At 67.0% G+C, this 56949-nt stretch carries 54 protein-coding genes and 1 riboswitch; of the genes, 41 read left to right on the forward strand and 13 right to left on the reverse strand.

Translation table 11 applies throughout. The features are described 5' to 3' along the window. Positions 1-94 precede the first annotated feature (94 nt). From KQH53_06285 to KQH53_06330, 10 genes are all read right to left on the reverse strand, one after another. Positions 95-796, reverse strand: a complete 702-nt coding sequence (locus KQH53_06285) for an XRE family transcriptional regulator (protein ID MCB2226270.1) — start codon at positions 794-796, stop codon at positions 95-97. Positions 797-819: 23 nt separating this feature from the next. Next, on the reverse strand, positions 820-1374 hold the full coding sequence (locus KQH53_06290; protein ID MCB2226271.1) for a 2-oxoacid:acceptor oxidoreductase family protein: 555 nt from the start codon (positions 1372-1374) through the stop codon (positions 820-822). Between the two features lie 17 nt (positions 1375-1391). Next, positions 1392-2153: a 2-oxoglutarate oxidoreductase gene (locus tag KQH53_06295; protein ID MCB2226272.1), complete on the reverse strand. Its 762-nt coding sequence runs from the start codon at positions 2151-2153 to the stop codon at positions 1392-1394. Continuing rightward, a complete protein-coding gene (locus tag KQH53_06300) occupies positions 2150-3211 on the reverse strand; it encodes a 3-methyl-2-oxobutanoate dehydrogenase subunit VorB (GenBank protein ID MCB2226273.1) in 1062 nt (353 codons plus the stop codon). Before KQH53_06300 ends, KQH53_06295 begins: the two co-directional genes overlap by 4 nt. Before the next feature lies 1 nt (position 3212). Continuing rightward, on the reverse strand, positions 3213-3428 hold the full coding sequence (locus KQH53_06305) for a 4Fe-4S dicluster domain-containing protein (GenBank protein MCB2226274.1): 216 nt from the start codon (positions 3426-3428) through the stop codon (positions 3213-3215). A 21-nt stretch (positions 3429-3449) separates the two neighbouring features. Then, on the reverse strand, positions 3450-4373 hold the full coding sequence (gene fabD / locus KQH53_06310) for an ACP S-malonyltransferase (GenBank protein MCB2226275.1): 924 nt from the start codon (positions 4371-4373) through the stop codon (positions 3450-3452). Between the two features lie 114 nt (positions 4374-4487). Next, complete coding sequence (locus tag KQH53_06315; protein ID MCB2226276.1) at positions 4488-6845, reverse strand: GAF domain-containing protein; 2358 nt, start codon at positions 6843-6845, stop codon at positions 4488-4490. Positions 6846-6848: 3 nt separating this feature from the next. After that, positions 6849-8126 (reverse strand): glucose-1-phosphate adenylyltransferase, encoded by a 1278-nt coding sequence (gene glgC, locus KQH53_06320; GenBank protein MCB2226277.1) that lies wholly within the window; start codon positions 8124-8126, stop codon positions 6849-6851. Further along, positions 8126-9268: an AI-2E family transporter gene (locus tag KQH53_06325; GenBank protein ID MCB2226278.1), complete on the reverse strand. Its 1143-nt coding sequence runs from the start codon at positions 9266-9268 to the stop codon at positions 8126-8128. The genes glgC and KQH53_06325 overlap by 1 nt, the downstream gene beginning before the upstream one ends. 3 nt (positions 9269-9271) lie before the next feature. Beyond that, positions 9272-10072, reverse strand: coding sequence for a carbon-nitrogen hydrolase family protein (locus KQH53_06330; protein ID MCB2226279.1), 801 nt, complete (start codon positions 10070-10072; stop codon positions 9272-9274). 175 nt (positions 10073-10247) lie between these two features. On the opposite strand from KQH53_06330, the gene KQH53_06335 reads away from it, so the two are divergent. The 4 genes from KQH53_06335 to KQH53_06350 all read left to right on the forward strand — a co-directional run bounded on the left by KQH53_06335 (position 10248) and on the right by KQH53_06350 (position 14570). Beyond that, complete coding sequence (locus KQH53_06335; protein MCB2226280.1) at positions 10248-11084, forward strand: DUF484 family protein; 837 nt, start codon at positions 10248-10250, stop codon at positions 11082-11084. A gap of 2 nt (positions 11085-11086) precedes the next feature. Then, positions 11087-11509, forward strand: coding sequence for an HIT family protein (locus KQH53_06340; GenBank protein ID MCB2226281.1), 423 nt, complete (start codon positions 11087-11089; stop codon positions 11507-11509). A gap of 421 nt (positions 11510-11930) precedes the next feature. Next, the gene (locus tag KQH53_06345) at positions 11931-12317 is read left to right on the forward strand and encodes a nuclear transport factor 2 family protein (GenBank protein ID MCB2226282.1); all 387 of its coding nucleotides are present in this window, start codon (positions 11931-11933) and stop codon (positions 12315-12317) included. A 123-nt stretch (positions 12318-12440) separates the two neighbouring features. Beyond that, on the forward strand, positions 12441-14570 hold the full coding sequence (locus tag KQH53_06350; GenBank protein MCB2226283.1) for a cation:dicarboxylase symporter family transporter: 2130 nt from the start codon (positions 12441-12443) through the stop codon (positions 14568-14570). Between the two features lie 643 nt (positions 14571-15213). Here KQH53_06350 and KQH53_06355 read toward each other — a convergent pair. Then, a complete protein-coding gene (locus tag KQH53_06355) occupies positions 15214-15996 on the reverse strand; it encodes a sulfide-dependent adenosine diphosphate thiazole synthase (protein MCB2226284.1) in 783 nt (260 codons plus the stop codon). A gap of 69 nt (positions 15997-16065) precedes the next feature. Beyond that, a riboswitch (TPP riboswitch) is annotated at positions 16066-16173 on the reverse strand. A 163-nt stretch (positions 16174-16336) separates the two neighbouring features. Between KQH53_06355 and KQH53_06360 the strand changes: the two genes are divergently transcribed. Then, positions 16337-17530, forward strand: a complete 1194-nt coding sequence (locus tag KQH53_06360; GenBank protein ID MCB2226285.1) for a pyridoxal phosphate-dependent aminotransferase — start codon at positions 16337-16339, stop codon at positions 17528-17530. Between the two features lie 48 nt (positions 17531-17578). On the opposite strand, the gene KQH53_06365 is transcribed toward KQH53_06360, so the two are convergent. After that, positions 17579-18535 carry a DUF3365 domain-containing protein gene (locus KQH53_06365; GenBank protein ID MCB2226286.1) on the reverse strand — a complete coding sequence of 319 codons (957 nt, stop codon included), beginning with the start codon at positions 18533-18535 and terminating at the stop codon, positions 17579-17581. Positions 18536-18709: 174 nt separating this feature from the next. Beyond that, a complete protein-coding gene (locus tag KQH53_06370) occupies positions 18710-18991 on the reverse strand; it encodes a PxxKW family cysteine-rich protein (GenBank protein MCB2226287.1) in 282 nt (93 codons plus the stop codon). 357 nt (positions 18992-19348) lie between these two features. On the opposite strand from KQH53_06370, the gene lysS reads away from it, so the two are divergent. The 36 genes from lysS (at position 19349) to rlmB (ending at position 56929) form a co-directional block, all read left to right on the forward strand. Then, the gene (gene lysS, locus KQH53_06375; protein ID MCB2226288.1) at positions 19349-20815 is read left to right on the forward strand and encodes a lysine--tRNA ligase; all 1467 of its coding nucleotides are present in this window, start codon (positions 19349-19351) and stop codon (positions 20813-20815) included. Further along, positions 20815-22041, forward strand: coding sequence for an ABC transporter permease (locus KQH53_06380; GenBank protein ID MCB2226289.1), 1227 nt, complete (start codon positions 20815-20817; stop codon positions 22039-22041). Before lysS ends, KQH53_06380 begins: the two co-directional genes overlap by 1 nt. After that, positions 22034-22786: an ABC transporter ATP-binding protein gene (locus KQH53_06385; GenBank protein ID MCB2226290.1), complete on the forward strand. Its 753-nt coding sequence runs from the start codon at positions 22034-22036 to the stop codon at positions 22784-22786. The genes KQH53_06380 and KQH53_06385 overlap by 8 nt, the downstream gene beginning before the upstream one ends. A gap of 8 nt (positions 22787-22794) precedes the next feature. Next, positions 22795-25431, forward strand: coding sequence for an outer membrane protein assembly factor BamA (gene bamA / locus KQH53_06390; GenBank protein MCB2226291.1), 2637 nt, complete (start codon positions 22795-22797; stop codon positions 25429-25431). Between the two features lie 39 nt (positions 25432-25470). Beyond that, positions 25471-26001 carry an OmpH family outer membrane protein gene (locus KQH53_06395; protein ID MCB2226292.1) on the forward strand — a complete coding sequence of 177 codons (531 nt, stop codon included), beginning with the start codon at positions 25471-25473 and terminating at the stop codon, positions 25999-26001. Positions 26002-26011: 10 nt separating this feature from the next. Then, positions 26012-27052 (forward strand): UDP-3-O-(3-hydroxymyristoyl)glucosamine N-acyltransferase, encoded by a 1041-nt coding sequence (gene lpxD / locus KQH53_06400; protein MCB2226293.1) that lies wholly within the window; start codon positions 26012-26014, stop codon positions 27050-27052. Further along, positions 27045-27485: a 3-hydroxyacyl-ACP dehydratase FabZ gene (gene fabZ / locus KQH53_06405; GenBank protein MCB2226294.1), complete on the forward strand. Its 441-nt coding sequence runs from the start codon at positions 27045-27047 to the stop codon at positions 27483-27485. Before lpxD ends, fabZ begins: the two co-directional genes overlap by 8 nt. Before the next feature lie 43 nt (positions 27486-27528). Next, on the forward strand, positions 27529-28302 hold the full coding sequence (gene lpxA / locus KQH53_06410) for an acyl-ACP--UDP-N-acetylglucosamine O-acyltransferase (GenBank protein ID MCB2226295.1): 774 nt from the start codon (positions 27529-27531) through the stop codon (positions 28300-28302). A 10-nt stretch (positions 28303-28312) separates the two neighbouring features. After that, positions 28313-29140, forward strand: coding sequence for a UDP-2,3-diacylglucosamine diphosphatase LpxI (gene lpxI, locus KQH53_06415; protein MCB2226296.1), 828 nt, complete (start codon positions 28313-28315; stop codon positions 29138-29140). Beyond that, on the forward strand, positions 29137-30144 hold the full coding sequence (locus KQH53_06420; GenBank protein MCB2226297.1) for a Gfo/Idh/MocA family oxidoreductase: 1008 nt from the start codon (positions 29137-29139) through the stop codon (positions 30142-30144). The genes lpxI and KQH53_06420 overlap by 4 nt, the downstream gene beginning before the upstream one ends. Continuing rightward, complete coding sequence (gene lpxB, locus KQH53_06425; protein MCB2226298.1) at positions 30144-31283, forward strand: lipid-A-disaccharide synthase; 1140 nt, start codon at positions 30144-30146, stop codon at positions 31281-31283. The genes KQH53_06420 and lpxB overlap by 1 nt, the downstream gene beginning before the upstream one ends. 59 nt (positions 31284-31342) lie before the next feature. After that, positions 31343-33094: a lipid A export permease/ATP-binding protein MsbA gene (msbA, locus tag KQH53_06430; protein ID MCB2226299.1), complete on the forward strand. Its 1752-nt coding sequence runs from the start codon at positions 31343-31345 to the stop codon at positions 33092-33094. 4 nt (positions 33095-33098) lie between these two features. Then, positions 33099-33743 carry a phosphatase PAP2 family protein gene (locus tag KQH53_06435; protein ID MCB2226300.1) on the forward strand — a complete coding sequence of 215 codons (645 nt, stop codon included), beginning with the start codon at positions 33099-33101 and terminating at the stop codon, positions 33741-33743. Beyond that, a complete protein-coding gene (locus KQH53_06440; protein ID MCB2226301.1) occupies positions 33740-35494 on the forward strand; it encodes a glycosyltransferase family 39 protein in 1755 nt (584 codons plus the stop codon). Before KQH53_06435 ends, KQH53_06440 begins: the two co-directional genes overlap by 4 nt. Next, positions 35491-37200: a glycosyltransferase family 39 protein gene (locus tag KQH53_06445; protein ID MCB2226302.1), complete on the forward strand. Its 1710-nt coding sequence runs from the start codon at positions 35491-35493 to the stop codon at positions 37198-37200. Before KQH53_06440 ends, KQH53_06445 begins: the two co-directional genes overlap by 4 nt. A gap of 105 nt (positions 37201-37305) precedes the next feature. Further along, entirely contained in the window at positions 37306-38262 is a 957-nt protein-coding gene (locus KQH53_06450) for a glycosyltransferase (GenBank protein MCB2226303.1), read from the forward strand. A 2-nt stretch (positions 38263-38264) separates the two neighbouring features. Beyond that, on the forward strand, positions 38265-39200 hold the full coding sequence (locus tag KQH53_06455) for a polysaccharide deacetylase family protein (GenBank protein ID MCB2226304.1): 936 nt from the start codon (positions 38265-38267) through the stop codon (positions 39198-39200). Beyond that, positions 39197-40483: a 3-deoxy-D-manno-octulosonic acid transferase gene (locus tag KQH53_06460; protein ID MCB2226305.1), complete on the forward strand. Its 1287-nt coding sequence runs from the start codon at positions 39197-39199 to the stop codon at positions 40481-40483. The genes KQH53_06455 and KQH53_06460 overlap by 4 nt, the downstream gene beginning before the upstream one ends. Then, the gene (gene lpxK / locus KQH53_06465; GenBank protein ID MCB2226306.1) at positions 40476-41588 is read left to right on the forward strand and encodes a tetraacyldisaccharide 4'-kinase; all 1113 of its coding nucleotides are present in this window, start codon (positions 40476-40478) and stop codon (positions 41586-41588) included. Before KQH53_06460 ends, lpxK begins: the two co-directional genes overlap by 8 nt. Beyond that, entirely contained in the window at positions 41585-42490 is a 906-nt protein-coding gene (locus KQH53_06470; GenBank protein ID MCB2226307.1) for a lysophospholipid acyltransferase family protein, read from the forward strand. The genes lpxK and KQH53_06470 overlap by 4 nt, the downstream gene beginning before the upstream one ends. After that, the gene (gene waaF / locus KQH53_06475; protein MCB2226308.1) at positions 42487-43554 is read left to right on the forward strand and encodes a lipopolysaccharide heptosyltransferase II; all 1068 of its coding nucleotides are present in this window, start codon (positions 42487-42489) and stop codon (positions 43552-43554) included. The genes KQH53_06470 and waaF overlap by 4 nt, the downstream gene beginning before the upstream one ends. Then, on the forward strand, positions 43551-44573 hold the full coding sequence (gene waaC / locus KQH53_06480; protein ID MCB2226309.1) for a lipopolysaccharide heptosyltransferase I: 1023 nt from the start codon (positions 43551-43553) through the stop codon (positions 44571-44573). Before waaF ends, waaC begins: the two co-directional genes overlap by 4 nt. Before the next feature lie 3 nt (positions 44574-44576). Continuing rightward, positions 44577-45536 carry an NAD-dependent epimerase/dehydratase family protein gene (locus KQH53_06485; GenBank protein MCB2226310.1) on the forward strand — a complete coding sequence of 320 codons (960 nt, stop codon included), beginning with the start codon at positions 44577-44579 and terminating at the stop codon, positions 45534-45536. A gap of 2 nt (positions 45537-45538) precedes the next feature. Further along, positions 45539-45712 (forward strand): Trm112 family protein, encoded by a 174-nt coding sequence (locus KQH53_06490; protein ID MCB2226311.1) that lies wholly within the window; start codon positions 45539-45541, stop codon positions 45710-45712. Positions 45713-45714: 2 nt separating this feature from the next. After that, positions 45715-46779 (forward strand): putative lipopolysaccharide heptosyltransferase III, encoded by a 1065-nt coding sequence (rfaQ, locus tag KQH53_06495; GenBank protein MCB2226312.1) that lies wholly within the window; start codon positions 45715-45717, stop codon positions 46777-46779. A gap of 2 nt (positions 46780-46781) precedes the next feature. Continuing rightward, positions 46782-47864, forward strand: coding sequence for a glycosyltransferase family 4 protein (locus KQH53_06500; GenBank protein MCB2226313.1), 1083 nt, complete (start codon positions 46782-46784; stop codon positions 47862-47864). A gap of 259 nt (positions 47865-48123) precedes the next feature. Further along, entirely contained in the window at positions 48124-49116 is a 993-nt protein-coding gene (locus KQH53_06505) for a glycosyltransferase family 9 protein (protein MCB2226314.1), read from the forward strand. A gap of 8 nt (positions 49117-49124) precedes the next feature. Then, entirely contained in the window at positions 49125-50216 is a 1092-nt protein-coding gene (locus KQH53_06510; protein ID MCB2226315.1) for a glycosyltransferase family 9 protein, read from the forward strand. Positions 50217-50286: 70 nt separating this feature from the next. Next, complete coding sequence (locus KQH53_06515) at positions 50287-51246, forward strand: SDR family oxidoreductase (GenBank protein ID MCB2226316.1); 960 nt, start codon at positions 50287-50289, stop codon at positions 51244-51246. Next, the gene (locus KQH53_06520) at positions 51246-52502 is read left to right on the forward strand and encodes an O-antigen ligase family protein (protein ID MCB2226317.1); all 1257 of its coding nucleotides are present in this window, start codon (positions 51246-51248) and stop codon (positions 52500-52502) included. Before KQH53_06515 ends, KQH53_06520 begins: the two co-directional genes overlap by 1 nt. 52 nt (positions 52503-52554) lie before the next feature. Next, positions 52555-53859, forward strand: coding sequence for a UDP-glucose/GDP-mannose dehydrogenase family protein (locus KQH53_06525; GenBank protein ID MCB2226318.1), 1305 nt, complete (start codon positions 52555-52557; stop codon positions 53857-53859). Between the two features lie 13 nt (positions 53860-53872). Next, positions 53873-54400 carry a DUF4416 family protein gene (locus tag KQH53_06530; GenBank protein MCB2226319.1) on the forward strand — a complete coding sequence of 176 codons (528 nt, stop codon included), beginning with the start codon at positions 53873-53875 and terminating at the stop codon, positions 54398-54400. Then, positions 54397-55275 (forward strand): YicC family protein, encoded by an 879-nt coding sequence (locus KQH53_06535; GenBank protein ID MCB2226320.1) that lies wholly within the window; start codon positions 54397-54399, stop codon positions 55273-55275. The genes KQH53_06530 and KQH53_06535 overlap by 4 nt, the downstream gene beginning before the upstream one ends. Positions 55276-55284: 9 nt before the next feature. Further along, the gene (locus KQH53_06540) at positions 55285-55572 is read left to right on the forward strand and encodes a DUF370 domain-containing protein (GenBank protein ID MCB2226321.1); all 288 of its coding nucleotides are present in this window, start codon (positions 55285-55287) and stop codon (positions 55570-55572) included. Beyond that, a complete protein-coding gene (gene gmk / locus KQH53_06545) occupies positions 55569-56177 on the forward strand; it encodes a guanylate kinase (protein MCB2226322.1) in 609 nt (202 codons plus the stop codon). The genes KQH53_06540 and gmk overlap by 4 nt, the downstream gene beginning before the upstream one ends. 2 nt (positions 56178-56179) lie before the next feature. Further along, positions 56180-56929 (forward strand): 23S rRNA (guanosine(2251)-2'-O)-methyltransferase RlmB, encoded by a 750-nt coding sequence (gene rlmB / locus KQH53_06550; GenBank protein ID MCB2226323.1) that lies wholly within the window; start codon positions 56180-56182, stop codon positions 56927-56929. The last annotated feature ends 20 nt before the right edge of the window (positions 56930-56949 follow it).

Genomic DNA, 56949 nt, shown 5'->3' on the forward strand with positions numbered 1-56949 from the left:
TGTCTAACACGACTTATCTTTTCTGCTCAACAAAAAAAGGGCGGGGATAAACCCCGCCCTCACTCAATCAAGCAATCTTGTCTTTCTTTCTAGCCTACTTCTCCTGACTGTAAATCACCGCCAGGATCTTGGCCGGGCCGCTGCCATGAGGGCGCAGCACGTGCGGCACGCTGGAGTCGTAGTAGATGCTGTCCCCCGGGCCTAGGATCTCCACCGCGTCGTCCACCAGGGCCTCCATGGAGCCTTCCAACACGTAGATGAACTCCTGGCCGTCGTGGGCGCTGGGCTCCACTTCCTGGCTGGCCGCTTCAAGCGTAACGATGAAGGGCTCCATGTTGCGGTTGGTCTTGTGCGGGGCCAGGGTCTCGTAGGTGTATCCGTAGGAGGTGCGCTTGGTGGCGCCCTGGCGGCTCATCTGCTGGCGGTCGGCCACCCGGGTCACGGTGTAGGGCCGCTCGCCCCCACCGCTGATCAGGGCGCCCCAGCGCATGTCCAGGGCCTTGCCCAGCTTGACCAGCACGCCCAGGGGAGGGGAGGCCTCGTTGCTCTCGATCTCGGCCAGGGCGTCCTCCGGGATGCCGGTGCGCTGGCTCAGGTCCTCCAGGCTCAGGCCCTTGTGCTGGCGTACCAAGGCGATGCGCGCCCCCACCGGCAGGCTCTCGTCGGCCGGGGCCTGCTGGCCGGCGGCCACGGCGTCCACCCCGGCCAGGAAGTCGTCCTCCCGGCTGTTGCCGTAGTGGGCGCTGTCGCCCTGAGACATCAGTCCGTGGTGGCCTTTCTCGCCCTTGTCAGCCATGGCCTCGCCTCCCGTGTGGGCCGCTAGGCGGCCTTTTCCCCGGTAACGAACCGCGCCCCCGCCTGGAGGGCCTCGGTGTTGGCCGGGATCATCTTGTGATAGCGCGGGTCCAGCGCATCGGTCAGGGCCTTGGCAACCTGCTCGATGGTCAGGACGCCGCTGCCGGCAACCACCGCGCCCAGCATGACCATGTTGGTCAGGCGCGGGTTGCCCACTTCCTTGGCCAGCTCCAGGGTGGGCACGTAGTGCACCTGCTTGGCGCGGGTGGTGAACTGGCCCTCCTGGATCAGGCTGCCGTTGACGAACACCTGGCCCTTTTTCTTGACCATGGGGGCGAACTTCTCGGCCGAGGGCCGGTTCATCACCACCGCGGTCACCGGCTCGTGGATGATGGGCGAGCCCACCGGACGGTCGCTAACCACCACCGTGCAGTTGGCCGTGCCGCCGCGCATTTCCACCCCGTAGACCGGCATGTAGGTAACTTGCTTGCCCGCCTTCATGGCCCCGTAGGCCAGCACCGTGCCCATCAAGAGCACGCCCTGGCCGCCGAACCCGGCGATTATGGTGTCAAAATACATCGCTTACCCGCTCCCGGTCAATTGGCCCGGACGTCTTTGTAAACGCCCAGGGGGAAGTAGTCGGCCATTTCCTTGCCCACCCTGGCGTTGGCCTCTTCGGCGCTCATCTTCCAGTTGGTGGGGCAGGAGGAGAGGAACTCCACAAAGGAGAAGCCCCAGCCCTTCTGCTGATAGGTGACCGCGCGCTTGAGGGCGGCCTTGGCCTTCTTTAGGTTCTTGATGTTGTCCACCGCCACCCGCGCGGCATAGGCGGTGCCCTCCAGGGTGGAGAGCATCTCGGTCACCCGGATGGGCAGGCCCGCCTCGGCGGCCGAGCGGCCGTAGGGGCTGGTGGTGGTCACCTGGCCTTCCAGGGTGGTGGGGGCCATCTGGCCGCCGGTCATGCCGAACACCGCGTTGTTCACGAACACCACGGTGATGTTCTCGCCGCGGTTGGCCGCGTGCACGATCTCGGCGGTGCCGATGGCGGCCAGGTCGCCGTCGCCCTGGTAGGTGAACACAAAGCTGTCGGGCATGGCCCGCTTGAGGCCGGTGGCCACGGCGGCGGCGCGCCCGTGCGGGGCTTCCACGATGTCCACGTCAAAGTAGTCGTAGATCAACACCGAACAGCCCACCGAGGCCGCGCCCAGGGTCTTGCCCCTCAGGCCGAAGTCGTCGATCTGCTCGGCCAAGAGGCGGTGGATCACGCCGTGGTGGCAGCCGGGGCAGTAGTGGTAGGGCACGTCCTTGAGGCAGGAAGGACGGTCGAAGACCTTCTTGAGTTTAGGCTGGGCGCTCATTTCAGGCCTCCCTTGCGCCAAATCTTCATGGCTTCCTTGGCCAGCTCGTCGGGGGTGGGGATGGAGCCCGGAGGCCGCCCGTAGAACTCCACGGGCACCGCGCACTCGGCGGCCAGCTTCACGTCCTCCACCATCTGGCCGGTGTTGAGCTCCATGACCGCCAGGATCTTGGCCTTGGCCGCGGCCTCTTGCACCGCCTTGTCCGGGAAGGGATACAGGGTGATGGGCCTAAGCAGGCCGACCTTCTTGCCCTTGTCCCGAAGGATGTCCACGCTGGTTTTCAAAATGCGGCCCACCGAACCGAAGGCCACCAGGATCATCTCGGCGTCCTCGGCGCGGTAGAACTCGTAGCGCACTTCCTTCTGCATGCTCTTGTACTTCTTGGCCAGCATCCAGTTGTGCACGGTCAGCTCGCCGTCGGCCAGGAACAGGCTCTTGAGCAAGCGGGCCGGCCGCCCCTCGGCCCCGGTGAGGGCCCAGTCCTTGGGCTTGGGCTTCTTGCGGTAGGCCTTCAGCTCCACCGGCTCCTTGATCTGCCCGATCAAGGCGTCGCCCAGGATCATCACCGGGTTGCGGTACTTGTCGGCCAGGTCGAAGGCGTCCATGGTCAGGTCGTAGTTTTCCTGAGCCGTGGAGGGGGCCAGCACCAAGGTGCGGTAGTCGCCGTGGCCACCGCCCCGGGTGGACTGGAAGTAGTCGCCCTGGGAGGGGTGGATGCCGCCCAGGCCGGGGCCGGAGCGGCTCATGTTCACGATGACCCCGGGGATCTGCGAACCGGCCAGATAGGAGATGCCTTCCTGCTTCAGGCTGATACCTGGGCTGGAGGAGGAGGTCATCACCCGCGCGCCGGTGGCTGCCGCGCCCAGCAGCATGTTGATGCTGGCCACTTCGCTCTCGGCCTGCACGAACACGCCGCCGGCCTTGGGCAGATGGGCGCTCATGTACTCGGGGATGTCGTTCTGGGGGGTGATGGGGTAGCCGAAGTAATAACGGCAGCCCGCTTCGATGGCCCCCATGGCGATGGCTTCGTTGCCCTTGATCATTACTCGCCGGGCCATGTTACTTCTTCTCCTGCTTGTAGACCCTCAGGGCCATGTCCGGGCAGAGCTCAGCGCAGAAGGCGCAGCCGGTGCATTTGCCGTCGGAGTTGAAGGTCACGTAAGCATAGCCCTGGGCATTGTACTCGTCGCCCAAGGCCAGGTTCTTCTTGGGACAGGCCAGCACGCAGAGGCCGCATCCCTTGCAGCGCTCGCTGACCACCTCGACCTTTGACATGGTGATGCTTTCCCCGTGTGGCTACAGGGCCCCGGCGATCTTTTCCAGATCGCCCGGCTCCTGCAGGTTGTGGACCGCGGTCCCAACGGGAGCGGTCTTTTTGATCAAGCCGGCCAGCACGTTCTTGGGGCCGGCCTCGATGAAGGTGTCCACGCCTAAGGCCAACAGGGCCTGGATGGTCTGCACCCAGCGCACCGGCGCGGTGAGCTGCTTCATCAATTCTTGTTTGATAACCGCCGGGTCGCTGGTGGGCTCCCCGGTGGTGTTGGGTACGTGCAAGCAAACGGGCGCGGCGAAGCTAGTCTCGCTCAGAGCGGCGGCCATGTCGCGCCCCGCCTCGGCGATGAGCGGGCTGTGCCAGGCGCCCGAGACCTTGAGCGGGATGGCCTTGAGGCCGCGCTCCTTGGCCAGGGCCCCGGCTTGGGCCACCGCGTCCTTGGCCCCGGTGATCACGGTCTGGGCCGGGGTGTTGAAGTTGGCCGGCTGCACCTCGCCGTCTACCTCTTCGCACAGGGCGGCCACCGCGTCGGGCTCCGCGCCCATAATGGCGGTCATGGCTCCTGGGTTGGCCGTGGCGTCGCGGTCCATGAGGCGGCCGCGCAGGCTGATCAGCTTGAGGCAGTCGGCAAAGGAGAGCACCCCTGCGGCTGCCAGGGCGGCGTATTCGCCCACGCTGTGGCCGGCCACGGCCACGGGCTCGATGCCCGCGCTCTTAAGGCCCTGCCAGCAGCAGAGGTCCACCGCGATGATGGCCGGCTGGAGATTGACCGTGCGGGTCAGCTCCTCCATGGGCCCCTCGAAACAGAGCTTGGTCAGGGGCAGGCCGCTGGCTTGCTCGGCCAGGGCGAAGAGCTCCTTGGCTTTGGGGTCGGACTCGCACCAGGCAGAGCCCATGCCCACGTATTGTGAGCCCTGACCCGGGAACACCACCGCGACCTTGGCCATCGCAACCTCCCCGCGCTTAGGCAGAATAACCGCCGGATTCGGCGGCATAAAATACGACCAGTTAATCTACCCAATGCGCTGGGGACTGTCAAACCTTTGGGAGGGCGCGCGAGCTCAGGAAGGCAGCGCGCTGCCCGCCCGGGCGGCCAGGGCCGGGGAGTCCAGGTCGATGCCCACGCGCAGCGCCTTTAGCCCCTGCACTCCGGGCAGGTCCTCCAGGTTGTGGGTCTCCACCTTGGACAAGAGGAAGCCCTCGGATTGCAGGTGCTCGATGTGGCGGCGCATCTCGCGGGCCTCCTCCGCCTGGGAGTAGACCAGGGCGATCATGCCCGGCTGGGTGAGGCGCTCGCCGCCGGCGATGGTGGCCTTGTCCAGGCGGGAGCGGATGATCTCGTGGCGCACGTCATAGGCCCCGTCCACGTCGAAGCGCTTCTCATCGTAGCGGAAGCGGATGGACATGGGGCTCTGCTGCACCAGCACCAGATGGGCGGTCTCCAGGGGCACGGCCAGGCTGTCTTGCAGCTCGCGGGTGTGCCAGGCCAGGCCGCAGGTGATTATGAGCTGCCACAAGCGGAAGTTGGACATGTACAGACGGCTGAAGCGGCCGTCGGGGTTGAGCGCCGCGCCCAGGTAGATGATGTAGTCCACCCCGTCGGTGCGGTGGCGCTCGTAGTAGTGGGGCAGGGAGGCCTGCATGACCTCCTCCTCGCGGTCAAGGTAGGAAGCCAGGCGTTCGTTGAGGATCGACACGCTCTGCTCGAAGCGGCGCCGGGCCTGGTACACCGTGCCCAGGCGCGGGTCCACCTCGCGGCGGTAGGCCTCTATGGCCTGGGCCGCCTCGGGTCCCTGCTCGCCAAGCTCATCGAACACCGACTCCAGCTCGGCCTTGAGGAAGCGGGGCACCCCGGTCTCGTCGCTGCTGCTCATGCCCGCGGCCAGGCGCTCCCGCCGCCGCTCGATGCGCCCGGCCAGCTCGGCCAGGATGGGCAGGGGATGCGCCCCCCCGGCCGCCCGCACCACGGCCAGGCCCAGCTCCAGGTGCCGGTCCAGGTCCTGGGCGATGGCCCGGTTGCGCTCGTTGGAAGAGCCCCGGATGTCGCTGGTGGCGTAGAGCGGGTGCACGTCGTGGAACACGATGGGCTCCATCTCCGCGCCGTCGCCGGAGCGTTGGTCCTCCAGCAGGCGGAAGGCCGCCTGCTTGAAGCGCCATTCCACGGAAGGGTGCACCGCCGTGCACTGCTGCTTGATCACGGTCTGGATGCGCTTGTCCAGATCCTCCAGGGAGTTCTGCACCGCCACGGTGAACAGGGGCTGGAGCTGGGTCATCAGGGCCGCGTCGGTGGGGGTGAACTGGTCCACCCCTGGCAGGCCCACCTCCAGCGAGCCGATGCAGGCGCCTTGGTAGAACAGCGGGGCGATCATCAGCGAGCGTATTCCGTGCTCGGCGTACTCGAAGCCCAGCTCCTGCATGCCCGGGTGGGTGGTCACGTCGGGCACCACCACCACCTGGTCGCTGGCGATGAGCTCCTCGAACAGGGTGCCCTTGAAGTTCTCGATGGGCTCGTGGCGCGAGCCGTTGAACAGGCAGTCGCTCTCGAGCTGGCAGCCCACGTTGAGCAAGAGCACCTGGTCCTGGTGGATCGCGGCCAGGGAGGCCATCAACTCGGAGCGCCGGAACAGGGTGCGCAGCCGCCCTTGCAGGCGTTCGAAGCCCGCCTGGGTGACCACGGTCTCCTGGTCGATGAGATCGCGGCTCAGGGCGCTGATGGTTTCGAAGGCGGTGACCTCGGTGGCCTTGAGGGTGGTGAAGCCCGCCAGGCGGAAACGATCGGGGGGCAGCACCTCGGCCAGCTTGTCGGGCTGGTCGATGTGGCGCTTGATGAACTCGCACTTGGCGTCGTCCAGCTCGATGGGCTCACCCACCGCCTCCACCTTTACGAAGCGGAAGTCCAGGGAGATGGCGAAGTGGCGCTCCAGGCCGGTGGCCTGGTCGGCCACGATCAGGGCCAGGGGAAACTCCAGCTTCTGCTCCAGGCCGTAGAACTGGTTCAGGATGAACAGATAGGCCTTGATGGCCCGGCCCGTGACCCAGGTCTCCTGGTCCACATTGCGCCGCACCTCCCAGCCCTCGCCGGGGGCCAGGAACAGGTCGCGGTAGGGATCGGAGAAAAGGAACGGGGTGAGCACAAAGGGCACCACCGCGCAAAAGGCCTCGGTGTCATAGGCCGCGGGCGGGAACAGCAGGCTCATCAGGCGCAGCAAGAGGCTCTGGTGTTCCTCCAGCACCGAAAGGTCGCGGATGTGCCCCCGCAGCTCGGGGGTGGCGTCCAGGCGGGCCAGGAGGTCGCCGCCCACCGGGTTGTCCGGCCAGCGCCCGCTGTCCAACTTTTCCTGGAGATAGTCGATCAACGGCTCCAGGCTGAGCACGCAATCGAAAGGAAACTGCTCCCGCGCCTGGTCGCCGTTGAACATCACCTAGCCTTTGAAATAGTTGCGCGGCACCACGCAGATGCCCCGGGGGGTGACCGTGAAGCGCTCGGCGTCGGCCCGGGGGTTGATGCCGATTTCGGTGCCTTCGGGCAGGTGGTTGCCCTTGTCGATGATCGCCTTCTTGATCTTGCAGCGGCGGCCGATGGTCACGTCGTCCATGATCACGCTCTCGTCCACCTGGCTCCAGGACTGCACCACCACGTTGGGGCTCAAGACCGAATTGCGCACCAGGGACCCGCTGATGATGCACCCCTGGCCCACCAGGGAGTCCAGGGCGCGCCCCACCCGGCCCTCGTCCTCACGCTCGCTGGCGAAGACGAACTTTGCCGGAGGCAGCTGGCGGCGGTAGGTGCGGATGGGCCAGAGCTGGCCGTAGAGGTTGAAGTAGGGGTCCACCCCGCACAGGTCCATGTTGGCGTTCCAGTAGGCATCCAGGCTGCCTACGTCGCGCCAATAGCCGCTATCGCCCGAGCCTTCTCTAAGCTCGAGGGTGCGGCGGCCCTGCTGGTCGGTGATCCACACATAGTCCTTGATGTGGTTCTGGGCCTTGTAGGGATAGGCCATCACCTTGTAGCGGCTCAGCAGCGAGGGGATGATGTCGTGCCCGAAGTCCATGCCCTCGGTGTCCTTGAGCACATCGATGAGCACGTCGCGGTCGAACAGGTAGATGCCCATGGAGGCCAGGGAGTGCTTTTCGTCGCCGGGGATGCACACCGGGTCATCCGGCTTCTCGTGGAAGTCGCGGATACTGAAGTCCGGATTCACCTCCACCACGCCGTAGGAGCATGCCGTGGCCCGGTCCACCTCGATCACCGCAATGGAGACCTGGGCCCCGGCGGCCTCGTGGGCCCGGCGGAAACGGGCGTAGTCCATTTTGTAGACATGGTCGCCCGAAAGGATCAGGCCGTGGCTCAGGGAGCGGTCGCGCTCCACCAGATAGGCGTTTTGCCGCACCGAATCGGCGGTGCCTTCGTACCAGCGCTCTCCCGAGCGCATCTGGGGACTCACGATGCGCAAATAGTGCCCCAGGTCGAAGGAGAAGATGTTCCAGCCCGCCTCGATGTGGTCCACCATGGACTGGCTCTTGTACTGGGGCAACACCATGATCTTGTAGATGCCGCTGTTGATGCAGTTGCTCAGGGTGATGTCGATGAGGCGGTAGGCCCCGCCAAAGGGCACGGCGGGCTTGGAGCGGTCCCGGGTGAGGGGAGAGAGCCGTTCGCCCTTGCCGCCGGCCATGATGATGGCCAAGGTGTCTTTCATCAACCTTGCTCCACTTGGTTTTCGGCCACGGCCGGTGGGGCCGGGTCGGGGCAATTTTCTTCTTCATGGTTTACGAAGTGCAGGCGGTAGACCTCCAGCAGCGACAAGAGCAGGGCCAGGACCATGGGCCCCAGCACCAGCCCGATCACCCCGAAGAGAAGCAGGCCGCCCAACACCGCGAAGAACACCAGCAGCGGGTGCAGCCCGCCCAGGCCGCCGATGAGCTTGGGCCGGAGGAAGTTGTCCGATACCAGGGCCGCGATGAGGCACCAGACCATCATGCCGATGGCCGGGCCGGTGTGGCCCACCAGGAGCAGGTATAGCCCACCGGGCACCCACACCACCGCTGTGCCCACGATGGGCACCACCGAGGAGAAGACCATCAGGGTGCCCCAGAAGGGGCTGTTGGGCACCCCGAAGATCCAGAAGCCCATGCCGCCCAAAAAGCCCTGCAACAGGGCCAGCACCACCGTGCCGGTCAGGGTGGCCCGCATGGTGGTGAGCACCTCGTCCTTGATCTTGTTGTTCAGGCTCACGGGCATGGGGCTCAGGGCCAGCAGGCGGTCCACCGCGTGGCGGCCGTCGATGAGCAGATAAAAGGCCACGATGAGCATCAGGAAGAAGTCGATGACCAGGTTGGTGACGCCCTTCAACAGGCCGGCCAGGTTGGCGTAGAGGAAATTGCTGATGCGCCCCAGGAACTCACCCAGCTGGGTGAGCAGGTCGGTTTTTTCCAGGTGCAGGATGTCTTGCAAACGCTCCAATATTGGCTTGAACAGGCCCAGGCCCTGCTGCACCGTCTTTTGCAGCTCCCCGCTCTTGAGCATCTGGTTCACCGTGTCGGCCAGGTCCAGGGCCTGGGCGGTGATCACCCCCAGGATGAAGTACAGGGGCAGCACGATGATGATGGCGAACAGCAGCACCGAGATGGCCGCGCCCAGGGCCTGGCGCTTGCGCCCCACCACCCGGAGCACCACCTGGTGAATGGGCCAGCCCATGACCGCCACCACCACGGCCAGGAAGATGGGCATGAGGAAGGGCCGCACCAGCAGATAGGCCAGGTAGAGGATGAGCAGGGTGCAGATGCCGAAAAACCACCGGCTGGTGGCCGTGGCGAAATATGGGGGGGGAATCGGGGCCATGTCTCACCTGCCGCGCCAGGCCCGGGGAAGCATCCGGGAATGGCTTGTGGAATCCAGCTTGCGCCGGGCGCGCTCCACGCCCCGGGCGTCCACCTTGGCCAAAGCCACTCCGGGCTCCGGCCCGCATTGAGCCAGGATGCCGCCCCAGGGGTCCACGATCATGGCCTGGCCCCAGGAGCGCCGCCGGCCGCCGTGCTCGCCCACCTGGGCCGCGGCCAGCACGTAGCAGGAGTTCTCCACCGCCCGGGCGCGGGCCAATATTTCCCAGTGCACCTTGCCCGTGGCGTAAGTAAAGGCCGCCGGCGCGGAGAGGATGGCGGCACCCCGCAGGCGCAGGCGGCGGTACAATTCGGGAAAGCGCAAGTCATAGCAAATGCTTAGACCCACCAAACCCGCCGGGGTCTCCACGGTGACCAGGCGGCGGCCGTTTTTCACGAAACGGGACTCTTCCCAGGCGGCCTGGCCGGGCAGGGCCAAGTCGAACATGTGCACCTTATCATAAAAGGCCACCAGCTCGCCCGAGGGGCCCAGCACGGGGCAGGTGTTGTAAGCGCGCGCCGGGTCGGAGCTTTTGCGGGCGAATGAGCCGCCGATGATCCACAGGCCTAGTTCTTGGGCCTGTTGCGACAGGAATTTCACGGTGGGGCCCTTCAAGGGCTCGGCCACCGCGGGCATCTTCTCCATGGCCGCCAGAAAAGAAAAATGCTCGGGCAACACGGCCATCTTGGCCCCTTGGGCCTTGGCCGATGCCAAAAGAGCGGCCGCCTGCTCCAAATTAGCCTGGCGCCGCTCGGTGCTGGTCATCTGGATCACCGCGCAAAGCATGGGGCCATTATAGGGCTTTTGCCCGCGCGGCCCAAGCCAAAAGAGCCCAGCTTAACGCTTAGTTGCCGACAAAGTGCGGTTGTGCTAGCATGGCGCCAGCATGTTTTCGGCGCCCCCCACGGGCTCCATGGCGCCGCGGCGGGAAGGTACACTCGTGCTCACTTCGGCGGATTTGGACGAGCTGCTCACCCAGGCTCGCCGCAACCAGGAAATCCAAGACCGCCTGGACCAGGTGGAGCAGTTTCTCCTGGCCCCCAGCGAGCCCGAGGCCCTGTTGGGCCGCCTGCCCGAGGTGGTGGCCTCCATCTACCGCTTGGAGCAGGTGAGCGTGGCCCTGGTGGCCGACAACCGCCGCTTGGACGTGCTCTTCGGCCCCGGCGGGGAAGGCCCGGCCGGTTGTTTCCGCCGCCGCCGCAAGGAGATGCGCCTCATTTTGGGCGACCTGGAGCGGCCTTTTTTGGAGGACCAGCCCGGCCGCGAGCTGGCCGAGTTCTTTTTCCCCGGACAAGGGCGCCCCGGCTCCCTGGCGGTGCTGCCCTTGTGGGTCAGCGGCGAGATGCTGGGCAGCCTGAACCTGGGCGCGGCCAACAGCCGCCGCTACCAAAAGGGCCTGGACACCCACTTTTTGGAGCGCCTGGGGGCCAAGGTGGCTTTCGGGCTCAACGGGGCGCTCCTGCTGGGCCAGGCCCGGCGCATGGAGCAGCGCCAGGCGGTGGTGGAGATGGCCGGGGCGGCCTGCCACGAGCTGGCCCAACCCCTGGCCACCCTGGAGCTGGGCCTGGAAAAGCTTCGCCGCGCCCTGGGCGAGGAGCCGGAGCGGGCCGAGGAGATCGCCGGGCTCATGGCTCAGGTGGAGCGGCTGGGGGAAATGATAAAGAAGATTAGTGAAGTCAATGACTACGTAACCCGGCCCTATGCCCAGGGCCTGCGAATTGTCGATTTGACGGCCGCCGGAGGAGAACCGGGCGCGCCGGAGCCGGAAGGGGGTTGAGGATGAGCGAGGAAAGTTGCATCTTCTGCGACATCGTGGCGGGCAAAATACCATGCTACAAAGTCTATGAAGACGAGCGCACCTTGGCCTTCATGGATGTGAATCCCGTGACTCCGGGTCACGTGCTGGTCATACCCAAATCGCACTACGAGAACCTGATCGAGATGGTTCCCGGCGATCTGGCCGCGACGCACCAGACCGCCCAGAAGGTGACCGCGGCCATCATGAATGCCCTAAAGCCCGGCGGCGTGGCGGTGTTGCAGCTCAACGGCAAGGGAGCCAACCAGGTGGTGATGCACTATCACGTGCACCTGATCCCCCGAAACCGGCCCAAGGACAAGCTCAAGATTCTGGAATGGGCCCCCAAGAAGGGCAACACCCGCTCCATCAAGAGCAAGCAGGCCAAGATTACCGAGGCCTTGTAACGGACCGCGAATAGAGCCTTATCCAAGGGCGGGGCCGGATCGGTCCCGCCCTTTCTTTTGGGGCGGGCACTTGGCGGGGGAGAAGCGAGGAGATTTTGAAAAATGATAACCGGCGGATCAAGGCAGGCTTGAAGCCGGCCCGGCATGGCGGCCCGCCACGGCCTGACCGGGGCGGCGGCGCAAGCAAACCCCCGCGCACCTAACCCCATTCCCCTGTTTTTTTATTCCCAACCTGCTTCTTCTCTCTTTCCCTGCCTGTCTTCATCTCCGCTTGCCCTCGCTGCTTGAGACTATCCGCCGCCCTGGGATATAGTGCCGCTAAAAGCAGGGCTTTGCGCCTGTGCGCGGTCTCGCGCCTCTGCCGTCAATCACTATCAGGGCTGCGGGCCAAGAAGGCCCGGCGCATGCAAAAGGGGAAACCATGGCAAAAGCAACCGACGCCCAGTTTTGGCAGGACTACTTCGAGGCCTACAACTCCAAGCAATATGAAGAGCTCATGAACGAGTTCTACGCCGAGGACGCGGTTTTCCAGAACCCCAAGCAGAAGTTTGTGGGCCGCGACGCCATTCTCAAGCACTTCCAGGACGCCCACGAGTCGGTGGACGAAAAGCTGGAGGAGACCACCCGCATCATCACTCCCGAGGTGACCGCCATTGAGCTCAACGGTTACTTCGTGGCCCAGCAAGACATGCCCGACTACTACGTGCGCCCCCTCAAAAAGGGCGAGAAGCAGGAGATGGGCATGGGCGTGTTCTACCACCTCAAGGACGGCAAGATAGTCCGGGTGATGGTCTACTGGATGCAGTAGGCCGCGCGAGACAGCGAAGCGGGCAACGGCCGCTCGCCTTGAGCCTCCCCGCTACCCTGGGTTATAGTGCCCCTCGGCCTGGGGATCATAGCGGAAGGGGAGCCCGATGGCGGAGCGCACATCATGACTCTGGCGGGGTGGATAGGCATCGGCGCGGCCGGCGGCATCGCCACCGGGGTGTTGGCCGGGGAGTCCTGCCGAGTGTTGCAGCCCATCGGCAACGCCTACGTCATGCTCCTGGAGTCGGTGGTCTATCCCTACCTGATTTCCTCCCTGCTGCACGGCCTGGGCCGCCTGAGCCCGGCCATGGCCCTCCGCCTGCTCAAGAAAAGCTGGCCCTTCTATCTGGCCGCCTGGTTCGGCGTTCTGGGGGCCATCTTGCTCCTGGGCCAGGCCTTCCCGTCCTCGCCCCCGGCCTTCATGGTGGACAACGCGGCCCAGGTTCGGGGCGGCCCCGACTTCTTGCAGCTCATCCTGCCGGGCAACATCTTCCAGGACCTGGCCAACAACTACGTGCCCGCCGTGGTCTTATTATCGGTGTTCTTCGGGGTGGCCATCCAGTCCATCAAGGGCAAGGAGCGGGCCCTGGAGATTCTGGCCCTGGTGCGCGCCGCTTGCGTGAAGATCTGGGGCTGGGTGGTCAAGCTGGCCCCGGTGGCGGTGTTCGCCATGTTCGCCTCCACCGTGGGCACCACCGAGTTGGCCCAGGCCGGCGGCCTGCTGGTCTACGTGGGCCTTTTCCTGGCGGCCTGCGGCCTGCTGGCCTTTTGGGCCCTGCCCATGGCCATCGCCTCCCTGATGCCCCTGCGCTACCGCGAGGTGATCCTCCTCCTGCGCAACGCCCTTACCCTGGCCCTGGTCACCACCCTGTCGGTGGTGGCCTTGCCCTACATTCAGGAAGCCGCCGAAAAGCTGGCCCAGGCCAACAAGATCGACGACCCGGAGCGGGGGGAGATCATCGAGACCTCCCTGGCCGTTAACTACCCCCTGGGCCAGTTGGGCAACTTCTTTGTCTACTTCTTCATGCTCTTCGCGGCCTTTTACTCCCGCACCGCCCTGAGCGGCGTGGAAGAGCTCGCCCTGCCGTTCATGACCCTGTTCTCCTGCTTCGGTTCACCCACCAGCACGGTGAACGCGGTGGACTTCCTGGGCTCCTGGCTGCGCCTGCCGGGCAGCCCCACGGACCTGTACGTGGAGACCATGATGGTCACCCGCTACGGCCAGGTGGCCCTGTCGGTGATGGGCTTCGCCTTCCTGACCTTCCTGATGACCTTCAACTTCTACGGCAAGATCAAGCCGCGGCTGGGCCGCCTCCTGGGCGCGCTGGGCATCACGGCGGGGGCGCTGGTGCTCCTGGCCTGGGGCGGCCACGTAATGTTCAAGGACATCCTGACCCAGCCCCAGGAAAACTACCTGGCCTTCCGCTTGCCCACCTCCGTCACCCAGGGCATCAAGGCCAGGTTCTATGAGAGCCAGGCCCAGTTCCTGCGCGAGCACCCCAAGGCGGCCCTGCAACCCGGCCAGAGCGTCCTGCACCGCATCCAGAGCACCCAGACCCTCAGGGTGGGCTACGGCCGCGACATCGTGCCTTTTGCCTATCGCAACGACCAAGGCGAGTTGGTGGGCTACGACGTGGCCTGCGCCTACAACCTGGCCCGGGCCTTGAACGTGAAGCTGGCCTTCGTGCCCGTGGTCTACGAAAACCTGGAGCAGGACGTCAAGGCCGGCATCATGGACATCTGGATGGGCGGGGTCTATGTCATGGAGAACCGCATGCTCTGGGGGGCCTTCTCCAGCCCCATCTTCCATAGCCCCATGGCCCTGATCGTGCCCTCCGGTCGGGTGAAGGAATTCGCGGACATGGCCCGCATCAAAAAGCACAAGCACCTGACCCTGGCCCTGTTCGACAACCCGGCCATGCGCACCCTGGGCCAGCGCCTGTTCCCCTGGGCCAAGCAGATTCTGGTGCCCGGCTACGACCAGCTGCCCAAGACCAAGGACTGGGACGCGGCCCTGTGGACCCTGGAGCAGGGCGGGGTGTGGGCCTCCAGCCATCCGGGCTACAGCGCGGTGCGGCCCAAGGATCTGGGCGCGGTGATCGTCTTCGCCTACCTCATGCCCAAGGACTCGTCCCAGATGCGCGAACTGGTCAACCATTGGCTGCAAATGCGTCGGGCCGACGGCTTCCTGGCCCAGCAGCGCGCCTATTGGATCGAAGGCGCAGTGGCCGGAGGGGGCGGGGCCGGGCGCTAGATAAATAGTTTGTCGGGATTTGCGCGGCCGCTGGCGTTTGCCTTGCGGCCGCGCTGGTTTTAAAAAAGAAGAGAAAAAGTTTGGAAAAAGGGAAGAGGGGGCGTCTGGGGATGCGGAGGGCCGGCGGCAGTGTCGGCGCGGCGGTGACGACGCGGGACGAGGGACACGACGGGCGGCTAGTAGGGCGTGCTCACCAACACCACTGGGCGGCGGGGCAGGGCGCATACCCGCCCTAGTATTTTTCACTTCAAAACCTTCTTAATCTCTTACTCTGCTGCCCCCGATAGCTTTGCTATCGGGGCCGCGAGTCCTGCTCGCGGCAAGAAATCCTGCGCAAAAAATTAAGGTCGCGCTTTACGAACGGCAAGAAGGAGCAAAGAGGTTTTGAAAGAAGGAAAATGGGCGGCTTTGGCTGGCGGGCCGGTCGGGCGTGGTCGCGCGGCGGTGAGGGCGTCCTGGTCGGAGGGGAGGGCGATGCATCCAACATCACCCGGCGGCGGGGCAGGGGAGACGCGCCTCCATCACCGCCCCCTCTTCTTTCCTTCGCCACCTTTCTTTTCGCTTCCGCCGTCCTTCTTCTCTCCTGCAAAAAAAAGGCGGGCAGCCCCACGGCCACCCGCCCTGATTACTTCCGGCTTAGTCTTTACTCGTCTTTTTCCAGGTGGGCCCCCAAGGCCTGGGCCGCCTTCTCGCCACTGAGCAGCATGCCCCCGAACACCGGGCCCATGCGGTAGGAGCCGAACACCGCGTTGGCGCACATGCCCGCGGTGTACACGCCCGGGAAGGCCTCCTTGGTGTTGTCCAGGGTGTGGCTCTCGGCCTGCTCGGCCCACAGGGAGCGCTCGCCCATGACCTTGCCGCTGGTGGTGTTGAGCTCCGCGTCCACCTTGCGGGCGATGACGTTGAGCACCTCGGCGGCGTGGCCCGTGGCGTCCACCACCCACTTGGCCTTGATGGTCAGCGGGTCCACGTGCAGCCCGGCCATCTCCACCGAGCTCCAGTTGAGCACCAGGCCAGTCACCCGGTTGCGCCGGATCATCACGTCCTCCATGCTCACCAGGTTGAAGATGGTCAGCCCGCTTTTGGTGGCCACCGAGCAAAGGGTCGAGGCGCACATGACGCTGTCGGCGGTGTAGTAGCCTGGCTCGAACTCCCGGCAAGGCACCCCGAACTCGTCCAGGATGCGCTTGGCCTCCTGCTGTACCACGATCTCGTTGAACATCATGCCGCCGCCCCACATGCCCCCGCCGATGGAGAGCTTGCGTTCGAACATGGCGGTCTTGTAGCCCGCCTCGGCCAGCTTCTTGCCGCAGACCAGACCGGCGGGGCCGCCGCCCACGATGGCCACGTCCACCTCCAGGTGGTTGGTGAGTTTTTCCATGTAGCGCTCGATGATGGCCCGGGTGATGGTGATTTCGTCTAGCATGACTCTAGGTCCTTTCCCCGGCCCTAAAACAAATCAGGGCCGGCTCCGTAAGGAAACCGGCCCGACACTGCGGCGGCGGCTTTGCTTCCCTACGCTGGCATTACCCAACAGGTTCAAGGGGTCTACGCCGACGCCCGGCGTACTCTCAGCCCACTAAGGGCTCCCCCAGCACTGCGCTGTTTTGGCCCGCATCTTGGCGGGCGTTAGTGTTGGTCATACGCCGTGGTTGCGGGCTTGTCAAACTTATTGGCCGGTGCGCTTAGAAACTTGAGGGGTTTTTGACCTACTGCTATAGTTGGCGAATAACCGTTAACCCCATTGTTTTTGGAAAGGTCTTGCCATGCAGCTTTCCCGGCGCGTGAGTAGCATCCAGCCCTCTCCCACCCTGGCCCTGAACGCCAAGGCCGACGCCCTTCGGGCCTCGGGTGTGGACGTCATCAACTTCGGGGCCGGCCAGCCGGACTTCCCCACCCCGGCCAACATCTGCCAGGCCGCCATCAAAGCGATCAACGAGGGCTTCACCCGCTACACCCCGGTCCCGGGCACCCCGGAGCTGAAACAGGCCATCGTCAACAAATTCAAGCGAGACAACGGGCTCGACTATTCCATGGACCAGGTCATGGTCAACGTGGGCGGCAAGCACTCGTCCTATTTGATCATGCAGGCGGTCATCGACGACGGTGACGAGGTGATCGTGCCCGCGCCCTATTGGGTCAGCTACCCGCCCATGGTCATCCTGGCCGGGGGCAAGCCGGTGATCGTGCCCACCAAGCTGGAGGACGGCTTCAAGCTCAACCTGGAAGACCTGAAGGCCGCCGTCACCGGCAAGACCAAGGCCATCTTCCTGAACTCGCCTTCCAACCCCACCGGGTCGGTGTACTCGGCCGAGGAGCTCAAGCCCATCGCCGACTTCTGCGCGGAAAAGGGCATCCTGATGGTCTCGGACGAGATGTACGAGCCCATCCTGTTCGACGGCCGCAGCTTCACCAGCACCGCGGCGCTGAGCCCGGCGGCCTACGAGTGGACCATGACCCTCAACGGGGTGAGCAAGGCCTACGCCATGACCGGCTGGCGCATCGGCTACATGGGCGGCCCGGTGGACATCATCAAGGCCTGCTCCAAGATCCAGAGCCAGTCCACCTCCAACCCCACCTCCATCGCCCAGAAGGCGGCCGAAGAGGCGCTCAACGGGCCCCAGGATATCGTGGGCGAGATGAATAAAAGCTTCGAGCGGCGGCGCAACCTGATCATGGACCTGATCGGCGAGCTGCCCGAGGTGAGCTGCTACCGCCCGGAGGGCAGCTTCTACGCCTTCCCCAGCTTCGCGGCCTATTACGGCAAGAAGGCCGGGGACAAGGTGATAAACGGCTCCCAGGACCTGGCCGACTACTTCCTGGAGGAGGCCTCGGCCGCGGCGGTGCCGGGCATCGCCTTTGGCGAGGACGCCTGCATCCGCTTCTCCTTCGCCATCAGCGACGCCCAGATCGAGCAGGGCATGGCCTCGGTGAAGGCGGCCCTGGCCAAGCTCTCCTAGCCTTACTCAAGCCAGATAGCGCCGGACCGGGTTCGCCCGGTCCGGTTTTTATTTGGGGGCCGGCGGTTGGTAGGGGGTGCCCGGCTTGGGGTAATACTTGGCCAGGCATTCCGGGCACAGGCCGTGGGAAAAGTCCGCTTCCGAGTTGCGGGTGATGTAGGTCTCCATGTGTTCCCAGCGACCGTCCTTGGCGCGGATTTTCTTACAGTGGGAACAGATGGGCAAAAGGCCGCTGAGGACGCGGGCCTCGCGGCGGGCCTGGTCGCGCTCGGCGATGCGGCGCCCCAGGCGGCGGGCCCCCCAGAACAGGGAGACCATGGCCAGCATCCACAGAATGGCGTGGGTCAGCAACAGGCTGAGTATCTCGTCCCTGGTGTGGCTCCAGAGCACCCCCAAGGGCACGCTGACGCTCAGGCCGCCGCGCACCTGTCCCACCTCATAGCCTTGGGCCGCGTGGCAGGGCAGGCACGACTTTTCCACGAACAAGGGCCGGAGCAGGCGCAGCCGGGGTTCGCCGCTGGTGGTTATGAACTCGTAGACCTCGCGGCTCCCCAGCTCGGTGCTCTCCAGGGCGCGGCGCTCCCAGGGGTCCGGGGCGTTGCCCGGGCGGATGGGCTTCAGGCTGGTGATGTGTCCCTGGACGCCGGTGGCCCGGGCGGCCAGCTCATGCACCTGGCGGGTCATGTAGGCCGGGTTGATCATGGTCAGCACGCGACCCGAAGCGGTGGTTACCTCGCGCTCGGCCACTTTGAGGTGGGGGTTGGGCTGGGTGTTCGGGCCCACCGGGGCCCAGACCCCGCCGTGCAGCGCGTTCCAGCGCCGGTAGAGCACGTCCTTTTCCAGGGTGGCGCGGGCCATGGTGAGGGCCACGGCGCGGGCGCCTTCTTGCTGTTGGTTGATGTTCCACCACAGGGAGGCGGCCAGGGCCAGGGTGGCCACGGCGGCCAGGACCAGGTAGTAGGGCCAGATACGGGTGCCTGGGTGGTAATCGGTGCTGTGAGCCATGTTGTCGATCTGAGTCGTCTCCCCCGGGGATCTGCCGTCAAATGCTCCTCGCCTAGCTATCGCGCTGACAGATAGGGCAGTATAGCACGGCCAATAGCCGGCTCGGGAGCGTGGGCAAAAAAAGCCCGGCCCTCCATGGGGGAGGGCCGGGCAGGACTAACTCTGGGGGAAGGCTTAGCGGGCGTGGGCCCTCTTGGAAGCCTTCAGCGGGTTCATGGTCACCGGGCCCGCCTTGACCTCGCCCTTGACGTGGGTGGCGAAGTTGCACTTGCCGTAGCGCCACTTGGCGGCCGGGTCGGGGTAGCTCTGGCAGTAAACCATGTCGCCGACGGTGACGCTGCGCTCACAGCCCTGGCAGGGCTCAACCGCGGGGTGGCAAGTGCCGCCGTTGAAGCTGCAGCCTTTCTTGCTCATGAAGGCGCATTCCTTGCCTTCTCTGGTGGTGGTGCACAGCATCGCAATGACTCCTTCTGGTACCTTGTCGGTATAACCGTAAAAAAGGAGGCCGCTGGGCCAGCCTCGCTAATTCGAGCATATAAGCGCGGGCCCGGCCAGGGCCGAGCCCGCTCGTGCAGAAGTATGGTTATGATACCCTTGCTTGTCAAGGGTAATTTTGAAAAAATCACCCAGGGGCGCTACTTGACAAAATAGGGGTCTCGGCGTAGATAAAGTGTCCTAGTTCATGAATAAACCGGCACTTGGCCCCATGAGGGCAAGGCCCGGAAAAACAGGACGAACGTGGCGAGCGACAAGCAAAATAGCACCAAGCCCCAGGGCGGGGAACCAGCGGCGCAGGTGGACGAAAACGTCCTGATGAAGCAGCGCCGCCAGAAGGCCGAGCAAATCGAGGAGTTGGGCTTCAAGCTCTACCCCAACAATTTCCGCCCCCGCGACACCATCGGCGAGCTCATCCAGACCTACGGTCAGGTGGACGCCGCCCGCCTGGAGGGCCTGGAGTACCAGAAGTTCTCCCTGGCCGGCCGCATCATGGCCATCCGCTCCTTTGGCAAGGCCGCCTTCCTTAAGCTAACCGACCGCACCGGCTCCTTGCAGCTCCACGTGCAGCGCGACGTATTGCCCCCCGAGCAGTTCAAGCTGTTCAAGAAGCTCGACGTGGGCGACATCATCGGGGTGATCGGTCCCCTGTTCCGCACCCGCACCCGGGAGCTAACGCTCAAGGTGGAGAGCCTGAGCCTGGTCACCAAGAGCATCCGGGCCCTGCCCGAGAAGTTCCACGGCCTCACCGACGTGGAGCAGCGCTATCGCCAGCGCTACCTCGACCTGATCATGAACGACCAGGTCCGCGACATCTTCCAGACCCGCTCCACCATCGTGGCCACCCTGCGCAACTATCTCACCGAGAAGGGCTTCCTGGAGGTGGAAACCCCCATGATGCAGGCCATTCCCGGCGGAGCCACGGCGCGGCCCTTCGAGACCCACCACAACGCGCTGAACATGAAGCTCTATCTCCGGGTGGCCCCGGAGCTCTACCTCAAGCGCCTGGTGGTGGGCGGCCTGGACCGGGTCTTCGAGCTCAACCGCAACTTCCGCAACGAGGGGGTGAGCGTACGCCACAACCCCGAGTTCACCATGCTGGAGTTCTATCAGGCCTATTCCACCTACGAAGACCTGATCACCATGACCGAGGAGATGTTCGGCAAGGTGGCCATGGCCGCCAAGGGCACCCTTAGCTTCGATTACCAGGGCAAGAACATCGACCTCACTCCGCCCTGGGACAGCATTGACTTCCGCTCCTCTCTGCTGGAGATGGGCAACGTGCCCCCGGACGTGCTCTTTGACCGCGAGAAGGCCCTGAACATGTCCACCGAAATGGGCGGGGTGCACGACCGCCAGGACAACCTGGGCAAGGCCTTGGCCAAGATTTTCGACCTTACGGTGGAGCCCCATCTGTGGCAGCCCACCTTCGTCACCGGCTTCCCGCGCGATATCAGCCCCTTGAGCCGCACCAACGACCTCGACCCGGACATCGTGGACCGCTTTGAGTTCTTTATCGCGGGCCGCGAGATGGGCAACGGCTTCAGCGAGCTCAACGACCCCGACGACCAGCGCTCCCGGTTCAACGACCAGGTGGCCCAGCGCGAGGCGGGCGACGACGAGGCCCAGTTCATGGACAGCGACTATGTGCGCGCCCTGGAGTACGGCATGCCGCCCACCGCGGGCGAGGGCGTGGGCATAGACCGCCTGATCATGCTCATGACCGACCAGCCCAGCATCCGCGAGGTCATCCTCTTCCCGCTATTGCGGCCAGAGCAGGGGTGATGAATTTCGAGGCCTTCTTAGCCTTACGCTTTCTGCGGGCCCGCCAGTACGCCTTCATTAACCTAATCACCCTGTTGTCCATGGCCGGGGTGGCTCTGGGGGTTTGCGCCCTCATCGTGGTGCTCAGCGTCATGAGCGGGTTCCAGAACGAGTTCACCAAGAAGATCGTGGGCATGAACTCCCACGTGACCATCTACAAGGTCGGCGGGGCCATTGGGCAGCCCGCCAAGGTGCTCCAGACCATCAACGCCCAGCCCGGAGTGACCGGCTCCACGCCCATCGTGTACGGCCAGGTGATGCTGGTGGCCCCCTCGGCGGCCAGCGGGGCCATCGTCTACGGCCTGCAATCAGCCACCTCCATCAAGGCCCGCGAGCTGGCCGGCCACATGGTGGAGGGCTCCATCGCCACCCTAGGCGGCCGGACCAAGAGCGGCCTCCAGCCCCTGGTGGTGGGCTCGGCCCTGGCCCGGCGTTTGGGCGTGGGCACCGGCTCGGTGGTGAGCGTAATCAACCCCCTGGGCGAGGAGACCCCGGTGGGCCGCGCGCCCAAGACCGAGCCCTTCGAGGTCATCGGGGTGTTCGAGTCCGGACTGTACCAGTTCGACTCCTCCATCGTGTTCATGGGCCTCAAGGCGGCCCAGGCCTTTTTGGGCATGGGGCAGGGGGTCAGCGGGGTGGAGGTGACGCTCAAGGACCTCTACAAGGCCCCCGAGGCCGGGCTGGAGCTGGGGCAGCTCCTGGGCCCGCTGTACTTCGCGCGCGACTGGATCAGCGCCAACAAGAACCTCTTCGCCGCCTTGCAGCTCGAGAAGGTGGCCATGTTCGTGATCCTCATCCTGATCGTGTTCGTGGCCTCCTTCGGCATCGTGTCCAGCCTGATCATGATGGTCATGGTCAAGACCCGGGACATCGGGGTGCTCAAGGCCCTGGGAGCCACCAAGGCCAGCCTGCGGCGGGTGTTCATGTACCAGGGCCTTCTTATCGGCCTGGGCGGCACCCTAGTGGGCACGTTGGGCGGCCTGGTGCTCTGTTGGCTACTGGCCCGTTACCATTTCATCGAGCTGCCCAAGGCGGTGTATCCCATCAACACCCTGCCGGTGCAGGTGGAGCCGCTGATGGTTTTGGCCGTGGCCGCCAGCGCGGTGCTCATCAGCTTATTGGCCACCATCTATCCCGCCCGGGTGGCCGGTGGCCTGGACCCGGTGCAGGCGCTGCGTTATGAATAAGGTTGTCCAGGGGTTGCACGGCGGGGGTCCGGACTTGACAGGCGAGCCAAATTACATTCATATAAGGCAGCTTAACAAGACCTACTTCGGGACCCGCGAGAAGGTCGAGGTGCTCAGGGATCTGGACCTGGAAGTGGCCCGGGGTGAGGCGGTGGCCGTGGTGGGCGCCTCGGGAGTGGGCAAGTCCACCTTGTTACATATCCTGGGCACCCTTGACCGGCCCACCAGTGGGCGGGTTATGGTTGGAGGGCGTGACGTTTTCGCCATGGACGAGCCGGCTCTGGCCGCTTTTCGCAACCATGAGATCGGCTTCGTATTTCAGTTCCATCATCTGCTGCCCGAGTTCAGCGCCCTGGAAAACGTCATAATGCCCGCGCTCATCGCCCGCAAAGACCGGGCCTGGGCCAAGAAAAGGGCGCTGGAATTGTTGGATGAAGTAGGGGTGGCGGACAGGAGCACCCATCGGGTGGGCGAGCTTTCCGGCGGCGAAGCCCAGCGGGTGGCCGTGGCCCGGGCCTTGGTCCTGGAGCCCAGCCTCTTGCTGGCCGACGAGCCCACCGGTAACTTGGACGAGCGCACCGGTGATAAAGTGCACCAGCTCATGGTCAGGCTGAACCAGACCCACGGCCTGACCACCCTGGTGGCCACTCACAACGAAAGGCTGGCCTCGGCGCTTACGCGCCGGGTGCGTATGGCCGATGGCAAGGCCCACTGCGTCGCGCAGGCCGGGCCCAGCGAGGAATAGAGGCGGCGATGAGGAAATTTGTGCTGAGTTTGGCCTTGGCCCTGCTGATTCTGGCTCCGGCCGCGGCCCAGGCGGCCGAGACCTTGAAGGTGGCGGTGTTCCCCTTCCACGTCTTCAGCCGGGAGCCCCTGGACGAGGTTCGCACCCAGGTTCAGAGCCTGATCGGCCAGCGCCTCAACGCATTGGGGGTGGAGGTGATCTCCCCCGCCGAGGTCAACCAGGCCTTGCAGGCGGCCAAGGCTCCCCTGGACCTCAGCCTGGCCCGCAAGATCGCCGGCCGCCTGGGGGCCGAGTTCGGCATCACCGGCTCCATCACCAAGATCGGCAACCGGGTGTCCCTGGACGCCAAGGTGCTCGACGTTTTGGGCATGCAGCGCCCCCAGACCGTGTTCGTGGAGGGCGCGGGCCTGGATTCCATACCCGCCCTGAGCGACCGGCTCTCGCGTGAGCTGGCCGTGCGGGTCACCGGCCGCGAGAAGGTGGCCAAGGTCAACATCGCGGGCAACCGCCGCATCGAGTCCGAGGCCATCAAGGCCAACCTCAAGACCAAGGACGGCGGCATCTTCTCGCCCCTGCTCCTGGACGAGGACCTGAGGACCATCTGGAAGATGGGCTATTTCGACGACGTGAAGATCTCCACCGCCGACAGCACGGCGGGCAAGGTGGTCACCATCACGGTCAAGGAAAAGCCGGCGGTCCGGGAGGTGCGCTTCGAGGGCAACAAGGAGATCGACACCAAGGACCTGCAAGACCAGATCGGCATCAAGCGCTTCGCGGTGTACAAGCCGGCCGCGGTCAAGGAAGCCGAGCAGAAGATCGTCCAGCTCTACCGCGACAAGGGCTACTACGACGTGAAGGTCACCTCCCAGGTGATCAACCTGCCCAAGGGCGACCTGGGCATCAAGTTCAACATCGTCGAGGGCGAGAAGGTCTACATCAAGGAAATTCGCATCGTCGGCAACAAGGCCTATAGCGAGAAGGAAATCAAGGGCGTAATGTCCACCGGCGAGAAGGGCTGGCTCTCCTGGATCAAGGACGACAACCTGCTGGAGCGCGCCAAGCTGGAGCAGGACGTACAGAAGATCAGCGACTTCTACTACAACCACGGCTACATGTCGGCCCGGGTGGGCAAACCGGTCATCACCCGCGGCGACGGCGGCCTGATCGTCACCATCAACGTGGACGAGGGGCCCCGCTTCAAGGTGGCCTCCATGGGAGTCAGCGGCCAGCTCATCATCCCCCAAAAGGAGATGATGGCCCTGATCAAGAGCAAGCCCGGCGACTGGTACAGCCGCTCGGGCCTCAGGGAAGACCTCACCACCCTGCACGAGCTCTACGCCAATCGGGGCTACGCCTACGCCCAGATCCGGCCCCAGGTGCGCCAGAACATGAAGGACCACACCGTTTCGGTGGACTTCCAGGCCAGCAAGGGCGAGAAGGTCTACTTCGACCGGGTGATCATCAGCGGCAACACCCGCACCCGCGACAAGGTGATCCGCCGCGAGTTGGGCGTGGCCGAAGGCGACCTGTTCTCGGCCTCGGCAATCCGCCAGGCCAACGCGCGCCTGCATAGGCTCAACTTCTTCCAGGACATCCAGATCACCCCCAGCAAGGGCTCCGAGCCCGGCACCATGAACCTGAACATCAAGGTCAAGGAGAAGCGCACCGGCCAGATCTCCTTCGGCGCGGGCTACTCCACCCAGGACTCCTTTATGGTCATGGGCCAGATCAGCGAGTCCAACCTGTGGGGCCGCGGCCAGCAGGTGCAGCTCCGGGGCACCCTGGGCGGCAAGGCCACCCGCTACACCCTGAGCTTCACCGAGCCTTGGCTCTTCGACCGGCCCATCAGCTTCGGCGTGGACATCTACGACTGGGACCGCGAGTACATCCAGTACGACAAGCAGGCGGTGGGCGGACGGCTGCGCTTCGGCTTCCCCACCAAGTGGGCCTACACCCGTTGGTACATGTACTACAAGTACGAGCAAGCCAACATCAGCGACATCAGCCAGGACGCCTCGCTGGTGGTACGGGACCAGGAGGGCAGCCACACCACCAGCAGTGTGCGGGGCATCATCCGGCGCGACAGCCGCGACGCCCTGTTCAACACCACACGGGGTTCGGACAACAACGCCAGCCTGGAATGGGCGGGCGGCGCCCTGGGCGGCACCAACGCCTTCTACAAGATCATCCTCAACTCCGGTTGGTACGTGCCCATGTGGTGGGACACGGTGCTGGTGCTGCACGGGCAGTTGGGCTACATGGCCGAGCACTCGGGCGGCGACCTGCCCATCTACGAGAAGTTCTTCCTGGGCGGCATCAACACCCTGCGCGGCTTCGCCTACCAGTCGGTCAGCCCCAAGGACGCCAACGGCGACCTCATCGGCGGCGAGCGCATGTTCGTTGCTAACTTCGAAATCCGCTTCCCGCTCTACAAGAAGGCCGGCCTGACCGGCGTGGTATTCTATGACACAGGTAACGTCTGGGCCGACACCTACGACTTCGGCAGCCTGCGCAAGAGCGCGGGCGTGGGCCTGCGCTGGATGTCCCCCATGGGCCCGCTGCGCCTTGAGTATGGTTACGTCCTCGACCCCGAGCCGGGCGACGACACCTCCAACTGGGAGTTCACGGTAGGAAGCCAGTTCTAAAAATTCCCCCCGCCAGGGGTAACACGGGAGATAACTCACATGTGGCAACCTAAACCCAACAAGTTTCTGATCTTCCTGGCCCTGCTGCTTTGCGCCCTCTGGGTGGCGCCGGTGGCCGCCTCGGCCCAGGGCAAGATCGGGGTCGTCAACCTGGACCAGGCCATCAACAACTGCAAGCAGGGCAAGCGGGCCCAGGCCGAGCTCAGGCGCAAGGCCGCCAAGCTGGAGACCGAGCTCAAGCAGCTCAACGACGACGTGGCCAAGCTGCGCAAGGACCTGGAAAACACCGCCATGCTGCTCAAGCCCGAGGCCAAGCTGGCCAAGGAGCGCGATTTCGAGCGCAAGGCCCGCCGGCTGCAGGACCGCCGCCGCGACGCCCAGCAGGAGATGCGCGAGGCCCAGCGCGACGCCTTCGCCCCCATCCTCCGGCGCATGAACGAGGTGATCAAGCAGATCGGAGCCACCCGCGGCTACTCCCTGATCACCGAGAGCCGCTCCGCCCTGTACTATCCCCAGAGCGCGGACATCACCGGGGAGCTCATCGCTGCTTACGACAAGAAGCATCCCTAGGGACCCGGCCATGGAACTTAGCCTGGGCCAGGTGGCCCAACTGGTGGGCGGCGAGCTGGAAGGCCCTGCCGAGCGCACCGTTTCGGGCATCGCGGGCATAGAGCAGGCCGGCCCCAGCGACCTGACCTTCCTGGCCAACCCCAAGTACGCTCCGGCCTTGGAGTCTTGCAAGGCCGGGGTGGTCTTGGTTTCGCGCGAGCAGAAGGCGCCGCCCGAGGTGGCCCTCATCCGGGTGGACAACCCCTACCTGGCCTATGCCCAGCTGCTCACCGAGGCCACCCGGAAGCCCTACGTTGCCCTGGGGGTGCATCCCCAGGCGGTGGTGGACCCCAATGCTCAGGTGGGCCCCGACTGCTCGGTGCACGCCCTGGCCGTGCTGGGGCCCGGGGTCAAGCTGGGGGCGCGGGTGGTCATACACCCCCACGTGTATTTGGGCGCGGGGGTGCAGGTAGGCGACGACACGGTGATCCACCCCAACGTGACGGTGTACGAGGGCTGCCAAATCGGCAGCAAGTGCATCATCCACTCCGGCACGGTGATCGGGGCCGATGGCTACGGCTTTGTCTTCGACGGGCAGGGCCACTTCAAGATTCCCCAGGTGGGCATCGTGCGCATCGACGACGAGGTGGAGATCGGGGCGGGCAACACCATCGACCGCTCGGCCAACGGCGTCACCTGGATCAAGCGCGGGGTCAAGACCGACGACCAGGTGCACATCGCCCACAGCTGTGTGATCGGCGAAAACTCCCTGCTGGTGGCCCAGGTGGGCATCAGCGGCTCGGCCAAGCTAGGCAAGGGGGTGGTCTTGGGCGGCAAGGTGGGCGTGGCCGGACACCTGACCATCGGCGACGGGGTCATGGTGGGCGGCGGCTCGGGCGTGGCCCAGGACGTGAAAGCCGGGGAGATCGTATCCGGCTACCCGGTGATGCCCCACAAGCTCTGGCTCCGGACCCGGAGCCTGGTGAAGAAGCTGCCCGAGCTGTTCAAGCGGGTCAAGCAACTGGAACAGCGACTGGAAAAGCAAGAGCAAAAGGAGCGGCGCAATGGCTGACGGCGAGCTTGATCTCAGGGAAATCCTCAAGATATTGCCCCACCGCTATCCCATTCTCTTGGTGGACCGCGTGTTGGAGCTCCAGCCGCCTGATTACGTCAAGGCCCTGAAGAACGTCACCTTCAACGAGGAGTTCTTCCAGGGGCACTTCCCCGGCCAGCCGGTGATGCCCGGGGTCTTGATCATCGAGGCCATGGCCCAGGCCGGCGGCATCCTGGCCTACACCGCGCATCCCGAGGCCCAGGGCAGGCTGTTCTATTTCATGGGCATGGACAAGATCAAATTCCGCCGGCCGGTGGTGCCCGGCGACCAGCTGATCATGGAACTCAGAGTGGTTCACCGTTCCTCGCGGGCCTGGAAGATGGAGGGCAAGGCCTTTGTGGAAGACAAGCTGGCCGTGCAGGGCGAAATGACCGCGGCCATGGTCTCCTGAGACCGGCGCCAAGCAAACCTTTCAACCTACGGAGTACCCTCCCATGGACATTCATCCCACCGCGATGGTGCACGAGAGCGCGCAGCTGGGCGAAGGCGTCGTGGTCGGCCCCTACGCGGTCATCGGCCCGGAGGTGGTCATCGGCCCCCGCACCCGGGTGGACCAGCACGCCTCCATCGAACGGCTCACCACCATCGGGGCGGACTGCCGCATCTGGCCCTATGCCTCTGTGGGCACCGACCCCCAGGACCTGAAATTCGGGGGCGAGCGCACCACCCTGGAGATCGGCGACCGGGTGATGATCCGCGAGTTCGTCACCGTGAACCGGGGCACCGGCGAGGGCGGCGGCGTAACCCGCCTGGGCGACGATTGCCTGCTCATGGCCTATGCCCACGTGGCCCACGACTGTCAGCTGGGCCAGCGGGTGATCATGGCCAACGCGGCCACCCTGGGCGGCCACGTGCACATCGAGGATTTCGTGAACATCGGGGGCCTGGTGGCCATTCACCAGTTCACCCGCATCGGCACCCGCGCCTTCATCGGGGGCATGAGCGGGGTGGCCCAGGACCAGCCGCCTTACTGTCTCTGCGAGGGCAACCGCTGCAAGCCCCACGGGCTCAACGTCATCGGCCTCAAGCGCTCCGGCTTCAGCGCCGAGACCATCGAGGGGCTCAAGACCGCCTACCGTCTGATCTTCCGCACCCACACGCCCATCAAGCAGGCCATGGAGCAGGTGCGCGCCGAGGTCTCCGGGGTGCCCGAGGTGGAGCGCCTGTTGGAGTTCATCGCCACCAGCGAGCGGGGAGTCGCCCGCTAGCGGTGCTGTTATGGCGGGTCGCACCATTGGATTAATCGCCGGCAAGAGCCAATTCCCCATCCTGTTTGCCCGGGCCGCCCGGGCCCAGGGCCACAAGGTGGTGGCCGTGGCCTTCAAGGGCGAAACCCTGCCCGAGCTGGAGGCCGAGGTGGACCAGCTCACCTGGGTGCAGCTGGGCCAGCTGGGCAAGCTCATGTCCGGGCTCACGGATTACGGCGTCACCCAGGCGGTGATGGCCGGCGGGGTCACCAAGCCGCGCATGTTCGACCTTCGGCCGGACCTCAAAGCCCTGGGGCTGATCAAGAAGATCCGCCACATGGCCGACGACGGCATCTTGCGCACCTTCGCCGCCTACCTGAGCGAGCACGGCATCGAGATTCTTCCCAGCCACGTGCTGGTGCCCGAGCTGTTGGCCAACGAGGGGCTCTATACCAAGCGCGGCCCCACCGAAGAAGAGAGCGAGGACATCGTGGTGGGCTGGCACGCGGCCGGCGAGCTGGGCCGCCTGGACATCGGCCAGTGCGTGGTGGTGCGGGGCAAGGCGGTAGTGGCGGTGGAGGCCATGGAAGGCACCGACGCCTGCATCCGCCGGGGGGGCGAACTGGCCCACGGCAAGGGCGCGGTGGTGGTCAAGCGTTGCAAGCCCAACCAGGACACCCGCTTCGATCTGCCCTCGGTGGGCGCGGACACGATTTCTGTAATGGCCGAGGCCGGGGCTTCCTGCCTGGTGGTGGAGTCCTGGCGCACCTTGTTTTTCGATCCCCAGGAGGCGGTCAAGCGGGCCGAGGCGGCCGGCATCTGCATCCTGGGCCGCGAGGCCGGGGAGGAAGGGGCATGAGCGCCCCCATCAAAGTAGCCGTGGTGGGAGTGGGCTATCTGGGCCGCTTCCATGCCGAGAAATTCGCCCGCCTGAGCCAGGCCGAGCTGGTGGGGGTGGTTGACGCCGATCAGGAGCGCGCCGAGTCCGTGGCCCGCAACGTGGGCTGCGCGGCCTACTCCGACTACCAGGAGCTTTTGGGCCGGGTGGACGCGGTGAGCGTGGTGACACCCACGGTGTATCACTACGAGGTGGCCAAGGCCTTCCTGAGCGCCGGGGCGGACGTCATGTGCGAAAAGCCCATGACCACCACCCTGGACGAGGCCGACGAACTGATCTCCCTGGCGGACAAGAACGGCCGCATCTTGCAGGTGGGCCATTTGGAGCGCTTCAACCCGGCGGTGGAGGGCATGTTCGCCCGCGCCGGACGCCCCATGTTCATCGAGGTCAACCGCATCGCGCCCTTCAAGGCCCGGGCCACGGACGTGGACGTCACCCTGGACTTGATGATCCACGACCTGGACATCATCCTGGCGGTGGTGGACGAGGAGCCGGTGGAGGTGCGGGCCAAGGGCGTGCCGGTGTTGGGCCCCCACGCCGACCTGGTCAACGCCCGCCTGGAGTTCCCCGGCGGCTGCGTGGCCAACCTCACGGCCAGCCGCCTGGCCCTGAAGGACGAGCGCAAGATGCGCCTGTTCCAGCCCGACGCCTATCTTGCCCTGGACTTCGCCAAGCGCAAACTCCTGGTGGTTTCCGGGGTGGAATACCGCCCCGGCAAGATCCCCAAGGTCAAGGCCGAGAGGCCCCGCTTCCCCAAGAGCGATCCTTTGGAAAAAGAGCTCAGCGCCTTTTTGGACTCGGTAGCCAACCGGAGCGAACCCCGGGTGGATGGCCGGGCCGGACGCCGCGCTCTGGCCTGCGCCATGAGCGTGCGGGCCTGCGTGGAGCAGGGGCTCTGCCAATACCAGGACATCCTGGCCGCCTCGCCCAAGTGGGTGGAGGCTCTCTCTACCGAGGAAGATTAATGGCCACGGGGCCATCGGTGGTCATGGTGGCCGGCGAGGCCAGCGGTGACCAGCACGCCGCCCGTCTGGCCATGGCCCTGCGCGAGCTGGCGCCGGGCCTGAGCCTGTCGGGCATCGGCGGCCCGGAGTTGGAGGCCGCGGGCGCCCACCTGCTGTCGCGCTCCGAGGACCTGGCCCTGGTGGGGGTGGCCGAGGTGCTGCCCAAGCTCCGGGTCATCCTGGGAGCGCTCAGGGGCCTCAAGCGGCACATGAAAAAGACCCGGCCCGATCTGGTGATCCTGGTGGACTTCCCGGACTTCAACTTCCGGGTGGGCAAGGCGGCCAAGAAGCTGGGCCTCAAGGTGCTCTACTACATCAGCCCCCAGGTCTGGGCCTGGCGTCCCAAGCGGGCCCGGAAGATGGCCTCCTTCGTGGAGCACCTGGCCTGCGTATTTCCCTTCGAGCCCGAGTTCTTCCGCCTGCACGCGCCGTTTCTGCCGGTGAGCTTCGTGGGGCATCCGCTTCTGGACGAGCCCGAGCCCGACCTCGGTGTGCCCCTGCCCGTGCCCGAGGAGGCCGAGCTGGTGGGCCTGTTGCCCGGCAGCCGCATGTCCGAGATCAGCCGTTTGCTTCCCCTGCTCTTGGCCGCGGCCAAGAAGCTCCAGGAGCGCCGCGAGGGGCTGCACTTCGTTTTGCCCCTGGCCCCGGGCCTCAGCCGCGAAAAGGTGGAGCCTTTTCTTAAGGACACCCCGCGCGGCCTGACCATTATTCCCGGCCGGGCGCGGCAGGTTATGGCCCAATCCAAGCTGCTCCTGGTGGCCTCGGGCACCGCCACCTTGCAGGCCGCCCTGGCGGGCACCCCGGGGGTGGTGGTATACAAGACCGGAGGCTTCAACTACTTGGTGGCGCGCTCCCTGATCAAGGTGGAGCACATCGCCATGCCCAATCTCATCGCCGGCCATCGCCTCCTGCCCGAGCTGATCCAGGGCGAGGCCACGGCCGAGAACCTGGCCGCCGAAGCCTATGAACTGCTGACCGATCAGGCCCGCCGCCGCCAGGTGCAAGAGGGCCTGGCCGAGGTGCGCCGCCGCCTGGGCGGACCGGGGGCCAACCGCCGCGTGGCCGAACTGGCCCTCGGCATGATGGAGGACAAGCACTAGTGGAAGACCGCGCCGCCAAACGAGCCCGCGACAAGAAGCACATCAAGCGGCTGTTGTCCATGGTGCGCCCCTACTGGAAGCGCCTGGCCGGGGCCATGGCCCTGATGGTGATCGTGGGGGCCGCCACCTCGGCCATGGCCTATCTGGTCAAGCCGGTGATGGACCAGATCTTCGTGGCTAAGAACCAGAACCTCCTGATGCTCTTGCCCATCGGCATCGTGGTGCTCTACGCGGTCAAGGGCGGGGCGGCCTATGGCCAGACCTACCTCATGCAATACGTGGGTCAGCGCATCGTCACCCAGTACCGCATCGATCTCTACGCCCATTTGCAGCGCCTGAGCCTGAGCTACTACGACCGCACGCCCACCGGCGAGTTGATGAGCCGCATCACTAACGACGTGAACCAGATGCAGGGCGCGGTCTCCAGCGTGGTCACCGGGGTGCTCAAGGATCTGTTCACCATCTTCGGGCTCATGGCGGTGATCATCTACCGCGACTGGTTCTTGGCCATCTTCGCCCTGGGGGTGTTCCCCCTGTGCGTGATTCCCCTGGTCAAGTTCGGCCGCCGGCTACGCAAGATTTCCCACCGCTCCCAGGAGACCATGTCCGATGTGACCGTGCTGTTGCACGAGACCATCGCCGGGGCGCGCATCGTCAAGGGCTTCTGCCGCGAGGACTACGAGACCCAGCGCTTCACCGACGAGGCTTTCCGTCTCTTCCGGCTGCGCATGAAGGACATCTCCACCCGCGCCCTGTCCAGCCCCACCATGGAGTTCCTGGGCGGCCTGGGCATCGCGGGCATCCTGTTCTACGGCGGCTGGCAGGTTATCCACGGCGTGTCCACGCCCGGCACCTTCTTCTCCTTTCTCACCGCCCTGATTCTGCTCTATGAGCCGGTCAAGCGGCTGAGCAACATGAACAACGACATTCAGAACGGCCTGGCGGCGGCCGAGCGGGTGTACCGCGTTTTGGATGAGCCGGTGGAGATCGACGAGAAGCCCGGCGCGGTGGAGCTGTCCCCGCTCAAAAGCGAGATCCGCTACGACAAGGTGAGCTTCTCCTACCGCCCCGACGAGCCGGTGCTCACGGAGGTGAACCTCACCGTGCCCAAGGGCCAGGTGCTGGCCCTGGTGGGCACCAGCGGCGGCGGCAAGACCACCCTGGTCAACCTGCTGCCCCGTTTCTACGAGGTCAGCGACGGAGCCATCCGCATCGACGGCGTGGATATCCGCGAGTGCAGCCTGACCAGCCTGCGCTCCCAGATCGCCATCGTGACCCAGCAGACCATCCTGTTCAATGACACCATCAAGAACAACATCGCCTACGGACGCCCCGGCGCCACGGAGCAGCAGGTGGCCGCCGCCGCCCAGGCGGCCTATGCCACCGGGTTCATCGAGCATCTGCCCAATGGCATGGACTCCATGATCGGCGAGAGCGGGGTGCTGCTCTCCGGCGGTGAGCGCCAGCGCCTTTCCATCGCGCGGGCTCTGTTGGCCGACCGGCCCATCCTCATCCTGGACGAGGCCACCAGCAGCCTGGACACCGAGAGCGAGATGCAGGTGCAAAAGGCCCTGGAGAACCTCATGGCCGGGCGCACCACCTTTGTGATCGCCCACCGGCTTTCCACCGTGCAGCGGGCCGACCGCATCCTGGTGGTCAGCGGCGGGCGCATCGTGGAGGAGGGGCGGCACGATGAGCTTCTGGCCATGGGTGGCGTGTACACCCGTTTGCACCGCATGCAGTTCGCGGTGGACCAGGGCCTGGAAACCGCTCCGGCTTCCACGACGGAGGCGGCCGGGGAGGGGAGCTAGGGCCATGCGGACCGTGTGGCTGCACCATGCCGAGCCCGCCGCGCTGGTGCGCCGGGGGATCGTCCTGGTGGCGGCCCTGGGGGCCATGGCCGGGGTGATGATCTGGGGCATGGACCAGCCGGTGCGCGAGGCCCTGGGCGCCTTCGGCAAAGGAACCTTCGGCCACGCCTGGGGCCAGGCCGCCTACTGGATGGGCCTGGGCGGCACCCAGATCGCGGCGGCGGTGCTGGTGATCCTGGCCGCCCTGGGCTGCAAGAACTTTCCTTGGCGCCGCCTGGGCCTGGACTGCCTCTACGCGGTGGTGGTGGCCGGTCTCTCCACCCAGGTGATCAAGCACATCGTGGGCCGGGCCCGGCCCCGCCTGAATCTTTCGCCCGCCGACATCATCGGCCCCACCTTTGACAGCGACTGGCACTCCTTCGTCTCGGGCCACGCGGCCACCAGCTTCGCCCTGGCGGCGGTGCTGGCCGCCCGCTGGCCCCACGGCGCGCCGGTGTTCTACACTCTGGCCGCCTTTATCGCGGCCGGGCGCATCATAAGCGGTTCGCACTACGCCTCGGACGTGCTGGGCGGCATGGCCCTGGGCTTGGCCGTGGGCTGGCTTTTGGTCATGCGGCGCAATTACCAGCTGGCGGAGGCGGCGCGATGAGCCCCAAGGCCCAGATCAAAGGCGCCTTGGCCTTGCTGATGGTGCTGGCCCTGGCGGCGGCGCTCTTGTTGGCTGGGCTGGGCGAGATTCCCCTCACCGATCGCGACGAGGGCGAGTACGCGGCGGCGGTGGCGGCCATGCGCGCTCAGGGCGACTGGCTGGTGCCCACCCTCAACGGCAAGCTCTATCTGGAAAAGCCCATCCTGGTCTATTGGGCCATGGCCGGCAGCCAGGCCATTATGGGCGACAACGAAATTGCGGCCCGGATGCCCTCGGCCCTGGCCGGGTTCCTGCTGGTGCTGGCCGTGGGCCTCGCCGTGTGGCGCGCCGGTGGCAGGGCCTCCCTGGGGGCCATGGCCGCGGCGGCCTTGGCCTTCAGCCCACTTTTTGTGCTGGTGTCTCGCGCCTGCCTCACCGACGCGCTCCTGAGCCTGTGGACCACCCTGTCCTTGCTCTGGGCCTGGCTGGCCCTGGAGCAGCCCGATGGCGAGGGGCGCAAATGGTGGCTCCTGGCCTGGGCCGCCCTAGGCCTGGGCTTCCTCACCAAGGGCCCGGTGGCCCTGGCCGTGGTGCTGCCGGCCGTGGGCATCTACGCCCTGGTGCAGGGGAGCTTGGTGCGCGCCCTCAAGGAAGCGCAGTGGCTTTGGGGGCTCGTCATCTTCCTGGCGATCAACCTGCCTTGGTACGGCCTGGTGTGGTGGAAGCTGGGCGACACCTTTATTGACGCCTTTTTCGTGAGCCAGAACCTGCGCCGCTTCTCCGAGACCCTGCTGGGCCACGGGGGAGGGCTGTTCTATTACTTGCCGGTGCTGTTCCTGGGGGCCTTCCCCTTTGCCGCCCTGGCCCTGCCCGAGCTGGGCCGCGCCCTGGGCCAGAACCCCCGTTCCCTGCGCCAAGAAGACCCCCTGGCGGCGCTGCACATGCTCGCGGCCATCGCCCTGCTGGTGGTGCTGGTGGTGTTCTCCCTGGCCGCCACCAAGCAGATCAACTACGTGCTGCCCGCCTTGCCCTTCCTGGCCGTGCTGGCCGGGTGCCAGCTGGACCGCATCCGCCGGGGCGAGATCGGCGGCCGTTTGGCCCGGCCGGTGTTTTGGGGCCTCTTGTGGCTGGGCGGGGGCATCCTGGTGGTGGCCCTGGCCGCGGTGCCCATCGGCCTGCCCCTGTTCTGGGGCAAGATCGAGGCCTCCATCCGCTTCGATTCCAGCGAGTATGCCTTGCCCCTGGCCGCACCGCGCATGATCCTGTGGCCCCTGTTGTCCGCGCTCATGGCGGGCGTGGCTACCTATGGCTTCACCTGGGCCTGGCGGCGGGGCCGGGGACGCGCGGCCGCCTGGTCCTTGGGCGCGGGGGCGGCGCTGTTCTGCGGGGTGGTGTTCCTGGGTCTGCTGCCCCAGGCCGCCGGGAGCATCCAGACCCCGGCCAAGGCGCTGGCCCTGGAGGTTCAGCGCCGGGTGGGGCCGGATGACGCCCTGGTCACCTTCGGCCTGTGGAAGCCCAGCCTGATCTACTACACCGGCCGCGAACTGCCCCGCTACAAGACCGACCAGCAGGCCGAGCTGGACAAGGCCCTGAGCGCGGCCAAGCCGGTGTACGTGTTGAGCCGGGCGCGTCTGCGCGGTAAATTGCAGACCAACCCCGCCTTCACCATGTTGAGCGAGCGGGAAGGTTATTTGCTGGGGGGCAACCCGGCCGCGGCCAGCTCCTGGCGCGGCGAGGCCCCCCCGCCGGTGGAGTCCGAGGAGACCAAGTGAAAGACCTGTGGTCAAATCCGGTGTGGCAGCGCCGCATCTATGTGCTGATCCTGCTGGCAGTGTGCGCGGCCCTGTTCTTCGGGCTGGGCGGCATGCGCGACCTGTGGGAGAGCGACGAGGCGCGCTACGCCGAGCTGGGCCGGGAGATGCTTAACTCGGGCTCCTTCAGCCACTGGGTCATTCCCCGCCTGGACTACGTGATCTACCTGGAAAAGCCGCCCCTGTACTACTGGCTCACCGCGCTCAGCTTCGCCATCTTCGGGGTGGGGGAGGCGGCCGCCCGCCTGGTGCCCGCATTTTTCGGCACCCTCAGTGTGCTCCTCGCCTTTTTCCTGGGCCGCGAGATGTGGGGCGAGGAACGGGCTGGCTTCTGGTCCGGCCTGGTCTTGGCCACCTCGCTGATGTTCTTCGCGCTCAGCCGGGTGATCCTGGTGGACATGGTGCTCTGCTTCGGGGTCATGCTGGCCGTGTGGGGGGCCTGGAGCCTGCGCGCCGGGCGGGGCTGGGGGCTCTACGCCTTTTGGGTGGGCTGCGCCATCGGCTTTTTGACCAAGGGCGTGTTGGGCCCGGGCTTGGCGGCCATGGCCGTGGTGCTTTTCGCGGCCCTGGCCCTGGAGTGGCGGCTGATCAAGGGCCTGCTGGATTGGCGGGGCCCGGCCTTGTTCGTGCTCATTTGCGCGCCCTGGGTCATCGCCGCCGGTCTCTTGCAAGACGGCTTCATCAAGTACTTCTTCTGGGACGAGCAGGTGGGGCGCTTGCTCACCACCAAGCACCACCGCTTCCAGCCCTGGTGGTTCTACTTCGCGCTGATTCCCGGGGCCTTCTTCCCCTGGATCGCCTTGCTGCCCTGGGCGGCCTGGCGCACCTTCCCCCGCCAACTCTGGCGCTCGCCCGAGGCGCGTCCCTGGCTGCTGTGCGCGGTGTGGTTCGTGGGCTACTTCGCCTTCCTCACCCTGTCCCGCTCCAAGATGATGCACTACGCCCTGCCCATGCTGCCGCCCCTGGCCCTGATCGTGGCGCGGCCCCTGAGCGGGGTGATGTCCTGGCCTCGGGGAGCCGCCGCTCCGGCCGGGCTACGGGCCAGCCTCACCGCTCTGGCCGGGCTGTGCCTGCTGGCCGGGCTGGCTCTGTTGGTGGTGCCGGCCACCAACCCGGACATCAGCTACGCCCAGGCCGGGCCTCTGCTCTTCGCGGGGCCCCTGGTGCTGGCCCTGGTGTCGTTGGGGGTGTGGCTGGTGCGCGGTCGGGCCTGGTCCGCGGCCTATGCCCCCCTGGCGGTGTTTCTGCTCCTGGTGCTGGGCGCGGCCCTGGCCGCCCCCACCCTGGACCGCTTCCGCTCGGTGGGGCCCCTGGTCAAGCCCATCGCCGCCCAGCTACGGCCCAGCGACCTGGTGGCCACCCTGGGCGACTACTGGCACGGCACGGCCTTTTACGCCAAACGCCGGGTGGCGGTGGTGGACAACTGGGGCGAACTGGACTTCGGACGCCGTTTGGCCCCCCCGGCCGAGCGCTCCCTGTGGTTCATGAAGGGTGACCAGTCCCTCTTGAAGCTCATGGGCGGCGACCGGCGGGTGTTCGTTATCGCCGAGACCCCCCGCTGGAAGAAGTTCCAGGCCCGAGCCCAGCGCGCGCCCAAGGCCCTGCCTCTGTTCGCCTGGGCCACCGTGGGCGACAAGACCCTGTTCTCCAACCGCCCCCCGAGCTAGGGTTGTTCCTAACTAACCGGGTACGCTTGATTTATCGCCCTTTGCCTGCCATAGTATAAGCCCGTGGGCCAAGGGCCCTTCTTTGATTGTTCAGGAGTAAGCGCCATGGCGGCCGAGACCCATACCCATCCCGAAATATCGGTGGTGATCCCCGTTTTCAACGAGGAGGACAACCTGGTGGAGCTGCACGCCCGCCTGGCCGCCACCCTCAACAACTTCGGCTCGTCCTGGGAGGTCATCTACGTCGACGACGGCTCCAAGGACGGCTCCTGGGAGCTGCTGAGCCGCATCCAGGCCCAGGACGCCCACGCCCGTTTGGTGCGCTTCAACCGCAACTACGGCCAGCACATGGCCATCTTCGCGGGCTTCGAGCGGGTCAAGGGCCAGGTGGTGGTCACCCTGGACGCGGATCTGCAAAACCCGCCCGAAGAGGTGCCCAAGCTGGTGGCCAAGCTGAACGAGGGCTACGACGTGGTCTCCGGCTGGCGGCAGAACCGCCACGACTCGGTGCTGCGCAAGATCCCCACCTGGATCGTGGCCAAGATGACCAGCCGGGTGGTGGGGGTGAACCTCAGGGACTACGGCTGCATGCTCCGGGCCTACCGCCGCGAGATCGTTCAGGCCATGTGCGCCTCCCAGGAGACCTCCTCCTACATCCCGGCCCTGGCCAACATCTACGCGGCCAGCGTGGCCGAGATTCCGGTGGCCCACGCCGAGCGGGCCGGGGGCGAGTCCAAGTACAGCATCTTCAAGCTCATCAAGCTCAACTTCGACCTGATGACCGGCTTCTCGGTATTGCCTATTCAGATGATCAGCGTCATGGGCGTGCTGGTGGCCCTGGTGGGGCTGGGCTTCGGCGTGTTCCTGTTCGTCAGGCGGCTCATCGTGGGGCCGGAGGTCGAGGGCGTCTTCACCCTGTTCGCCATCCTCTTCGTGTTCGTGGGCCTGCAAATCCTTGGCGTGGGGCTCATCGGCGAATATCTGGGCCGGGTCTACCGCGAGGTGCGCCGCCGGCCGCGCTTCGTCATCCGCGAGACCAAGGGCCCCGACTCCGAGGCCTGATCATGCCTTCCGGCCAGCTCCAGTCCGCCGAGGGCGCCACCCGTTTGGTGCTCAAGGTGGACATCGACACCAAGGTGGGTTTGTGCGAGGGAGTGCCCCGCCTCATGGACATTTTCGCCCGGGCGGGGGTCAAGGCCTCGGTCTACGTGGCCATGGGGCCGGACCACTCGGGCCGCGCCCTGGCCCGCCTGGTCAAACCCGGCTTCCTGCAAAAGCAGCTTCGCTCCGGCGCGGCCGGGGCCTACGGCGTCACCACCATGCTCTACGGCGTGGTGCTGCCCGGGCCCATCATCGCCGAGGCGGCCCCGCATCTGTTCCATGAGTTGATCGCGGCGGGCCACGAGGCCGGCCTGCACGGCTGGGACCACGTGTTCTGGCACGATCGTATGCGCCATCTGCCTCCCCAGCGCCTGCGCTCCCATCTGGGCCGGGCCTGGCGGTTATACAAGGAGATCACCGGCCAGGCGCCCACCACCTTTGCCTCGCCGGGCTGGCAGATCACCCCGGACGGCTTCTTGGCCCTGGCCACCATGGGCATCACCCACGCCTCCTGCACCCGGGGCGAGCGCCCCTTCCGGCCCGTGGTGCGCGGCCGCGTCTTGCCCTTGGTGGAGCTGCCCACCACCATGCCCACCCTGGACGAGGTCCTGGGCCGGAACGGCGTGACCCTGGAGAGCGCGGCGGCCACCCTGGCCCAGCAGGTGCGCCCCGGCGAGCTCAACGTCTTCACCCTGCACGGCGAGGTGGAGGGCAGGGCGCAGGCCCCGGTGCTCGGCGAGCTTATCAGCCGCTTGCAGGACCAGGGCGTGGTTTTCCAGCGCCTGGTGGACGCGGCCCATGAGGCCTTGGCCGGGCCGCTGCCCGCCGGGGACATCCGCTGGGGCACGGTGGAAGGCCGGGCCGGAGAGCTGGCCTTTGCCGCCGGGGGCGCGGTGTGAAGCGCGCCCTCTATAGCACCGCCCTGGGTCTGGGGACCATCGCCGCCGCGCCCTTTATCGCCGCCCGGCTGACCCGCCCCGCCAAGCGCGCGGCCACCCTGGCCCGCCTGGGCCTGGGGCCGCTCTGCCGCCCGCCCCGTTTGTCACCCGGCGGCATCTGGCTGCACGCCTTGAGCGTGGGCGAGACCGCCTCGGCCCTGCCCCTGGTGGCCGGGCTGCGGGACCACTTCCCGGAAAAACCAATCGCCTTTTCCAGCGGCACCGGCCAGGGCCTGGCCACGGCGCAAGACATGGTGGGCGATAAGGCCGACGCCTTGTTCATACGCCCCTTGGAGCTGCCCTGGGCCTTGGGACCGGTGCTGAACGCCCTGCGCCCCGGCCTGGCCATTCTGGTGGAGGGCGACCTCTGGCCCGGCTGGCAGTGGTCCCTGGCCGCGCGGGGGGCGCGCCGCCTCTTGGTAAACGGCCGGGTGAGTCCGCGCACCCTGCGGGGATACCGCCGCATGGGCGGCCTGGCCCGCGAGCTGTTCCGGGGCTTCGACCTAGTGCTCATGCAGACCCCCACGGACCGCGAGCGCCTGCTCTCGGTGGGCGTGGAGCCCGCCAAGGTGCGGGTGGCAGGCAACCTCAAGTTCGACAGCGCCCCGGCTCAGCTGGGCGAGACCGGGCGCGCGGCCCTGGCCGAGGAGTTGGGCCTGGGCGGACGCATGGTGCTGGTGGCCGGCTCTACCCACGCGGGCGAGGATGAGGCCTGTTTGGACGCCTTTACCCAGCTGCGCGGGGCGCATCCCGGCCTGGCCCTGCTCATCGCGCCCCGCGAGGTGGAGCGGGGCGGGGCGGTGGCTCGCCTGGCTGAGGCGCGGGGCCTGAGCGTGGCCCGGGTGTCCCAAGGCATTAATCCGGGCGCGGACGTGGTGGTGCTGGACGTTCTGGGCAAGCTGGCCCCAGCCTATGCCCTGGGGGTGGCCGGTTTCGTGGGCGGCTCCCTGACCCCCATAGGCGGGCACAACCTGCTGGAGCCCGCCGCCCAGGGCGTGCCGGTGATCTTCGGCCCGCACACCCACAACTTCCTGGAGATGGCCCGCGATTTGGAGGCGGCCGGAGGCGGGATGCGCGTGGGCACCGGCGCGGAGCTGGGCGCGGTGTGGGCCCGCCTGCTGGACGACCCATCCGAGGCGGGGCGCATCGGCGCGGCGGCCCTGGATTTCGTGGCAGCCCACCGGGGCGCGGTGGGCCGCGCGGTGGAAGCGGCGGAGGAGCTTTTGGAGGGCGCGCGTGGCTAAGGGCTACGAGGCCCTGTGGCGCCGGGTGGAGAGCGGCGAGCCCGGCCCGGCCTGGCTCAGCGCCCTGCGCGGCGCGGCCACGGCGGCCAGCTGGCTCTACGCGGCCGGGGCCTGGCTGGACCACACCAGCTACGACTTGGGCCTGCGTCCGGTCAAGCGCCTGCCCGTGCCGGTGATCGGGGTGGGCAACCTGGCCGTGGGCGGCACGGGCAAGACCCCTCTGGTCATGGCCGTGGTGCAGGCCCTGGAATCGCTGGGCCTGCCCGCCGGGGTGATAAGCCGGGGCTATGGCCGCAAGGAATCCAAGCCTCTGTTGGTCAGCGACGGCGAAACGATCATGGCCGATGCTGCCGAAGCGGGCGACGAGCCGCTGCTTTTGGCTCGGCGGCTGGGCGCGCCGGTGGCCGTGGGCGCGGAGCGCTACGCGGCGGGCCTATTGCTTCTGGAGCGTTGCGGGCAACGGGTGCTGGTGGGCGACGATCTTTTCCAGCACCGGGGGCTGCACCGCGATCTGAACCTGCTGGCCCTGGACGCGTCCGACCCCCTGGCGGGCGGGCATCTGCTGCCCCGGGGGCGTCTGCGCGAACCGGCCAACGCCCTGGCTCGGGCCGACGCGGTGGTGCTCACCCGCGCGGCCGACGCGGAGCAGGGCAGGCTGGCCGCCGAGCGCCTGGCCTGGCGCCTGGAGGGTAAGCCGGTCTTGAGCTGCGCCCACGTGATCACCGGCCTGGAGAACGCCCTGGATGCCGGCCCCGCGCCCGAGGACTGGCAGGGCGCTCCGGTGCTGGCCTTTTGCGGCCTGGCCAATCCGGCCAGCTTTCATGCGGCCCTGCGCGAGGCCGGGCTCACCGTGCTGGAGCTCAAGTCCTTTGGCGACCACCACCGTTTCGCGCCCGAGGAGATCAGCAACTTGTGGGACCGGGCGGCCACCCTGTCGGCCCGGGCCCTGGTGTGCTCGGGCAAGGACGCGGTGCGCCTGCCCGCCGAGCTGCCGCCGGACGCGGCCATTTGGAGCACCCGTTTGGGCCTCAAGTTCCACGACGGCCCCGAGGCCCTGGCCGGGCTCTTGGCCCGCTCCCTGGCCCAATGGGAGCCCGCGTCGTGAGCGCGGTAGACGCGGCCCTCAAGGGCGCGGTGTGGGGCCTGTCCCTGGCTCCCCTGGGGCTCAGCCGGGCGGTGGGGCGCGGCTTGGGCCGCCTGGCCCGGAGCCTGGACAGCCGCCACCGCGAGATCGTTCAGCGCAACCTGAGCGCTTCCTTCCCCGAGAAAGACCCCGCCTGGATAGAGCAGACCGGGCGCGAAGTGTTCGAGCACGTGGCCCAGGTGGCCGCCGAGATACCCCACCTGGTGCGCCTTAGCCCCCAGCAAATCGCGGCCCAGTGCCGCTTCCACGGCCTGGACAACGTGCACCACGCCTTGGAAAGGGGCAAGGGCCTGATCACGCTCACCGGGCACTTCGGCAACTGGGAGTGGGCCAACGTGGCCGGGGCGGTGGCCCTGGGCCAAGGGGCGCTCATCGTGGCCCGGCCCATCGACTGGCCCCCGGCCGACCGCTTGGTCAACGGCTGGCGCACCAGGGGCTCCAACAGCGAGGTGGTGCCCAAGAACAACTCGGCGCGGGCCCTGTTGCGCGGGCTCAAGCAGAACCGCATGTTGGGGCTGTTGCTGGACCAGAACGTGGACTGGTATGACGGCGAGTGGGTGGATTTCTTTGGCCGCCCGGCGTGCAGCAACAAGGGCATGGCCCTGTTGGCCCGCTCCACCGAGGCGCCGGTGCTGCCTTTCTACAATTGGCGGGCCGAGGACGGCAAGTTCGAGGTGTTCTTCGGCGAGGAAATCCCCCTGGTCAAAACCGCCGACAAGACCAAGGACATCTGGGTCAACACCCAGAACTACACCAAGGCGCTGGAGGAGATCATCCGCCAGAAGCCCGCCCAGTGGTTCTGGTTGCACCAACGCTGGAAGACGCGGCCCTATCACCACTGGCCCCGGGAGCCCAAGAAATGAGGCCCCTGGACGCGAGCGCGCCGGGGCGCATTTTGGTGCGGGCCACCAACTGGGTGGGCGACGCGGTGATGACCCTGCCCGCCCTGGCCGCGTTGCACGAGGCCTGCCCCCAAGCCGAGATCGAGGTGCTGGCCCGGCCCTGGGCCAGCGCGGTGTACGCCGCCGCGCCGGGGGTGAGCCGGGTGCTGGCCTATGACAAGAGCGGGCCGCACGCCGGGGCTGGGGGTCTGCTGCGCCTGGCCGGGGAGCTCCGCGCCCGGCGCTACGACTGGGCGGTGCTGTTTCAGAACGCCTTCGAGGCCGCGCTCCTGGCCTGGCTGGCCCGCATTCCGGTGCGCCTGGGATATGCCCGCGACGGCCGGGGGATGCTTCTGACCCATGCGGTCAAGCTTTCGCCCGAGCTCAGGCGGGTGCACGAGACCTCGTACTATCTGCACATCCTGCGCGCGGCCGGGCTGCTGGCCACGGACCCGCCTCCTGGGGGCGTGACCCCGCGCCTATCCCTGCGCGAGGCGGACCAGGCCTGGGCCGATGATTTCCTGGCCGCCAAGGGCCTGACCGGCGCGCGCCTGATGGGCATCGCGCCGGGCGCGGCTTTCGGCCCGGCCAAGATGTGGCCCGCCGAGCGCTTTGCTCAGGCGGCCCGCCTGCTGGGCGACACCTGCGACGCGGTGGTGCTCTTCGGCGGCAAGGGCGAGGCCCCGGCCTGCGCGGAGGTGGCCGAGGGCCTGCCGGGCGCGCGAGTGCTGGACCTGGCCGGGGCCACCGAGCTGGGCCAGGCCTTGGCCCTGCTGGCGCGGGTGGAGCTGTTCGTCACCAACGACAGCGGGCTGATGCACGCCGCCGCCGCCCTGGGGCGGCCCACGGTGGCGGTGTTCGGCTCCACCAACCCGGTGACCACCGGCCCCCTGGGGCCGCGCGCCGCCCTGGTGCGGGGCCGCGCCGAGTGCGCCCCTTGCCTAAAGCCCGAGTGCGAGCGGGGCGACCTGGCCTGCTTCACCTCGGTGGCGCCCGGCGCGGTGGTGGCCGCGGCCCGGGAGCTGTTGGAAGGGGGCGTGGCGTGAAGGTGCTCATCGTCAAGCTCTCGGCCCTGGGAGATGTGGTGCAATCGCTGCCCGTGGCCATGGCCATCAAACGCCAGATGCCCGAGGCGCAAGTGGATTGGCTGGTGGAGCGGCCTTCGGCGGGCATCCTGGCCGGGCACCCGGCCTTGGAGCGAATTTTGGTGAGCCCGCGCCACGAGATGGCCGAGGCCGAGGGCCTGCCCCTGAACCCGCTGAGCCGCTTCGGCCGCGAGCTGCGCTCGGTGCGTTACGACGCGGTGCTCGACTTGCAGGGCCTAATGAAAAGTGCTATCTGTGTGGCCTTGAGCCGGGCGGAGCGCAAGATCGGCTGGCGGGGCGGCAAGGAGCCCCTGGCCGGCCTGGCCTACAAGGAGCGCCTGGCCCCCTTTGATCCCGACCGGCCCGCCCTGGAGCGCTACCTGGACATGCTGGAGCCCCTGGGCCTGGAGCGGCCGGCCCAGATCGAGTTCGGCCTGTCGCCCAACCCCGGTGAATTGGTGCGGGCCCGCGAGCTGGCGCCCGTGGGCGAGGGCCCCCTGGTGGTGCTGCACCCCATGGCCAAGTGGGACTCCAAGCTGTGGCCCCTGGCCAATTGGGTGGAGCTGGCCAAGCTGCTGGGCGCGGCTGGCTGCCGTTTGGCCATCAGCGGCTCGGGCGAGGACCGGAAGGTGGGCGAGTTCATCGCCTCGCGGGCCGGGCTGGAGACGCGCCTCAATGACCTCTGCGGCCGCACCAATTTGCGCGAGCTGGCCGCGCTGCTCTCCCTGGCCGACGCGGTGGTGAGCACCGACACCGGGGTGATGCACCTGGCCGCGGCCATGGGCGCCAAGGTGGCGGCCCTGTTCGGCCCCACCGCCCCCTGGCGCACGGGCCCCTACGGCAGCGGCCACCGGGTGCTCACCTCGGGCGTGGAGTGCAGCCCCTGTTTCGAGCGCTTTTGCGCCGAGCCCCGCTGCATGGAAGGCATAACTCCCACCCAAGCGGCCGAGGCCGCTCTGGGCCTGGTTGGCGAAGGATAAAGCATGAACTACCTGGTCACCGGCGCGGCGGGCTTCATCGGCTCCCGGCTGTGCGAGCGGCTCCTGGAACAGGGGCACACCGTCAGGGGCATCGACTGCTTCACCGACTATTATCCCCGTCCGCTCAAGGAAGCCAACCTGGCGGGCTTGCGCGGCCGCCAGGGCTTCGAGCTGGTCGAGGCGGACATCATGGCCGTGGAGCCCGGCGAGCTGCTGGCGGGCATCGAGGTGGCGGTTCATCTGGCCGCTCAGGCCGGGGTGCGCCGTTCCTGGGGCGAGAACTTCGCCATCTACACCCACAACAATCTGCTGACCACCCAGCGCCTGCTGGAAACCGCCAAGACCTCGGGTCTGAAGCGCCTGGTCTACGCCAGCTCCTCCAGCGTGTACGGCGACACCCAGGACCTGCCTATGCGCGAGACCAGCGCCTGCTGGCCGGTGTCGCCCTATGGGGTGAGCAAGTTGGCCGCCGAGCACATGTGCGGCCTGTACTACAAGAACTTCGGGGTGGACACCGCCTCGTTGCGCTATTTCACGGTCTACGGCCCCCGCCAGCGGCCGGACATGGCCTTCCACCGCTTCATCCGCGCGCTGATCGAAGGCGGCACCATCCGCCTGTTCGGCGACGGCGAGCAGTCGCGCGACTTCACCTTCGTGGACGACGTGGTGGCCGCCACCATCGCCGCCGCCACCGCGCCCGGTGCGGCGGGCCAGGTGTTCAACGTAGGCGGCGGTTCGCGGGTGAGCGTGAACCAGGTCATCGCCATGCTGGAGGACATCACCGGCGAGGACGCCAAGGTGGAGCGCCTGGCGGTGGCCAAGGGCGACGTGCGCGACACCGAGGCCGACTGCTCCAAGGCCCGCGAGATCCTGGGCTACGTTCCCTCGGTGAGCCTGGCCCAGGGCCTGGCCGCGGAGACCAAGTGGGTTCAGGAAAATCTCAAACTCTTGCAGGAGGTGTGAGCATGGCCCTTAGCCCGGAGCTGTTGGAAATCCTGGCCTGCCCCCAGTGCAAAGGGCCGGTGGAGCCCACCCCGGACCAGGCCTGGCTGGTCTGCCGCGCCTGCGGCCTGCGCTATCCCGTGCAAGACGACATCCCGGTGATGCTGCCCGAAGAGGCCTCCCCCCTGGAAGATTGAGCATGGCGCTAATCCAACCAGCTCCCCGCCGGGCCCTGGTGATCAAGCTGGGGCACATCGGCGACGTGCTGGTGGCCTCGCCGGTGGCCACGGCCCTCAAGGAGGCCTGGCCCGGGCTGGCCGTGCACATGCTGGTCAACCAGGGCACCGAGGCCATGGTGGAGCACAACCCCCTCATCGACAAGGTGCTGGTGCTCAAGCGGGAACATGTGTCGCGCCTGGCCGAGCTGGCCTGGCAGGCCGGTTTCCTGGCCGCCTTGCGCTCCACCCACTACGACCTGGCCCTGGAGCTGGCCGAGGGCGACCGGGGGGCCTTTTTGGCCTGGATCAGCGGAGCGCCCACCCGGGTGGGTTTCCGGCCCAAAAAGCCGCGCCTGCGGGGACGGGCCTTCACCCATCTGGCCCCGCGCTGGGACGATGAGCACCACATGGTTCAGGCTTTCCTGCGCCAGGTGGAGGCGCTGGGCATCACGCCGAAGGACACGGCGCTCAAGTTCGAGCCCGGGGCCGAGGCCCGGGCCAAAACCAACCAGCTGCTGGACCAGGCCGGAATAGGGCAGGGCGAGTACGCCCTGGTGCACCCCACCTCGCGCTGGATGTTCAAGTCCTGGACGCCCGAGGGCAACGCCGGGCTCATCGCCCATCTGGCGGCCCAGGGGCTCAAGGTGGTGCTCACCACCGGGCCGGACGCCAAGGAGCTGGAGCTGGTGGGGCGCATCAAGGCCCTGACCCCGCCCGAGGCCATAAGCTTGGACCTGAGCGGCCAGCTGGACCTGTACGTCTTGGGCGGGCTCATCGCTTCGGCGCGGCTCTTCGCGGGCGTGGACAGCGCGCCCATGCACATGGCAGCCGCGCTCCAGGTGCCGGTGCTGACCATGTTCGGGCCCTCGGGCGAGGCGATGTGGGGCCCCTGGCACTGCCCGGCCGAGGTGCTGGTGGGCGACTGCCCCGACCATCCCTGCGGCCGCGACGGCTGCCAGGGCAGCAAGAAGAGCCGCTGCTTGGAAGAGATGCCTTTGGAGCGCGTTACCCAGGCGGCGGACCGCCTTTTGGCCGGGACGGCCTGACCATGCGTTTGGGGCTGATCCGCTACAAATACGACCTCACCGGCGGGGCCGAGCGGGTGCTGGGGCTCTTGGCCCGGGGCCTGGTGGCCCGGGGGCACGAGGTGCACGTGGTGGCCTCGGCCTGGCAGGGCGAGCCGCCCGAGGGCGTGGAGCTGCACCAGGTGGCCCCGGCCCAGCCCACGCCCTGGGCTCAAGCGGCGCTAAAGAGCGCGCAAGGCTTGGGCCTGGACTCCTTCCTGAGCATGGAGCGGGTGCCGGGCAGCCCGGTGTTCCGGGCCGGCGACGGGGTGCACGCCGCCTGGCTGGAGCGCCGCGCGCCCTACGAGGGGCGGCTCAAGCGCCTGAGCTTCGGCCTGAACCCCAAGCACCGCGCCCTGTTGGATTTGGAGCGCCGCACCCTGGCCGCGCCCCAGTTGCGCTGGGTCATCGCCATCAGCCGGATGGTGGCCCAGGAGCTTCAGCGCTTCTATCAAGTCCCTGAAAACAAGCTCAGGGTGATCTACAACGCGGTGGACGAGGCGGAGCTGGCCCCTGCCCGCGAGGCGGCCTTTAGGGAGCAGGCCCGCACGGAGCTGGGCCTGGAGCCCGGCCGGCCCGCGCTGTTGTTCCTGGGCTCGGGCTGGGAGCGCAAGGGCCTGGAGTTCGCCCTGGCCGCCCTGGCCAAGGTGCCGGACGCCGTGCTCATGATCGCGGGGCGCGACAAGCCAGCCGCCTGGCAGGCCAAGGCCGCCAAGCTGGGGGTGGGAGAGCGGGCCCGCTTTTTGGGTTTGCAAGCCAAAGTGGCCCCCTTGCTGGCCGCGGCCGACGCCCTGGTGCTGCCCACCATCTACGATCCTTGCTCCATCGCCTGCCTGGAGGCATTGGCCACCGGCACCCCGGTGGTGACCACCCGCGCGGCCGGGGCCAGCGAGCTGGTGGAGGAGGGACTCAGCGGCGCGGTGGTTCCGGCGGCCAAGGAAGTGGACGCCCTGGCCCAGGCCTGCCGCAAGGCCCTGGGCCTGGCCAAGGGCTTTGCCTCGCCGGTGCCCGGCCAGGCCGCCTGGCTGGACCAGACCATGGCCCTGATCGAGGATGCGGCTCTTTGAAGCGGCCTATGCAAATTAAAGTAAATTATTAAATAAACAAAAGAATAAACCATAATTACTAAATAAATAGCGTCATTGCTTCCGCCTTTCCGGCCCATGCTTGCCGCCAAGCCGCGCCGCTGCCCCACCTAAGGCCCGGATGCGCCCTCCGCGCGGCCGCCATGGATAAATCATTACGGTAATGCTATATTTGGCAATCACTTCGCGGGGAGGATCAACCGCTTATGCGCTGTCGGCAACAGGGGAGGCGGATCACAGCATGAACCGGCCCAGGGTATTGGCCGCCTGCACCACGGCCATCGGCGACACCATGTTTTGCAGCCCGGCGCTCATCGCCATGGGACGGCGTTTCGACGTGGACGTGCTGGTGCACCAGAAGCGCCGCCCCCTGCTGCGCGAGAACCCTTACCTGCACCAGGTCTTCCCCTACCGCAACAACCCCCTGAGCCGCACCTACCTGGCCGCTGCCCTGGCCTCGCGGCGCTATGAGAGCCTGGTGGTGTTGCACGCCAACGACGACCTGATTAAGCTAATGCCCCGTTTGCGCTACAATCGCGCGGTGAACATCCAAGGCTGGGACCGGCCGGATCTCAAGCTGACCGCCCTGCCGCGCAATCCCAAGGTGCACGCGGTGGACGAGCGCCTGCGCCTGGCCCAGTGGGCCGGGGCCGAGATCCAGCCCCAGGACCGTTTCATGCGCATGTTCCTCCGGCCCCAGGAGGCCGAGTCGGCCGAGAAATGGCTGCGCGAGCTGGGCATGGCCAGCGGCCGCCCCCGGGTGGGCCTGGTGCTGGGGGCCTCGGCGGGCTACCGCCGCTGGCCGGCGGAGCGCTTCGGCCGGGTGGCGGCCAGCCTGCGCAAGCAGGGCATCGAGGTCATCTACATAGGCGACGCGGCCGAAAAGGATCTGGCCCGCCGGGCCGACGAGATCGCCGGCCACGCCTTCCACCGGGGCTACAACTTGGGCCTGCGCCTGCTGGGCGCGGTGCTCAGCCGCTTGGACCTGGTAATCAGCAACGACACCGGCCCCTTGCATTTGGGGCAGGCGGTGCAGACCCCGGTGCTGGGGCTCTTCGGCCCCACCGACCCGGTGAAGGTGGGCCCTCGCGGCCCCCGCGACCGGGTGATCAAGGTGCAGGCCACCTGCGACCCCTGCCTGGAAAAGGGCTGCCAAGACCCCTTCTGCATGGACCAACTCACCGAGGATATGGTCATCGAGGCAGCCGGCGAAATGCTGGAGCTGGAGGCCTGAGCTGGTCCGTGTCCGTGCTTGCCGGCATATTGAACCCCCTGGTGCTGGGACGCCTGCGCGACGACCCCGGCCCCTTTGACCCCGCCCGGGTGAAGAGCATCCTGGTGGTGCGCAACGACAACATCGGCGACGTGCTCTGCACCACCCCGGCCATCCAGGCCCTGCGCGAGGCCTTTCCCCGGGCCCATCTGGCGGCCATGGTTTGCACCCTTAGCCAGCAGGCCATAGAGGGGCACCCGGCTCTGGACGAGCTTTTGGTCTACCCCAAGGCCAAGCACAAGCACTTTGGGGCCCTGGAGTCCTACCAGCGCATGGGGGCCATGCTGCGCGCGGCGCGGGCCCGGCGTTTCGATCTGGCCGTGGCCTTTCGCGACAGCTTTTCGCCCTCCCAGGCCTGGCTGGCCTATGCCTCCGGGGCGCGCTGGCGCCTGGGGCCCGAGGCGCGGGGCAAGCGAAAGCGCCTGGGCTTTTACTACAACCTGCCCGCGCCCTGGCCGCCCAAGGACGATCATGAGGTGCTGCGCTGCATGGCGTTGCTCAGGTACATCGGCCTTGACAGCCAGCCCGGTAGGCTATATCTGGAAATACCCCAGGCCTCCAAGGACAAGGTGGCGGAATTCCTGGTCAGTTGTGGTCTGGACCCGGCCCGGCCCCCGGTGGTATTGAACATCACCCGTTGGGCCTACCGCCCGGAGTGCACCTGGCCCGACGAGAAGTACCGCCGCCTGGCCGGGGAGCTGGCCCGGCGGCCGGAGGGCCTAATTGTCACCCATGCCCCGGGCGACAAGGAGTGGGTGTCGGGTATACTGTCAGGGCTGAAACCCGAGGTGCCGGTGTTCGCCTCGCCCAGCCTCAAGGACTTTGCCGCGGCCATCGCCGCCGGCCGGGCCTTCATCACCCCCGAGGGGGGGCCCATGCATTTTGCCGCGGCGGTGCATCGGCCTCTGGTGGTGATGTGGTCCTCCACCCCCTTGTGCAACTGGCGGCCCTGGGGCGTGCCCTGCGAGGTGTTGGGAGCCACCGGCCCCATCGCCCCCATAACGGTGGAAGAGTTGCTGGCCGCCCTGGAGCGGCTGCCGGCTTCTCCTTTGAACGATTGAGAGTACCGGACCCCATGGCTTTAACCCGGTGCCGCGATTCCCTGGCCCCCAGACCACGGAGCAAGGCCTGATGTCCACATACCTGATCACCGGCGGAGCCGGTTTTATCGGCTCCCATTTGGCCGAAACCCTGGTCAAGGACGGCCACTCGGTGCGCGTGCTGGACAACCTGGCCACCGGCCACCGCGAAAATCTGGAGCCCGCCTCCGGGGGGCCGGGCGCTCTGGAGTTCATCGAGGGCGATATCCGCGACCTGGACACCTGCCAGCGGGCCTGCGACGGGGTGGATTACGTTTTGCACCAGGCGGCCCGGGCCAGCGTGCCCCGCTCCATCGAGAACCCCCTGGCCACCAACGAGGTCAACGTCAAGGGCAGCCTGAACGTGCTCTACGCGGCCAAGGAGGCCGGAGCCAAGCGGGTGGTCATGGCCTCCAGCTCCTCGGTCTACGGCAACGTGGAGCCGCCGGACGCGCCCAAGGTGGAGACCCTGCCGCCCCGGCCCATGAGCCCCTACGCCGCCTCCAAGGTGTCCATGGAGCACTACGCCGCCGCTTTTTATGCCGTCTACGGCCTGGAGACGGTGTGCTTGCGCTACTTCAACATCTTCGGGCCGCGCCAAGATCCCAACTCGCCCTACGCGGCGGTGATCCCCAAGTTCCTGTTCTGCCTCATGGAGGGCGAGCGGCCCCCGGTGCACGGCAACGGTAGGCAGAGCCGCGACTTCACCTATATCGACAACGTGGTGCAAGCCAACCTGGCCGCCTGCACCGCGCCCCAGGCCGCCGGTCAGGCCATCAACGTGGCCGCCGGGGTGAGCCACGACCTCTTGGATCTCCTGGACATCCTGATGCGCCTCACCGGGGTGCGCCTGGAGCCCGAGTTCCTGGACCCCCGGGCCGGGGACGTGGCCTACAGCCTGGCCGACCTGACCAAGGCCCGCGAACTGCTGGGCTATGAGGTCACCGTGGACTTCCGCGCCGGTCTGGGCCATCTGGTCAAGTTGGCTCAAGAGGGCAGGTACTTGGCTTGATGACCGCTGCCCGCCCATCGGCGCTCTTTAGGGAGCGCCCGGCTCTGGCCGAGTGGTTCTACCGCCTGGCCCGCGTCTTCGCCCTGAGCCTTATCTTCATCCTGCCCCTGGAGGCGGTGACCGCCGCCCGCGAGATCGCGGTGGTGGGCATGGTGTTCTTTCTGGCCCTGTTCATGTGGGCCCGGGGCTCGGTGGACTTTCGGCCCACGGTGCTCTTCTGGCCCCTGTTCTTTTACGTGGCCTGCGCGGTGTTCAGCCTGTTCAGCGCGGTGGACATGGCCTACACCCTCAAGGAGCTACGGGGCGAACTGCTCAAGGGCCTGTTGATCTTTTACGGCGGGGTGCACCTGATCCTGGACGAAGAGAACCTGGAGCAATGCTGGGGCATGATCCTCATCGGCCTGGGGGTGATGTCCCTGGCCGGGGTGGTGCTCTTTTTTCAGGAAGGCGGCTCCCTGGCCAACCACGCGGTGCGCGCCGGGGGCCTGCACAGCGGCTATGGCTCTCTGGGCACCTATTTGGTGCTGGTGTGGCCCTTCTTGCTCCTGGCCCCGCTCATCTGGGACGCGGCCTGGGCCAAGACTCTCTGGCTGGCTCTGATCGTTTGCACCGGGCTGTTGGCCTACACCACCTACAACCGGGCCGCCTGGCTGGCCATGCTCTTGCAGGCGGCGGTGTGTCTGGTGATGATGGCGCGGCGCAGGCTGCGCATGGCCCTGGTGGTGATGGTCGCGGCGGTGCTGATCGCCGGGGCGCTTTTGGCCGCGCCCGGTTCGCGCCACGGCGAGGACTGGTCCATGCTGGTCAAGAACCCCCTCAAGACCGGGGGCACGGCCGGAGACCTCCTGGCCGCCTGGCGGCACTCCTGGCGCCAGATCAAGCAAGACCCCTTCCAGGGCATCGGCTTGGGGCGGCACAGCTTTTCCAAGGCCTACCCCGAGTTCCGCCGCACCCACCAGCCGCTGTTGTGGCACGCGCACAACACCTTCGTGGACCTGACCCTCCAGCTGGGAGTGCAGGGGCTCATCGCCATCTTGCTGATCATGGGGGTCTTGGTCTGGGCCCTGTGGCCCCATTCGCCGCCGGCCACCGGCCAGACGGCCACGGCCTTCGGCGCGGCCGTGGTGGCCGTGGTTATCGGCTTCGCAGTGCGCAACCTGTTCGACGACTTCTTCGTGGACGACACGGGAATGATGTTCTGGCTGCTGGCCGGGCTGGCCCTGGGGGGGCGCGAGCTGGCCAAGCGCCGCGCTTGAAAAGGGATTATCACCGCGCCCGAGGGCGCTATTCGATGACGGGAATGGTCTTATGAATATTTGCATGGTGGGAGTTGGCTACGTTGGCCTGGTTACCGGGGCCTGCTTCGCCGAGTTCGGCATCAACGTTTGCTGCGTGGACAAGATGCCGGACAAGATCGAGATGCTCAACAACGGCAAGGTGCCCATCTACGAGCCCGGCCTGGAAGAGATGGTGGCCAAGAACATGCGCGAGGGCCGCCTGAGCTTCACCACCGATTTGGAGGAGGGGCTTAAAAACGCCCTGGTCATCTTCATCGCGGTGGGCACCCCCCAGGGCAACGACGGCGCGGCCGACCTCAAGTACGTGGAAGAGGTTGCACAGAGCATCGGCCAGACCATGACCGACTATCTGGTGGTGGTGACCAAATCCACCGTGCCGGTGGGCACCGGCCAGAAGGTGGCGGCCATCATCAAAGAGCACCAGAAGGAGCCCATCGACTTCGACGTGGTCAGCAACCCCGAGTTTTTGCGCGAAGGCTCGGCCATAGAGGACTTCATGCGGCCCAACCGGGTGGTGGTGGGGGCCAACAGCGAGAAGGCCCAGGCCATCATGCGCGACCTCTACGCGCCCCTGTACCTCATCGAGACCCCGTTCGTCGTCACCAACGTGGAGACGGCGGAGATGATCAAGTACGCCTCCAACGCCTTCTTGGCCACCAAGATCAGCTTCATCAACGAGATGGCCAACATCGCCGAGCGGGTGGGGGCGGACGTGAACCTGGTGGCCAAGGGCATGGGCCTGGACCGCCGCATCGGGCCCAAGTTTTTGCACGCCGGGCCCGGCTTCGGCGGCTCCTGCTTTCCCAAGGACACCGAGGCCATCGCCCACATCGCCCGGGAGCACGGCTACGAGTTCAAAATCGTGGACGCGGTGATCGCGGTGAACCGCCGCCAGCGGGGGGTGATGGCCGAAAAGATCATGGAGGCCCTGGGCGGCGACGCCGAGGGCAAGACCGTGGCCTGCCTGGGCCTCACCTTTAAGCCTAACACCGACGACATGCGCGAGGCCCCCAGCCTGGGCATTTTGCCCCTGCTCATGGACCGGGGCGCCACGGTGCGGGCTTACGACCCCGCCGGGCTGGAAGAGGCGGGCAAGATGATGCCCGGCCTGGTGGCCTGCGAAAACGCCTACCAGACCGCCGAGCAGGCCGACTGCCTGGTGCTCATGACCGAGTGGAACCAGTTCCGCAACCTGGACTGGGAGCGCCTGGCCGGGCTGATGCACGACAAGGTGGTGGTGGACCTGCGCAACGTGTACAGCCCGGACAAGGTGCGCGACAAGGGCTTCACCTATTACAGCGTGGGCCGGCCCTAGCCCGGAGACGGTGGTGCTCTCCCGGTTGGTGCTCAGTTTGCTGGCCGGCCCGGAGGCTCCCCGCGCCCTGGCCCTCAAGCGCCTGGCCTCCGAGCTGGGGCGGGTGGTATTCTACTCGGAACCGCTGGCCTTTCCCGGCGCCGACTTCTACGCCCCGGAGATGGGCCCCGGCCTCACCCGCCGGGTGGCTGCCTTCGCCGGCCTGCGCTCCTCCGGTGAGCTGGCCGGGATCAAACGGCGCTGCATGGAGCTGGAGGCCGAGCTGGCCGTGGAGGGGCGGCGGCGGGTGAACCTGGACCCCGGGCTCTTGGGAAAGGACGCCCTGGTCCTGGCCACCCACAAACCCGGCGGCCACCGCCTGGAGCTGGCCCCGGGGATTCACGGCGAAGTGACGCTTTTTTTCCGGCAGGGCGCCTACGAGCCCTTGCCCTGGACCTATCTGGATTACGCCGCCGGGCCGCTCAACGAGCTGCTGGGCTCGATGCGCCCCCGCCTGCTGGAAAGCCTAAGGCGGGCCGGGCGCCAAGGAGAGATGGTTTGATCAAGTCCATGACCGGCTACGGCCGCGGCCAAAGCGATCTGGGAGAGGGTAGTTGGGCCGTCGAGATCAAGACGGTGAACTCGCGCTACCTGGACTTCCATTTGCGCCTGGCCCCGGGGCTCATGTCCCTGGAGGAGCGCATCAAGAAGTTTGTGGGCGCGCGCCTCACCCGGGGGCGGGTGAACCTTAGCGTCGGCTCCACCGGCGCGGTGGGCGCGCCTCCCCGCCTGGCCCTGAACAAGCCCCTGGTGCGCGAGTATCAGCGGGTGCTGGCCGAGCTGCAAGCCGAGCTGGGCATCACTCAGGAGCCGGGGCTCATGCCCTTCCTCTACAACCGCGAGCTGATCGTGACCCAGGAGGAGGGGCCCAACCCCGACGCCCTGTGGTCCCAGATCGAGCCCGCCCTGAACGCGGCCCTGGACGAGCTGGAGCAGATGCGCGCCGCCGAGGGCCACGCCCTGGCCGAGGACCTGCGGGCCCGTTTGGAGGTTGTGGGCTCGCTCTACCAGCAGGCGGCCTCGCGCTCGCCCCAGGTGGTGGCCGCCTATCAGGAGCGCCTCAAGGACCGCATCGCCACGCTCACCGCGGACACCGAGCCCGACCCTCAGCGCCTGGCCCTGGAAGTGGCCATCATCTCCGACAAGGCGGACATCACCGAGGAGGCGGTGCGCGCGGCCAGCCACATCGAGCAGTTCCGCGCCTTTTTGGACAACGGCGAGCCGGTGGGGCGCAAGCTGGACTTCCTGCTCCAGGAGATGAACCGCGAGGCCAACACCATGGGCTCCAAGACCCCGGACGCGGCGGCGGGCCAGGTGATCGTGGAGCTCAAGGCCGAGCTGGAGCGCATCCGCGAGCAGGTGCAGAACATAGAGTAGGGGAGGACCGTGGCTGGCAAGCTGATGAGCCTGGGTTTCGGCAACCACGTGGCCGCCCGTAGGGTGGTGGCCATCCTCAACCCGGCCAGCGCGCCCATGAAGCGCCTCAGGGAGGAGGCCCGCCAGGCGGGCCGCCTGGTGGACGCCACCCAGGGCCGCCGCACCCGCTCCATCATCGTGACCGACTCGGGGCACGTCTTGCTCTCGGCCATCCAGCCAGACACCATGGCCCAGCGCTACGAATCCACCAGCTTTGAAGAGACCCCCATCGACCTGGGCGACAAGGAACCGGCATGAGCGACCAAGGCCAGATCATCGTACTTTCCGGCCCCCCGGGCGCTGGTAAGAGCACCATCGCCGAGCGGGTGCGGGCCGAGATGCCCGAGCTGGCCTACTCGGTCAGCCTGACCACCCGAAAGCCCCGCCCCGGCGAGGTGGACGGCAAGGACTACTTTTTCGTGGACCGCGCCGAGTTTCAGCGCCGCATCGCGGCCGGGGAGATGGCCGAGTACGAGGAGATCTTCGGCAACCTCTACGGCACCAGCGAAAAGGTGATCCGCGCGGCCCTGGAAAAGGGGCAAGACCTGTTTCTGGACACCGACGTGAACGGGGCCGAGCAGCTCAAGAAGCGCTTTCCCCGGGGCGTGTTCATCTTCCTGCTGCCCCCCAGCCCCAAGATTCTGGAGCAGCGCCTGCGCGGGCGGGGCACCGAGGAAGAGGACAACCTGCGCCAACGCCTGGAGCGGGTGCGCTACGAGGTGGGCAAGGCGCCCAACTACACTCACCTGGTGGTGAACGACGATCTGGACAAGGCGGTGGCCGAGGTCAAGGCCATCATCACCGCCGCCCGCCGCCGCACCGAGCGCCACCAAAAACTCATCGAAGAATTTCTAGCGATCTGAGCATGGGCGCTCCCGAACAAAACGCCATCGTGGGCCGCCACGCGGTGGCTGCCGCCCTGAGCGAGCGGCCCGGCGCGGCCACGGAGCTCATCCTGGCCGCCGGGGACAACTCCGCCGCCCTGAACAAGCTGGCCCAGGCGGCCAAGACCGCGGGCATCAAGGTGCGGCGCGCCCCGCGCTCCCGCCTGGAGGAACTGGCCCAGGGAGCGGCCCACCAGGGTGCGGCCCTGGTCCTGGCCGCCCACGCCTACGCCGAGCTGGACTACATCATCTCCGCCGCCCAGGACGCGGGCGACATGGCCTTGGTGGTGATCGCGGACCACATCCAGGACCCGCACAACCTGGGGGCCATCCTGCGCTCGGCCGCCGGGGCCGGGGCCCAGGGCGTGGTCATCCCCAAGGACCGGGCCTGTCCGCTTACCCCGGCGGCGGCCAAGGCAGCGGCGGGAGCGGCCTCCTTTTTGCCTGTGGCCCGGGTGACCAACCTGACCAGCGCGGCCCAGGAGCTCAAGGACGCGGGGCTCTGGCTCATGGCTGCGGCCACGCGCGGCGCGCCCCCGCCCTGGGAGCACGACCTTCGGCGTCCCCTGGCCCTGGTGGTGGGCGGGGAGCACAAGGGCGTAGGCTCGCGGCTGCTCAAGGAATGCGACATGCAGGCCAGCCTGCCCCTGGACCCCACGGTGGAAAGCCTCAACGCCTCGGTGGCCGCCGGAATCCTGCTGTTCGAGATCGTGCGCCAGCGCAGCGCCTAGGCCCCACTCACAACCCGTTT

It is taken from the genome of Desulfarculaceae bacterium (assembly GCA_020444545.1).
Classification (GTDB): Bacteria; Desulfobacterota; Desulfarculia; order Desulfarculales; family Desulfarculaceae; genus Desulfoferula.

Excerpts from the sequence above, each read along its gene's own strand:
- lpxB (MCB2226298.1), top strand. The coding sequence starts at position 30,144 with ATGGCCACGGGGCCATCGGTGGTCATGGTGGCCGGCGAGGCCAGCGGT.
- bamA (MCB2226291.1), top strand. The coding sequence starts at position 22,795 with ATGAGGAAATTTGTGCTGAGTTTGGCCTTGGCCCTGCTGATTCTGGCT.
- msbA (MCB2226299.1), top strand. The coding sequence starts at position 31,343 with ATGGTGCGCCCCTACTGGAAGCGCCTGGCCGGGGCCATGGCCCTGATG.
- KQH53_06355 (MCB2226284.1), bottom strand. The coding sequence starts at position 15,996 with ATGCTAGACGAAATCACCATCACCCGGGCCATCATCGAGCGCTACATG.
- KQH53_06455 (MCB2226304.1), top strand. The coding sequence starts at position 38,265 with ATGCCTTCCGGCCAGCTCCAGTCCGCCGAGGGCGCCACCCGTTTGGTG.
- KQH53_06305 (MCB2226274.1), bottom strand. The coding sequence starts at position 3,428 with ATGTCAAAGGTCGAGGTGGTCAGCGAGCGCTGCAAGGGATGCGGCCTC.
- KQH53_06290 (MCB2226271.1), bottom strand. The coding sequence starts at position 1,374 with ATGTATTTTGACACCATAATCGCCGGGTTCGGCGGCCAGGGCGTGCTC.
- KQH53_06490 (MCB2226311.1), top strand. The coding sequence starts at position 45,539 with ATGGCCCTTAGCCCGGAGCTGTTGGAAATCCTGGCCTGCCCCCAGTGC.
- KQH53_06340 (MCB2226281.1), top strand. The coding sequence starts at position 11,087 with ATGAGCGAGGAAAGTTGCATCTTCTGCGACATCGTGGCGGGCAAAATA.
- KQH53_06325 (MCB2226278.1), bottom strand. The coding sequence starts at position 9,268 with ATGGCCCCGATTCCCCCCCCATATTTCGCCACGGCCACCAGCCGGTGG.
- KQH53_06435 (MCB2226300.1), top strand. The coding sequence starts at position 33,099 with ATGCGGACCGTGTGGCTGCACCATGCCGAGCCCGCCGCGCTGGTGCGC.
- KQH53_06420 (MCB2226297.1), top strand. The coding sequence starts at position 29,137 with ATGAGCGCCCCCATCAAAGTAGCCGTGGTGGGAGTGGGCTATCTGGGC.
- waaF (MCB2226308.1), top strand. The coding sequence starts at position 42,487 with ATGAGGCCCCTGGACGCGAGCGCGCCGGGGCGCATTTTGGTGCGGGCC.
- KQH53_06450 (MCB2226303.1), top strand. The coding sequence starts at position 37,306 with ATGGCGGCCGAGACCCATACCCATCCCGAAATATCGGTGGTGATCCCC.
- fabZ (MCB2226294.1), top strand. The coding sequence starts at position 27,045 with ATGGCTGACGGCGAGCTTGATCTCAGGGAAATCCTCAAGATATTGCCC.
- KQH53_06440 (MCB2226301.1), top strand. The coding sequence starts at position 33,740 with ATGAGCCCCAAGGCCCAGATCAAAGGCGCCTTGGCCTTGCTGATGGTG.
- lpxA (MCB2226295.1), top strand. The coding sequence starts at position 27,529 with ATGGACATTCATCCCACCGCGATGGTGCACGAGAGCGCGCAGCTGGGC.
- KQH53_06520 (MCB2226317.1), top strand. The coding sequence starts at position 51,246 with ATGACCGCTGCCCGCCCATCGGCGCTCTTTAGGGAGCGCCCGGCTCTG.
- KQH53_06295 (MCB2226272.1), bottom strand. The coding sequence starts at position 2,153 with ATGAGCGCCCAGCCTAAACTCAAGAAGGTCTTCGACCGTCCTTCCTGC.
- lysS (MCB2226288.1), top strand. The coding sequence starts at position 19,349 with ATGAAGCAGCGCCGCCAGAAGGCCGAGCAAATCGAGGAGTTGGGCTTC.
- KQH53_06300 (MCB2226273.1), bottom strand. The coding sequence starts at position 3,211 with ATGGCCCGGCGAGTAATGATCAAGGGCAACGAAGCCATCGCCATGGGG.
- KQH53_06380 (MCB2226289.1), top strand. The coding sequence starts at position 20,815 with ATGAATTTCGAGGCCTTCTTAGCCTTACGCTTTCTGCGGGCCCGCCAG.
- lpxI (MCB2226296.1), top strand. The coding sequence starts at position 28,313 with ATGGCGGGTCGCACCATTGGATTAATCGCCGGCAAGAGCCAATTCCCC.
- KQH53_06525 (MCB2226318.1), top strand. The coding sequence starts at position 52,555 with ATGAATATTTGCATGGTGGGAGTTGGCTACGTTGGCCTGGTTACCGGG.
- KQH53_06330 (MCB2226279.1), bottom strand. The coding sequence starts at position 10,072 with ATGACCAGCACCGAGCGGCGCCAGGCTAATTTGGAGCAGGCGGCCGCT.
- fabD (MCB2226275.1), bottom strand. The coding sequence starts at position 4,373 with ATGGCCAAGGTCGCGGTGGTGTTCCCGGGTCAGGGCTCACAATACGTG.
- rlmB (MCB2226323.1), top strand. The coding sequence starts at position 56,180 with ATGGGCGCTCCCGAACAAAACGCCATCGTGGGCCGCCACGCGGTGGCT.
- KQH53_06395 (MCB2226292.1), top strand. The coding sequence starts at position 25,471 with ATGTGGCAACCTAAACCCAACAAGTTTCTGATCTTCCTGGCCCTGCTG.
- KQH53_06485 (MCB2226310.1), top strand. The coding sequence starts at position 44,577 with ATGAACTACCTGGTCACCGGCGCGGCGGGCTTCATCGGCTCCCGGCTG.
- glgC (MCB2226277.1), bottom strand. The coding sequence starts at position 8,126 with ATGAAAGACACCTTGGCCATCATCATGGCCGGCGGCAAGGGCGAACGG.
- gmk (MCB2226322.1), top strand. The coding sequence starts at position 55,569 with ATGAGCGACCAAGGCCAGATCATCGTACTTTCCGGCCCCCCGGGCGCT.
- rfaQ (MCB2226312.1), top strand. The coding sequence starts at position 45,715 with ATGGCGCTAATCCAACCAGCTCCCCGCCGGGCCCTGGTGATCAAGCTG.
- KQH53_06365 (MCB2226286.1), bottom strand. The coding sequence starts at position 18,535 with ATGGCTCACAGCACCGATTACCACCCAGGCACCCGTATCTGGCCCTAC.
- KQH53_06315 (MCB2226276.1), bottom strand. The coding sequence starts at position 6,845 with ATGTTCAACGGCGACCAGGCGCGGGAGCAGTTTCCTTTCGATTGCGTG.
- KQH53_06345 (MCB2226282.1), top strand. The coding sequence starts at position 11,931 with ATGGCAAAAGCAACCGACGCCCAGTTTTGGCAGGACTACTTCGAGGCC.
- lpxD (MCB2226293.1), top strand. The coding sequence starts at position 26,012 with ATGGAACTTAGCCTGGGCCAGGTGGCCCAACTGGTGGGCGGCGAGCTG.
- KQH53_06515 (MCB2226316.1), top strand. The coding sequence starts at position 50,287 with ATGTCCACATACCTGATCACCGGCGGAGCCGGTTTTATCGGCTCCCAT.
- KQH53_06505 (MCB2226314.1), top strand. The coding sequence starts at position 48,124 with ATGAACCGGCCCAGGGTATTGGCCGCCTGCACCACGGCCATCGGCGAC.
- KQH53_06350 (MCB2226283.1), top strand. The coding sequence starts at position 12,441 with ATGACTCTGGCGGGGTGGATAGGCATCGGCGCGGCCGGCGGCATCGCC.
- KQH53_06360 (MCB2226285.1), top strand. The coding sequence starts at position 16,337 with ATGCAGCTTTCCCGGCGCGTGAGTAGCATCCAGCCCTCTCCCACCCTG.
- KQH53_06385 (MCB2226290.1), top strand. The coding sequence starts at position 22,034 with ATGAATAAGGTTGTCCAGGGGTTGCACGGCGGGGGTCCGGACTTGACA.
- KQH53_06500 (MCB2226313.1), top strand. The coding sequence starts at position 46,782 with ATGCGTTTGGGGCTGATCCGCTACAAATACGACCTCACCGGCGGGGCC.
- KQH53_06285 (MCB2226270.1), bottom strand. The coding sequence starts at position 796 with ATGGCTGACAAGGGCGAGAAAGGCCACCACGGACTGATGTCTCAGGGC.
- KQH53_06370 (MCB2226287.1), bottom strand. The coding sequence starts at position 18,991 with ATGCTGTGCACCACCACCAGAGAAGGCAAGGAATGCGCCTTCATGAGC.